A 56,561-nucleotide genomic window follows, 5' to 3' on the forward strand; every position below is an offset into this window, starting at 1 on the left:
GCTGCTCCTGCGCAACCCTGCCGAGCTGGTGGTAAATGCCGGCGGCGCGTGTCGTTGTAGGGGTATGCCCGCTTCGTCAGAGCGGTCCGCGGCCCGCCCGCAGCAGGAGCAACGCCACCTGGGTGCCGTCCGGGCCGAGCGCCTCACGGAAGCGCTCGACGATCTCGCGCTCGCGGGAGAGGACCAGCCGCGTGCCGCCCGAGGCCATCCGGGTGCGGCCGACGTGCTGGGAAAGGCGGGAACGTTCCAGCCACAGGTCGATCAGCGCCTGGTCGATCTCGTCGATCCGCTCGCGGATCGCCTTGATCTCCTCCGCGGCGGGTTCGGCGCCGGCGCCGGTCTGCTGGTCCATCAGGTCTGCGCTCATGTCGTGCTCCTCGGGTGCTGACGTCCCGGTCGGCCCGGCCCGGGCAGCATCAAGCCCCGGGCTCGGGAGCCCGGGGCTTGATGTAGGTCTGTCGTTCAGACGCGTCCTACGGTCGCCGGAGCTCCGGGTCCGTAGTAAAAAAATCGCGCCTGCTGGATCACGAAGCGAGTATGTACCCGGCCCGGGCCGCTCCGCAAGGAAACGGCCCGAACCGTGGGACGCGGCCCGATCAGCCGATTTTGGTGATCCGGTTGGCCGGGCCCGGCGCGATCGGGGTGCCCGCGCCGAGGTAGCCGATCAGAGCATCGACGTCGAAGCCCGGTGCCGTGGTGCGGCCCGTGCCCAGCGTCAGGTTGGTGAAGCCGTCGCCGCCGTTGGCCAGGAAGTCGTTCGTGGTGACCTGGTAGGTGGCGGCCGGGTCGATCGGGGTGCCGTTGAGGGCCAGCGCGCTCACCTTCGAGCCGGGCGCGGCGGTGCTGTTCCAGGAGTAGGTGAAGCCCGCCGACACCTGCAGGATGCGCTGGGTGCTCTGCCCGCCGAAGCCGACGAACTGCTGCTCCAGCACGTCCTTGAGCTGGGCGCCGGTGAGGGTCTGGGTGACCACCAGGTTGTTGAACGGCTGGACGGTGAACGCCTCGCCGTAGGTCACCTGGCCGGTGGCCTCGCCGCCGGCCGACGCCTCGGCGTCGAAGTCGGCCCGGATGCCACCCGGGTTCATCAGCGCGATCTGCGCGTTGGCGCTGGTCTTCGTCCAGGCCAGCTGGGCGTCCGCGATCACGTCACCGAGCGCCGACTCGCCGTTGGCGCCGGCCGTACGGGTGATGTCGCCGGTGATGGTGCCGACGACGCGGTTGGCGATCGGGGCGACCGCGGTGCGGTACTTGTCCGCGACCTTCTTGGCGTTCGGGTCGACCGTGGCCGGGTTCTTCAGGAAGACGCCGGCGGCGTCCTTGAGCCAGCCGCCCTTGCCGTCGGAGACGCCGTTCTCCACCACCACGTTCTTGGCGGTGATGTCGGCGAACCGGCCGGTGCGCCGGTCGATCGCGTAGTCGATGTCGGTGATCAGCTGGCCGTTGGTGCCGGCACTGGTCACCACCGAGGTGCCGGCGGAGTTCGGCAGCGTGCAGGTGTAGAAGCGGTGGGTGTGGCCGGAGACCACCAGGCGGAACTCGGGATTCAGGCCCGCGACGATCGGCACGATGGGCCCGGAGAAGGCGTTGCAGTCCGAGACGCCCGGGACCGGGACCTGCTCGGAGACGTTCTGCTGGCCGCCCTGGTGCACGAGCAGCACCTGAGCCTTGACGCCGAACAGCTTGAGCAGGTCGCCCCACTTGTTGGCCGTCTCGACCTCGTTGGCGAAGCGCACGTTCTGGATGCCGGCCGGGTTCACGATGCCGGCGGTGCCCTCCAGGGTGAGCCCGACGAAGCCGACCGGCACGCTGTTGACGAACTTGATGTCGATCGGCGGCAGGATCGGCAGGCCGGTCTTCTTGTTGATGGTGTTCGCCGCGAGGTAGGTGAAGTCGGCGCCGCCGAAGCCGTCGCCGTCCTGGCAGCCGTCCTTGGGGTGACAGCCACCGCGCTGCATCCGGATCAGTTCGTCGACGCCCTCGTCGAACTCGTGGTTGCCCACGGAGCTGACCTGCAGGCCCACCTCGTTCATGAGCTCGATCGTCGGCTCGTCGTGGAAGGCGGCGCTGACCAGCGGGGTCGCGCCGATCAGGTCGCCGGCGCCGACGGTGAGGGTCTTGCGGCCCTCGGCGGCGGCGTCGGCCCGCAGCTTGCGCAGGTAGGTCGCGAGGTATTCGACGCCGCCGGCCGGAGTGCCGTTGACGGCCGCGCCGCTGCCGCCGGGCGGGTCGATGGCGCCGTGGAAGTCGTTGTAGCTGAGGAACTGGCCCTTGACCGTCTTGCCGGACAGTCCGTAGGACACGCTGGCCGGGGCCATGCCCGGCAGATACTGGGCGACGGGCGTGGTGGCCGGTGCTGCGTCGGGCTTCGTCGTCGGCAGGGTGGCGACGACGGCCAGAGCGAGGGCCGGTACGGCGAGATGACGCAGCACGGCCCAGCCGCGGCGGCGGGGGTGGTCCATAGTATTCGGTCTCCCGGTCGGGTTACGGATCAACCAACGTGCTCAGCCTGCTGGATCGATGCTGGTCAGCGCTACCGCTTGGGGATGACAGCTTGGTTGCGGCGAACCGCTGCGCACCGTCGAGGAAGATTGTCGGGGGTGCGGCATAGACTTGTCCGGCGATGCGAGCCCTTCCGGAAAACTCCCAGCCCCTGTTTGCCATGCCGCCTGTCCAGGTGGCTGAATCTCCTGGTCAGGAGGGTGCGCCCCGGCGGCCGCAGGCCCACCGGCCGGATCCGGAGTCGCTGCTGGTCGGGCTCAACACCCCGCAGCGCGACGCGGTGACCCACGCCGGATCACCGTTGCTGATCGTCGCCGGTGCCGGTTCGGGCAAGACCCGGGTGCTGACCCACCGGATCGCCTACCTGCTGGCCGCGCGGGACGTGCATCCCGGGCAGATCATCGCCATCACCTTCACCAACAAGGCCGCCGGTGAGATGAAGGAGCGGGTCGCCGCTCTCGTCGGTCCCCGGGCCCGGCTGATGTGGGTGTCGACCTTCCACTCCGCCTGCGTGCGCATCCTGCGGGCCGAGCACGAGCACGCCGGGCTGAAGAGCACCTTCTCCATCTACGACGCGGACGACTCGCGGCGGCTGATGCAGCTCGTCGCCCGCGAGCTCGACCTGGACCCGAAGCGTTACACGGCCCGCGGCCTGGCCGCCCAGGTCTCGAACCTGAAGAACGAGCTGGTCGAGCCCGAGGAGTTCAAGGACCGGGCGAAGGGCCCCAACGAGCGGGCCGTCGCCGAGGCGTACGTGCTGTATCAGCGCCGCCTCAAGGAGGCGCACGCCCTCGACTTCGACGACATCATCATGGCGACCGTGCACCTGCTGCAGTCGCACCCGCACGTCGCGGAGGTCTACCGCCGCCGCTTCCGGCACGTGATGGTCGACGAGTACCAGGACACCAACCACGCCCAGTACATGCTGGTCAAGGAGCTGGTCGGGCCGGCCGAGGGTGAGGTCGAGCCGGCTGAGCTGTGCGTGGTGGGCGACGCCGACCAGTCGATCTACGCGTTCCGCGGCGCCACCATCCGCAACATCCTGGAGTTCGAGCGCGACTACCCGAACGCCCGCACGATCCTGCTGGAGCAGAACTACCGCTCCACCCAGACGATCCTGTCCGCGGCCAACGCGGTCATCGACCGCAACACCTCCCGCAAGCCCAAGCGGCTGTGGAGCGATCAGGGCGCCGGCGAGCAGATCGTCGGGTACGTCGCCGACACCGAGCACGCCGAGGCCGACTGGGTGGCCCGCGAGATCGACCGGCTCACCGACAACCACAAGGTCCGCCCGGGTGACGTGGCGGTCTTCTACCGCACCAACGCGCAGTCCCGCGTCTTCGAGGAGGTGTTCATCCGCGTCGGCCTGCCGTACAAGGTCGTCGGCGGGGTGCGCTTCTACGAGCGCAAGGAGGTCCGCGACGCGCTGGCCTACCTGCGCGCGGTGGTCAACGACGACGACACGGTCAGCATCCGCCGCGTGCTCAACACTCCCCGCCGTGGCATCGGCGACCGGGCCGAGGCGTGCGTGGAGGCACTGTCCACCCGCGACCGGATCTCGTTCGGCCAGGCGTTGCGCGGCGCCAGGAACGCCCCGGGCATCTCGACCCGCGCGGCCAACAGCATCGCCGACTTCGTCCAGCTCCTCGACGACCTGCGGGAGATGTCCCTGACCGCGCCGCCGGAGGAGGTCCTGGAGGCCGCGTTGCAGCGATCCGGCCTGCTGACCGAGCTGGAGGAGAGCCTCGACCCGCAGGACCAGGGCCGGGTGGAGAATCTCCAGGAGCTCGTCAGCGTCGCCCGGGAGTACACCGAGCGGGTGGAGGCCCAGGCCGCAGAGGACGAGGACGCGCCGGCCGCGACGCTGGCCGGTTTCCTCGAGCAGGTGGCGCTGGTCGCCGACGCCGATCAGATCCCCAGCGACGATCCCGATCACCAGGGTGTGGTCACCCTGATGACGCTGCACACCGCCAAGGGCCTCGAGTTCCCCGTGGTGTTCCTCACCGGTCTCGAGGACGGTGTCTTCCCGCACATGCGGGCCCTGGGGGACAACACCGAGCTGGAGGAGGAGCGGCGGCTGGCGTACGTCGGCATCACCCGCGCCCGCCAGCGGCTCTACCTGTCCCGCGCGGTGACCCGGTCGGCGTGGGGCCAGCCGCAGTACAACCCGCCCTCACGCTTCACCGACGAGCTGCCGAGCGAGCTGGTGCGCTGGGAGCGTACGGCGGGGTCGTACACGTCCTGGTCGGGCACGGGCGGCGGCGTCGGCGGCCGTGGCGGCGGTGACCGCGGGCGTGGCGGCGGCTTCTCCGGCGGCACCCCGAAGGCGCAGCAGCTCGCCCAGCGTCTCGGCGTGGACGCGAGCAGGCTGACCACCGCGAGCGAGATGAAGCAGACACCCAAGGTGGCGGCCGGCGACCGGGTCAACCACCAGCGGTACGGCCTGGGCCGGGTGGTGACCGTGGACGGCCACGGTCCCGGCGCCCGCGCGCAGATCGACTTCGGCGACCAGGTCATGTGGCTGGTCCTGCGGCACGCCCCGATCGAGAAGATCTAGCGCCCCGCTCCAGGGCCGGCTGCGCTTCGTGCAGCTGGTCCTCCGGCGCGCCGGGGGCGGGAAGTCAGGGCTGGGTCGCCGGGGTGGCGCAGCCGGGGATGTCGACGCCGTGCTCACGCATCCAGGCGGTCGGTTCGATCGGGTTCTTGTAGCTGCCCTGGTGCACCTCGAAGTGCAGGTGCGGGCCGGTCGAGTGACCGGTGGAGCCCTCGTTGCCGATCTGCTCCCCGGCCGCGACATGCTGCCCGACGGTCGTGGTGATCACCGACATGTGCCCGTAGTGGGTGAGGTAGCCGTTGCCGTGGTCGATCAGCACGGCGTTGCCGTAGCCCTCGGCGGGTCCGGCGGCCACGACGACGCCCGCGCCCGCGGCCCCGATCGGGGTGCCGTCCGGCGCGGCCAGGTCGACACCGGCGTGCAGGCGGCCCCAGCGCGGGCCGAAGCAGGAGGTGGTCGCGCCTTCCGGCATCGGGTTCACCCACAGCGGCAGCGGCTTCTCCTTGCGGGCCTGCGGGACGAACGGAACGCCCTCGTCGACGAGCTGGACGCCGGCTGCGGTGGCGGACGGGGACGATGCGACCGGGGTGGGCGAAGCCGTGGGGGACGGCGGGAGCGTGGGCGTCGGGGCCGGGGTGGGCATGCTGGGGACCACGGCTGCCTGTGCGGCGGCCTGACGGGTCTTTGCGGCCGCTGGGGAGGACGAGGCGCCGTCGGTGGCCGTCGTCAGGCCGGCCACGCCCACACCGGCGACCAGGGCGGCAGCCACGGCGTAGCGGCCCTTCTCGGCGACCGCGGTGCTGGGGGCGCGGTGGCTGTGCAGCGGCGTCGTTCGGCGGTGGCGGCCGCGGACGTTCCGGTTGGCTCGATGCTGCACGGCGGGGTGATCCTCCAGGTCTCGGTGTCCGACACCTGCCTGTCGGCACCGTCCTGCGGATCTTGAGGGGAGCGCGCCCGGTGCAACCGGCCCGGTTGCGAAACAGTTGCACACATGAAGAACCGCCGGACCAGCAGCGGTCCGGCGGTGGGTGGAGCGGGATCAGGAGGCGGCGAGGTCGCCGTACACCGACTCGATGCGGAGCTTGATGTCGACGCCGTGCTCGCGCAGGAAGACGATCGGGTCGGTCGGTGCGCCCTTGACGTGCACCTCGAGGTGCAGGTGGGTGCCGTACGAGTAGCCCGTGTTGCCGACCTCACCGATGACCTGGCCGGCCTTGACCTTGTCGCCGCTCTTCACCAGCAGCCGCCGGGAGTGGGCGTAGATCATTTCTGTGCCGTCGGAGTGCTTGATGGTGATCGCGTACCCGTAGCCGCCCTGGTAGCCGGCGGAGGTCACCTCACCGGCGTGCACGGCCATGTACGGAGTGCCCTCCGGCGCGGCCAGGTCGATGCCGGCGTGCAGCTTGCCGAAACGGACGCCGTACGCGGAGGTGAACTGGTAGTCGTTCAGGGGGAGCAGCCAGGCCTCGGCCTCGGCCTGCTCCTCGGAGATCTTGGTGCTGCTCTGCCGGTCCTCGCCACGGGAGGCGCGCTCGCCCTCGGCGGTGCGCTCGGCCAGGGTGTTGTCGACGGACGAGGCCGCTTCGAGATTCTGCAGGACCGTGGGGTTGACGGCCTTCGCGTCCGGGAGCTGCGAGGCGGCTCCCAGGGCGACCACTCCGGCGCCGACGAATGCCGACGTGACGACGACGGCATAGCGGCTGCGCGGAGGGGTGGGAACGCGGCGACGGCCGCGATAGCGGTCGGGCTCAGACGACAAGCGCTGACGCACGAACAACCCTCCGTCGGTGGCAAAGAGCGGCAGCCACCGGGCGGGGAACAGATGCTGAACGGTGGTTTGCCGAGCGGTCGGTCCGGCGTTAACCGGTTGACAGCCGTGGGCCACGGTAACGAAACGCAACGCCGGTCACAAGTCGCAGCGCCAATTCGCTGACAGTTCGCTGTCGGCATTAGGACGCGAATGTCCGAGTTGGTGGCAATTCTGAGGTGAAAGAGTGCTGGCTCTCCGTAACTGCGGTTCTAACGCAAAGTCATGTGACGTGGAATACGTTAAATGGTGCTTGCCTGCGGGGTCCTGATGGTCTTGGCGCCGGCGGGTAGTACGGAGCGGCGGCTTCCTCGGTTCAACCGCGCCGGGTTACCGTTCGTTCAGGTGGCAGTTTCCGGGTCGGCCGGCAGTGCAGCCGGTGAGTGCCGAAGGGGTCGCAGATGCAAGCACGGATCAGGGTCGTCGTCGCCAAACCAGGGCTGGACGGCCACGACAGGGGCGCCAAGGTGGTGGCGCGGGCGCTGCGGGACGCCGGTATGGAGGTCGTCTACACCGGCCTGCACCAGACGCCCGAGCAGATCGTCGAGACCGCCATCCAGGAGGACGCGGACGCCATCGGGCTGTCCGTGCTCTCCGGGGCGCACATGACGCTGTTCCGGCGAGTGCTGGAACTGCTCGCGGAACGTGACGCGGCCGACATCGTGGTATTCGGCGGCGGCATCATTCCGGCCGACGACATAACCGAGCTGGAGAAGATGGGCGTGGCCCATATCTTCACGCCGGGCGCCACAACCGCATCCATCATCGAATGGGTACGCGCCAATGTGGCCACGCCAGTGGCGTGACCGGACAACCGCAAAGAGTCAATAAGAACTAAGGGAGAGGCCGGACGCACCCCTCACACGTCCGGCCTCTCTATGCACGATGCCCCGCCGCCACCCCTCGACCGACAGGGCATCGGCCGCTCTCGTCATCGCTCAGCGCTCCGACATCACACTCAACGACGCCCCCGAACCCGGGTTACGCGACTCGGGACGACTTTTTCGCGCGGGTCCGCGTAGCCTCTCGCACCGTGCAGCCCTACCCCGTGGTCCCGCGCATTCCCGAGGACCAGCCCTTCATCGTCCGGCCCAGCGTCCGCAAGCGCGTCCTGGTCTTCGGCAGCTTCCTCCTGGGCCTGATGGCCATCCTCGGCTGCGTGCTGGGCCTCGGGGCGATCGGCTCCGACAACGGCCTCGCCCTGCTGGTGCTCTTCCTGGTGATCGGCGTCGTCTTCGCCGGCCTGTTCGGCCTGCAGATCTGGCTGCTCGCCGGCGGCGGCCCGGTGCTCGCGGTCGGGCCCGCCGGCCTGTGGATCAAGACCCGGCCGAGCCGGGGCCAGGCGATCTGGCTGCCCTGGGAGGCCATCGGCATGATCTCCCGGCGGCGCTGGAGCCTGGAGAAGATGCTCTGCGTGGCTCCCCGCGACCCGCGGGCCGAGCAGAAGCTGGGCGCGTTCACCGCCTTCGACTCCATGGTCACCCAGGCCGCGTTCGGCACCGGCTTCACCGCGACGCTCAACTACGCCGACAAGAGCGAGCAGGAGATCCTGCAGGCCGTCGCCTATTTCGCCGCGGGACGCGTGCCGCTGACGTAGCCCGGCGGCTGTGTGGTCTTGCACACCGTGCACCCGCGGCGGCGCACCCGGTGGTGAGGTGGCTAGGCTGCGAAATGAGGCCTCAGGGCCGACATTTCTCTCACGCTGGCGGCGACGCAACGACGCGCCGCGGACATCAGGTCGGGACGCGGGTACGCGGCTTGCCGGGGCAAGCGTCGCGAGCGAAAGGAGACACGTGGACCTGTTCGAGTATCAGGGGCGCGACCTGTTCGAACGGCACGGGCTGCCCGTGCTGGGCGGCGGCGTCGCCGAGACCCCGCAGGAGGCCCGCGCGATCGCCGAGCGACTCGGCGGCAAGGTCGTGGTCAAGGCGCAGGTGAAGGTCGGCGGCCGCGGCAAGGCCGGCGGCGTCAAGCTGGCCGACGGCGCGGACGAGGCCGAGGCCCGCGCGACGGACATCCTCGGGATGGACATCAAGGGCCACACCGTGCACAAGGTGATGCTCGCCGAGACCGCGGACATCAAGGAGGAGTACTACTTCTCCTACCTGCTGGACCGGGCCAACCGCACCTTCCTCTGCATCGCCTCCGTGGCCGGCGGCATGGAGATCGAGACCGTCGCCGAGGAGGACCCGGAGCGGGTCGCCAAGATCGCGATCGACGCCAACGAGGGTGTCACCGAGGCCAAGGCGCGCGAGATCGTCGCCGCCGCCAAGTTCCCGGCCGAGGTCGCCGAGCCGATCGTCGACATCGCGGTGAAGCTCTGGCAGGCCTTCGTGGCCGAGGACGCGACGCTGGTCGAGGTCAACCCGCTGGCCAAGGTCGGCGACGGCCGGGTGCTGCTGCTGGACGCGAAGATCACCCTGGACGAGAACGCCGGCTTCCGGCACGCCGACCACGAGGCGCTGATCGACCAGTCCGCGGTCGACCCGCTGGAGCAGGCGGCCAAGGCCAAGAACCTCAACTACGTCAAGCTCGACGGCGAGGTCGGGATCATCGGCAACGGCGCCGGCCTGGTCATGTCGACGCTCGACGTGGTCGCGTACGCGGGCGAGGGACACGGCGGCGTCAAGCCGGCCAACTTCCTCGACATCGGCGGCGGCGCCAGCGCCCAGGTCATGGCCAACGGCCTGGAGATCGTGCTGGGCGACCCGGCGGTCAAGTCGGTCTTCGTGAACGTCTTCGGTGGCATCACCGCCTGCGACGAGGTCGCCAACGGCATCATCCAGGCCCTGGCCCTGCTCGGTGAGCGCGGCGAGGCCGTCACCAAGCCGCTCGTGGTGCGCCTCGACGGCAACAACGCCGAGGCCGGCCGGGCGATCCTGGACCAGGCCAACAACCCGCTGGTGCAGCGGGTGGACACGATGGACGGTGCGGCCGAGCGTGCCGCCGAGCTCGCAGCTGCGGGGAAGTGACGACATGGCTATCTGGCTCACCAAGGACTCCAAGGTCATCGTCCAGGGCATGACCGGCGCGGAGGGCTCCAAGCACACCCGCCGGATGCTCGCCGCGGGCACCAACGTGGTCGGCGGCGTCAACCCGCGCAAGGCCGGCACGACCGTGGACTTCGACGGCACGTCGCTGCCGGTCTTCGCGTCCGTCGGTGAGGCGATGAAGGAGACCGGCGCCGACGTGTCGGTCATCTTCGTGCCGCCGGCGTTCACCAAGGGCGCGGTGCTCGAGGCGATCGACGCCGAGATGCCGCTGGCCGTCGTGATCACCGAGGGCGTGCCGGTGCAGGACTCGGCCGCCTTCTGGGCGCACAACATCGCCCAGGGTCAGAAGACGCGGATCATCGGCCCGAACTGCCCCGGCATCGCCTCGCCGGGCGCCTCCAACGCCGGCATCATCCCGGCCGACATCACCCCGGGCGGTCGCATCGGCCTGGTCAGCAAGAGCGGCACGCTGACCTACCAGCTCATGTACGAGCTGCGCGACATCGGCTTCTCCACCGCGGTCGGCATCGGCGGCGACCCGATCATCGGCACCACCCACATCGACGCGCTCAAGGCCTTCCAGGAGGACCCGGAGACCGACGCGATCGTGATGATCGGTGAGATCGGCGGCGACGCCGAGGAGCGCGCGGCCGAGTTCATCGCCAACAACGTGACCAAGCCGGTCGTCGGCTACATCGCCGGCTTCACCGCCCCGGTCGGCAAGACCATGGGCCACGCCGGTGCGATCATCTCCGGCTCGGCGGGCACCGCCGACGCCAAGAAGGCGGCCCTCGAGGCCGCCGGCGTCAAGGTCGGGAAGACCCCGAGCGAGACCGCGCGGCTCATGCGCGAGGTCATGAGCTGACATTGGTACGGCCACAGGCGCGCCGCGGCCCGGACGGTTCACGTCCGGACCGCGGCGCGTCGCTGTGTCCGGTGGCTTTTCGCCGCGCCCGGCCCCGGAGACCGTCCTCGGCAGTGGGCCACCTCCCGCGTACGGGTAGCGATGCGTCCCTTATGGCGTTGATTGCGGCTCCGAGAGCGATCGTTTCGGGTGGTTTGCCGGTGCCCGGGTGCGCACAGGCGTTCGGATGCGGGGCTTTCCGGCGGTCGATGTGCGGCGCGTCGCCGTTTCTGCGTCGCCGCAGGCCGTCCGGCGTGGAAAAGTAGGCCGCGATGCCGACCACCCCCGACCGTCGCGACGGTCGACCCGCCGGCTCGGAGGATCAGTTCGAGGCCGCCGAGGCCGTTCACCTTGCCGCCCGCGAGACGGTCACGGTGCGCCCGTCGGCACCCGAGCGCCCCACCGTCCGCGTCGACCCGGGCGACCGCGCCACCGTGCGGATCGATCCGGGCAACCACCAGACGGTCAAGCTCCCGGGCCAGCGCCGCCCGCCGCCCGGGCCGGGCCGCGCCCCGCTGCCGGTGGCGGCCGCCTTCGCGACCTGCTGGGCCGCCCTGGTGTCGTACGTGCCGGTGGCCGCGGTCATCGGTATGGCCCGCACGCTCGAGGGCCAGGGTGGCCTGGGCGGCGCCACGCACGCCGGGCTGGCCGGCTGGTTGCTCGGCCACGGCGTCCCGATCGGCACCTCGATCGGCCCGCTCGGCCTGGCGCCGCTGCTGCTCACCCTGCTGGCCGGCTGGCGCCTCAACCGCGCCGGCCTGCACGTCATCCGCGCGATCGGCGCCCGCCGCAGCGGCTCACCCCGGGTCGCCCTGCTCGTCGCCGGCATGATCGGCATCTGGTACGCGCTGCTCGGCGCCCTGGCGGCGGTGCTCGTCAACGGCAAGGGCACCGAGGTGTCCGCGGGCCGGGCGGCGTTCCACTTCTTCCTCGCCGGGCTGGTGTTCTCCCTGATCGGCACGCTGCGCAGCACCGACGCACTGGTCGTGACGGCCCGCCGGATCCCACCGGCGCTGCGCCACGGCCTCCGCACGGGCGTCGTGGCGGCGCTGCTGGTGCTGGCGGCCGGGGCGGCCTTCGCGGGCCTGTCCGTGGCGGTCGGCGGAGGACAGGCGGCGGACATGATCTCGGCGTACCGGACCGGGGTGGCCGGGCAGGCCGGCATCACCCTGGTCAGCCTGGCGTACGGCGCCAACGGCGTGATCTGGTCGGCGGCGTACCTGCTGGGCCCCGGTTTCCTGCTGGGGGCCGACTCCGCCGTACGGGTGACCGAAGTGACCGTCGGCCCGCTGCCGACCGTGCCGCTGCTGGCCGGCCTGCCGGACGGCCCGATGGGCGCGAGTGGCGCGGCGCTGCTGGCGGTGCCCGTGCTGGCGGCGATGGCGGCCGGCTGGTTGCTGACCCGGCGGCTGGTGAACCTGCATCACGTGGTCGACGGGCACCTGGTGCACGGGCGCACCCCGGGCGAACCGGCGCCGGTCGAGCCGAGCTGGTCGCTGGTGCTCGGCGCGGCGGCCCTGGCGGGTCCGGTGGCCGGGCTGGTGCTGGGCGTGCTGTCGTGGATGTCGGGCGGGCCGCTGGGCGACGGACGGCTCTCCGAGATCGGCCCGGTCCCGTGGCACGTCGCCCTGATCGCGACGATGGTGGTCACGGTCTCGGCCTGCATCGGCGCAGCGGCGGGCCGCGCCTTCCGCGCCCCGGCCCGCGGCTGACCCGGCCTGCGCCCGCCGCCGGATCCCCGGCCTGCTGACCACCGTCCTGGGGGAGCACGGACCTGGCATTCGGCGGGAGCGACGGTCGGCACCATGCACGGACGCACGACATCAAGCTCTTGATCCGCGGGGATCCGCCGCTGATCGGACTGCCGCCGGATGCGCGAAGGGCGCCCCGGCCGTGGCCGGGACGCCCTTGCGGTGGTGCCGCTCAGATCGTCAGGAGTTCGACGACATGAGGTCGCCCAGCGCGCCGGTGGCGGCCAGGATGATGTTGATGACCAGGGCCAGCACGATGACGCCGAAGGTCACGTAGGCGAGCGTGGGCTTCTTGCCGACCTTGCGGGCCTCGAGCAGGCTCAGCACGCCGAAGACGATGCCGAGGGGCCAGCAGCAGAAGGCGAACACAATGCCGAGGACGCCCCAGAGCGTCACCTTGTCGTTGCCCGGCGCTGCGGGCGGCTGCTGACCGTAGTAGGGCGGTGGCGTCACGGGCGAATCCTCCAGATAAATCCGCGCAATGCGGTGGTGTGCAGATCGGGCGCACGTGGACCATCACGTGAGCGGCCCGCAGCCTAACTGATGATCAGCCGTTTCCGCTGTCCTCGAAACGACCCGTTTGCCGTCGTCAGCGGCCACGACGATAGGGTGCTCGGGTGACAGACCCCGCGCCCGCCCGCCTGGTCGTCCTCGTCTCCGGCTCCGGCAGCAACCTGCAGGCCCTCCTCGACGCCGCCGCGGATCCCGCGTACGGCGCGAAGGTCGTGGCCGTCGGCGCCGACCGGGACGGGATCGCCGGGCTCGACCGTGCGGCCGCCGCCGGTGTGCCGACGTTCGTCGACTCCGTCAAGGCCTACCCGACCCGCGACGACTGGGACGCCGCCCTGACCGCCCACGTGGCCGAGCACAAGCCCGACCTGGTCATCTCGGCCGGCTTCCTCAAGCTGGTCGGCCGGGACTTCCTGGCCGCCTTCGGGGACCGCTACGTCAACACCCACAACGCGCTGCTGCCGTCGTTCCCGGGCATCCACGGCCCGCGCGACGCCCTCGCCTACGGCGTCAAGATCGCCGGGGCGACGCTGTTCTTCGTCGACGCCGGCGTCGACACCGGCCCGATCATCGCCCAGGTCAGCGTGCCCGTGCTCGACGACGACACGGAAGAGACGCTGACCGAGCGCATCAAGGAAGCCGAGCGCCGGCAGCTGGTCGAGTACGTCGGCCGGCTCGTCCGCGAAGGCTGGACCATCACCGACAGGAAGGTCTCCATCCCATGACCGCGGCTCCGCCGACTGATAGTCCAGGCTTGGGTAGTGGCGCTGAGGGTCGCCGTCCCGTCAAGCGGGCGCTGCTGAGCGTGTACGACAAGACCGGCCTGGTCGAGCTCGCGCAGGCGCTGCACGCGGCCGGCGTCCAGGTGGTCTCCACCGGTTCCACCGCGTCGACCGTCGAGGCCGCCGGGGTCCCGGTGACCCGGGTCGAGGAGCTGACCGGCTTCCCGGAGACGCTGGACGGCCGGGTCAAGACGCTGCACCCCAAGGTGCACGCCGGCCTGCTCGCCGATCTGCGGCTGGAGACCCACGCCGCGCAGCTGTCCGAGCTGGCCATCGAGCCGTTCGACCTGCTGGTCAGCAATCTGTACCCGTTCACCGAGACCGTGGCGTCCGGCGCGAGCGTGGACGAGTGCGTCGAGCAGATCGACATCGGCGGGCCGGCGATGGTCCGTGCGGCGGCCAAGAATCACCCGTCCGTGGCGGTGGTCACGGCCGTGGCGGCGTACCCGTTGATCCTGGACGCCCTGCGCGACGGCGGTTTCACGCTGACGCAGCGCAAGCTGCTCGCCGCCCGCGCCTTCGCCGACATCGCCGAGTACGACGTGGCGGTGGCCAACTGGTGTGCCACCACGCTGGCGCCGAGCGAGTGGCCGGAGTTCGCCGGGCTCGCGCTCGAGCGCGAGAGCGCGCTGCGGTACGGCGAGAACCCGCACCAGCAGGCCGCGCTCTACCTCGACCCGAACGCGCCGGCCGGGCTGGCCCAGGCCGTGCAGCTGCACGGCAAGGAGATGTCCTACAACAACTACGTCGACGCGGACGCCGCCTGGCGCTCGGCCAATGACTTCACCGAGCCGTGCGTGGCGATCATCAAGCACGCCAACCCGTGCGGCATCGCGGTCGGCGCCGACGTGGCCGAGGCGCACCGTAAGGCGCACGCCTGCGACCCGGTGTCCGCGTTCGGCGGGGTCATCGCGGTCAACCGGCAGGTGACCGTGGAGCTGGCCCAGCAGCTCGACGGCATCTTCACCGAGGTGATCGTCGCGCCGTCGTTCACCGAGGAGGCGCTCGCGGTCTTCCGCGAGAAGAAGAACCTGCGCGTGCTCGTGGCGCCGGCCTGGAACCCGCCGCCCGCGGAGGTCAAGCAGATCGGTGGCGGCGTACTGGTGCAGATGTCCGACCGCATCGACGCCGAGGGCGACGACCCGGCGAACTGGACGCTGGCCACCGGCGAGGCGGCCACCGCCGAGGAGCTCGCGGATCTGGCCTTCGCCTGGCGGGCGATCCGCTCGGTCAAGAGCAACGCCATCCTGCTGGCTCACGACGGCGCGACCGTCGGAGTGGGCATGGGCCAGGTCAACCGGGTCGACTCGGCGCACCTCGCGGTGAACCGGGCCGGCGCCGACCGGGCCAAGGGCAGCGTGGCCGCGTCCGACGCGTTCTTCCCGTTCCCGGACGGCCTCGAGGTGCTGATCGCCGCCGGCGTCAAGGCGGTCGTGCAGCCGGGCGGCTCCATCCGCGACAACCTGGTCATCGAGGCGGCCGAGAAGGCCGGGATGACCGTCTACCTGACCGGTACGCGGCACTTCTACCACTGATGGACGTCGTCCGGAACGAGACGTTCGCGGGCCAGGACTGGGCCCTCGCCGAGGTGGAACGCGCACACTACGAGGACTGCGCGTTCCACGACGTCGACTGGTCCGAGGCGAAACTGACCGGGTGCACGTTCACGCACTGCGAGTTCGGCAACGTGCGCTTCAACGCCGCCGAGCTGACCACCTGCGCGATCACCCAGTCCGTGCTGCGGCGCTGCTCGTTCTTCGACGCCACCGTGACCGGTTGCAAGCTCACCGGCTCGCAGTTCCTCGACTGTGGACTGCGGCCGCTGACCATCGACGGCGGCGACTGGGGTTTCGTCTCGCTGCGCGGGCAGAACCTCACCGCTGCCAGGCTCGGCGGGCTGCGGCTGCGGGAGGCCGACCTGACCGGCGCCGACCTGACCCGGGCCGACCTGCGCGGCGCCGACCTGTCGCACGCCCGGCTCAAGGACGCCGTCCTGAAGGGCACCGACCTGCGCGGGGCCGACCTGGACGGGGTGGCGCTGCACGGCCTCCGACTGGACGGCACGAAGATCGACATGGCTCAGGCGGTGCAGTTCGCGACCGCGTACGGCGCCAAGGTCAGTGCCTGAACAGTGGTTTACCTCGCCCCGGGCGGCCCTGCCCGGTAATGCGCCGTTAACCGACTGATACGGTCCGGAAAAAGCGTCCCGCCGACTGGGAGTGAGAGACATGGGCAAGAAGGTCACCGTCGTAGGCGCCGGTTTCTACGGGTCCACGACCGCACAGCGTCTGGCCGAGTACGACATCTTCGACACCGTGGTGCTCACCGACATCCTCGAGGGCAAGCCCGCGGGCCTCGCGCTCGACCTCAACCAGTCCCGGCCGATCGAGGGCTTCGAGACCAAGGTCGTCGGCGTCACCACCGGTCCGAACGGTGAGGGCTACGAGGCCATCGAGGGCTCCGACGTCGTCGTGGTCACCGCCGGCCTGCCCCGCAAGCCGGGCATGAGCCGGATGGACCTGCTCGAGGTCAACGCCAAGATCGTGCGTACCGTCGCGGAGAACATCGCCAAGTACGCCCCCAACGCCGTGGTCATCGTGGTCTCCAACCCGGTCGACGAGATGACCGCGCTGGCCCAGATCGCCACCCAGTTCCCCAAGAACCGCGTCTTCGGCCAGGCCGGCGTGCTGGACACGGCCCGCTTCACCAACTCGATCGCCGAGACCCTCGCGGTGCCGGTCAAGAGCGTCAAGGCGCTCACCCTCGGCTCGCACGGCGACACCATGGTGCCGGTGCCCTCGCGCTGCACGGTCGACGGCAAGCCGCTGTCCGACCTGCTGCCGGCCGACAAGATCGAGGAACTGGTCGTCCGCACCCGCAACGGCGGCGCCGAGGTCGTGGCGCTGCTGAAGACCGGCTCGGCCTACTACGCGCCGTCGGCCGCCGCGGCCCGCATGGCCAAGGCCGTGGCCGAGGACTCCGGCGTCGTGCTGCCGGTCTGCGCCTGGGTCGACGGCGAGTACGGCATCTCGGGCGTCTACCTGGGTGTCGAGGCCGAGGTCGGCGCTGACGGCATCAAGAAGGTCGTCGAGGAGAAGCTCACCGACACCGAGCTGGCCGGCCTCAAGGAGGCCGCCGAGGCGGTCCGGGCCAAGCAGGCGGACGTCGCTTCGCTCTGATCTTGCTGCAGGGAAGGCCGGGGCTTCGGTCCCGGTCTTCTTCATTCTCCGGTACGGCAGTACGGCTGACCCAGGTGTGACACCGCCAGCCACGAGCCACGGGCCAGCGCCGCTTCCCGGCTCTTCCGAGCGAGCTGCGCGTCCATGTCGTGCCCGTAGGCGAGGCTCGGATCCACCAGTTGCACCGCGTGCACGAGCAGGTCACCGGTGATCAGCATGCTCTCGCCGCCCTCCTCGACGAGCACCGACTGGTGTCCCGGGGTGTGCCCGGGCGTGGAGACGATCCGTACGCCTGCGCTCAGCTCGGTGTCACCCTCGACCACCTGCAACCGCCCCTGGTCCCGTAGCGGCCGCAGCAGCGTGTCCTGCTGGCGGGCGGCGGCGAAGGCGTCGACCTCCGCGCGCTGCACGATCACCCGGGCGTTCGGGAACGGCGAGTCAGCCGGGACGGCCCAGCCGATGTGGTCCGTGTGCAGGTGGGTCAGCACGATCGCCTCGACGTCCGCGGCCTCGATCCCGGCCGCTGCCAGCTCGGCCGGCAGGTGCCCGGGCACGGGAGCCCAGTCGGCGGCGAGCGAGTGGGCCGGCCCGATCCCCGCGTCGACCAGGGTGACAGGGCCGCTGTCGCCGTACCGGATCGCGAAGCTCCGGAAGCGCAACCACCAGCGGCCGTCGGCGGTCCGCGCACCCGGATCGCGCTCGTCGGCCGCGGCCCACTGCTCGGCCGTGGCGTCCGGCAGCGCGTCCTCGCGCCGGTCGAAATGCGGTCCCTCGGCGTCCGATAACGCGGTGACGGTGAGCGGGCCGATCTTCCGGGTGGCAGACATCCCGCCATTCTGGCGGCGGGGGCCGGCTCGTGCGAGAGGGTTAGGGCGAGGCCGGGAGGCGATCTTCCACCGACCTGCAGTACGCTCGTACTGCTAGAAGCACGTGTCCCGGAGAGGAGCGCCGGTCGATGGCGAAGATCAAGGTCAACAACCCGGTCGTGGAGCTCGACGGCGACGAGATGACCCGGATCATCTGGAAGCAGATCCGCGAGCAGCTGGTGCTGCCGTACCTCGACGTCAACCTCGAGTACTACGACCTGTCGATCCAGTACCGCGACGAGACCGACGACCAGGTGACCATCGACGCGGCCAACGCGATCAAGCGGCACGGCGTCGGCGTCAAGTGCGCCACGATCACCCCGGACGAGGCGCGCGTCGAGGAGTTCGGTCTCAAGAAGATGTGGCGGTCGCCCAACGGCACGATCCGCAACATCCTCGGCGGCGTCGTCTTCCGCGAGCCGATCATCATGTCGAACGTCCCGCGCCTGGTGCCGGGCTGGACCAAGCCGATCATCATCGGCCGGCACGCCCACGGCGACCAGTACAAGGCCACCGACTTCGTGACCCCCGGCCCGGGCAAGCTGACCGTCACGTTCACGCCCGAGGACGGCTCCGCGCCGATGGAGTTCCACGTCGCGGACTACCCCGGCGGCGGCGTCGCGATGGCGATGTACAACTACGACGACTCGATCCGTGACTTCGCGCGCGCCTCGTTCCGGTACGGCCTGGCCCGCAACTACCCGGTCTACCTGTCGACGAAGAACACGATCCTCAAGGCGTACGACGGCCGGTTCAAGGACCTGTTCGCCGAGATCTTCGAGACCGAGTTCGCCGACCAGTTCAAGGCGGCCGGCCTCACCTACGAGCACCGCCTCATCGACGACATGGTGGCCGCCGCCATGAAGTGGGAGGGCGGCTACGTCTGGGCCTGCAAGAACTACGACGGTGACGTGCAGTCCGACACCGTGGCGCAGGGCTTCGGCTCGCTCGGCCTGATGACCTCCGTGCTGATGACCCCGGACGGCAAGACCGTCGAGGCCGAGGCCGCGCACGGCACGGTCACCCGGCACTACCGGCAGTGGCAGAAGGGCGAGAAGACCTCGACCAACCCGATCGCCTCGATCTTCGCCTGGACCGGCGGCCTCAAGCACCGCGGCCTGCTCGACAGCACCCCGGCGGTCACCGAGTTCGCCGAGACGCTGGAGAAGGTCTGCGTCGAGACGGTCGAGGGCGGTCAGATGACCAAGGACCTCGCCCTGCTCATCTCGCGGGACGCCCCCTGGCTGACCACGGACGAGTTCATGAACGCCCTGGACGAGAACCTGGCGCGCAAGCTCGCCTGACCTCGTACCGCACGCACGAAGGCCGCCGCGCACTTGCCGGCGGCCTTTTTGCGCAGCTGGACCCTCGCAAAAGGGATGTTTAGGACAGGTTTTGCGGGGTAGAGCGCGTAACTCCCGGATGAGCCGGTCGTTTCTCTGGATAGAACGGATGACGGTCGCGTCGCGCTCCCAGTCGCCCGCCGGTCCGGCCGCCTTGTCCCGGGCGCCGACCGGTTCTGGAAGCAGCGCGCGATCAGTGGGCGATCGACGCCTGCCGTCCCTTCCCTGCGGGGGGCCTCGTCCCGGGCCCCCCGCCCCCTCTCTCTCTGTTAAATGGCCTCGCTCCGCTCGGCTGGCACTTCGCCCCAGAGCGGTCGGCGCCGAGGACGCCAAAACAGGCCACGGCAAAGGGCGCCTAGCCTGTTTTGGCGCCCTCGACACCGACGGGCGAAGTGCGACTTTGGGTGCGGTTACTTCACGCCGAAGGCGCGGCCGGCTTCGACGGCTGCACTGAGGGCCTGCTGGTGGAGTTGGGTGGCCAGGTCTCGGAGGGAGTCCAGGGCCGGGTTGACGCCGGCGAGGGTCAGTTCGCGCTCGATGACGGTGAGGGTGGCGCCCAGCTGCTCGGTGAGCATGCGGCGGAGGTACGGGGTTGAGTAGTCCCAGCCGTGCTTCGGGGTGCCCGGGCCGTAGGCGCCGCCGCGGACGGTGGCGAGCACGACCGGCTTGCCCGGGATCAGGCCCTCGGGGGCGCGTACGCGGGGGTCCGTCATGATCAGGTCGAACCAGGTCTTGAAGTGCTGGGACACGCCCCAGTTGTAGAGCGGCACGGCCAGCAGCACCGCGTCCGCGTTGACCAGTTCGTCGGTGAGGGTGGTGGCCAGCTTCACCGCGTTCGCCTGCTCGGCGGTGCGCTGCTCGGGCGGGACGAAGCCGGCGCCCACCGCGTGCCCCCAGGCGTCGGCCGGCAGCACGTCGACGCCGATGTGCCGGCGCTCGACCTGGTCGCCCGGGTGTGCGGCCAGCCACTCCTGCTCGACGAGGTCGGCGATCTCGCGGCTTGCCGAGCCGTCGACGCGGATGCTGGCGTCCAGCCGGAACAACGTCATGGTTCGTCCCCTTTGTTGAATGTGACTTCATGCTTGAAGTCAACGATGACGCGCTTCAAGCGTGAAGTCAACCGTGAAGTGACGTACGTCAAGTCCGCCGGTCAGGGCCGGTAGGCTGCATCCCGTGGAAGGCCGGAAAGAACCCCGATGGTTGTCGAGCGACGAGAGCGATGCCTGGCTCGCCCTGTCCTGGCTCATGTTCCGGCTGCCGAGCGCGTTCGACGCCCAGCTCCAGCGCGACAACGGCATCTCGTTCTTCGAGTACCTGGTGCTCGCGGGCCTGTCCATGTCGCCCGGCCGGCGCCTGCGGATGAGCGAGCTGGCCCAGTTCGTGAACGGCTCGCTCTCCCGGCTGTCCAACGTGGTCAAACGTCTGGAGCAGCGGGGCTGGGTCTTCCGCGAGCCCAGCGCCGAGAACGGCCGGTTCGTCGAGGCGGTGCTCACCGACTCCGGCTGGGACATGGTCGTGGAGGCCGCGCCCGGCCACGTCGAGGCGGTCCGGCGCTACGTCTTCGACGCGCTGCGACCCGAGCAGGTGGCCGAGCTGCGCGACATCGGCCGCCAGGTGGCCCGGCAGGTCGCCCCCGACCACCGCTGGCCGCCGAGCGCCCCGAGAAAACATCGTGGCTGACTGAGGGTCAGACCGCCTCGCGGAGCCGCTGGGCGGCAGCCTCCGGGACGATGTCGTTGACGAAGGCGCCCATCGCCGACTCCGAGCCGGCCAGATACTTCAGCTTGTCCGCCGCCCGGCGGATGCTGAACAGCTGCAGGTGCAGGTAACCCAGCTCGCGGCCCTCGCCGACCACCGCCTGGTGCCAGGCCGAGATGTAGGGCATCGGCTTGCCGAAGAGCGCGTCGAAGCGGCGCAGCACGTCGAGGTACAGCGGACCGAAGGCGTCCCGTTCCGCGTCGCTCAGGGCCGGGATGTCGGCGACCTGGCGGTGCGGGGCCAGCTGCACCTCGTACGGCCAGCGGGCCGCCGCCGGGACGTACGCCGTCCAGTGCTCGTTGGCCGCCACCACGCGGACCTGGGCCTTCTGCTCCGCGGCCAGCACGTCGGCGTACAGGTTGCGGCCGCCGGTGCGCTCGGCGTGCTTGCGCGCCGCTCGCAGCATGGCCTCGGTGCGCGGCGGCACCGTCGGGTACGCGTAGATCTGCCCGTGCGGGTGGCTCAGCGTCACGCCGATCTCGATGCCGCGGTTCTCGAACGGGAACACCTGGGCGATGCCCGGCAGCGCCGACATCGCGGTGGTCCGGTCGGCCAGCGCGTCGAGCACCGTGCGGACCCGGGCCGGTGGCAGTGTGCCGAAAGAGCTGTTGTGGTCGCTGGTGAAGCAGACGACCTCGGTGCGCCCGACCCCCGGCCGGACCGGGACCATGTCGGTCAGCGCGGTGATCTCATCCGGCTTGACCCGGTCGCTGAACGACGGGAACTGGTTCTCGAACACCACCACGTCGTAGTCCGGCGCGGGGATCTCGCTGGCGAACTCCGGCGTCGACGGGCACAGCGGGCACTTGTCGCTCGGCGGCAGGAAGGTGCGGGTCTGCCGGTGCGCCGCGACCGCCACCCACTCGTCGACCAGCGGGTCGTAGCGCAGCTGGGAGGTCGGGGGCGGGAGCGGCAGGTGCCGGGTGTCCGGCCACTTGCCACGGTCCGCGTCCGCGGTCTCGTCGAAGTAGATGAGCTCGCGGCCGTCGGAGAGCCGGATCGCAGTCCTCTGGGAGATCATTGGGCGCTTACCACCATCAGCTCGTCAACCTGTTCCACCAGGACCGCACGTGCGGCCTCGTCCAGTTGGTCATCCGTGATCACCACGTCGGCCCGGTCCAGCGGCACGATCGAGGAGATGCCCACGGTGCCCCACTTGGTGTGGTCGGCCAGCACCACGAGCCGTTCGGCCGCCTCCACCAGCGCCCGGTTGACGTCGGCCTCCATGAGGTTCGGCGTCGTGTAGCCGGCCCGCTCGCTCATCCCGTGCACGCCCAGGAACAGCATGTCCAGGTGCAGGGTGCCGATCGCGGCGACCGCCACCGGGCCGACCAGCGCGTCCGAGGGGGTACGGGTGCCGCCGGTCAGCACCACGGTCTGGTCCGGGCGCCCCGCGCGGTAGAAGACGTCGGCGACCGGGATGGAGTTGGTCACCACGGTGAGGGCCGGCACGTCGACGAGCCGCTGGGCCAGGCCCGCGGTCGTGGTGCCGGCGGACAGCGCGATGGCGTCACCGGGGGAGACCAGCGCGGCGGCGCGCATGGCCATCGCCGCCTTCTCGGCGCGCTGGCGCACCGACTTGGCCGCGAAGCCGGGCTCGTGGGCCGAACCGGGGCTCACCGTGGTCGCGCCGCCGTGTACCTTCGCCAGCAGGCCGCGGTCGGCCAGGGTCTCCAGGTCGCGGCGGATCGTCATGTCGGAGACGCCGTACTCGCTGGCCAGCTCGCTGACGCGGACGCCGCCGGCGGCCCGGACCCGGTCCAGGATCGCCGCCTGACGCTGCTGCGCCAGCATCAGCACTCACCGTCGCTACGACGGGATAACCGCACGAATTCGAACACGTGCGAACACTACCCGCTGAGCGGGTGTGCGCAAAAGGTGGTGTGTCAGATACCTCGGCCCCGCTTGTGCAGCGCCGACAGCACGTTCTCCACCTTCACCGCGCCGGTCATGGCCGCGAGGGCGATCGCCGTCCGCGGCTCCTTCCAGTTGGCCCGGACCGCCTCCTTGCTGAACTGCCACGCCTGGCTCCGGTTGCCCGTCGCGGCCGACCAGCACGCGAGCTGACCGTAGACGCGGGCCGCCCCGGGGCCGCAGCCGCTGATCTCCGGGTGCCGTTGCATCATCCAGCGCAGCGACGAGATCTTGGTCGCGTACTCGTAGGCGTAGTGCGAGGTGCGGCCCCACAGGACCCGGACCAGCGGCTCGTCCAGGTGCACGATCGGCGCGCGGCGGGCCGCCCGCAGCAGCATGTCCCAGTCCTCGTTCTGACTGCCCGGTGCGTCCTCGGCGACCAGCCCGATGGCCGACTCGGCCAGCGCCTCCCGGCGGATCAGGAACGACGACGAGTGCAGCATCGCCATCCGGGACCGGGCCAGCTCGTCGACCGTCACCCGGCTGCGCCCGGCCAGCCGCGGGGTGGTCCGGCCCTCGTACTCGACCTCGATCGCGCAGGTCGCCATCTCCGAGTCCGGCTCGGCCACCAGGGCGGCCACCTGGCGGCGCAGCTTGTCCGGCGCCCACTGGTCGTCGTCGTCGCAGAAGGCCACGTACTCGCTGTCCAGGGCCAGGATGCCGGTGTTGCGCGCGCCGGCCAGCCCGGAGGTGCGCCAGTTCGTCAGCACCAGCACCTGAACGCCGTCGGTGGAGGCGAGCAGGTAGTCGGGCTCGGTCTGGTCGTAGACCACCACGATCTTCAGCTCGCCCGGGTAACGCTGCTCGCGTACCCCGGCGATGGCCTTGCGGAGCAGCTCGGGACGGTTGCGGGTGGGGATCACGACACCGACGGACGGCCAGTTCATCACGCCTCCTGGGGCACTTCTGCGGGGTTGAGCGGGTAGCCGTACGCGCGCAGCATCGGGGCGCACACCGCGCCGACCAGCCGGCGCTGGCCGCTGGGCAGTGCGCGTACCCAGGCGTCGTCGCGGCGCAGCGGCAGCCGGCCGACGCTGAAGCGCATCGGGTTGCCGGCCGCGCTGTGGCCGACCCGCAGGTCGGCGTAGCCGTCGCCGAGGAAGCCGAGGTCGGCGTCGGTGACCGGGACGCCGGCGTACCCGGCGAGTTCGCGCAGCGCGGCCCGCGGGTCGGTGAGGAACTGCTCGTAGCGGATCCGGCGGACCGGCACGCCGCGGCGCGAGAGCAGCCCGAAGGCCGCGTTGTGCGCGTTCCACAGCAGGGCCGAACGGCCGGGGGAGTAGCGCGTCATCTCCTGGCTGCCGTCCGTCTCCGGCCGGGCGACGGTCTTGGTCCACGAGTACGCGACCCCGCGCGCGTCCCGCACCACGTGCACGACCCGCAGATCGACGTCGTCGGCCCAGCGCAGCACGTGCGCCAGGGCGCTGTGCTTGGAGGAGTCGACGACCACCTGGGCCCCGGAGACGGCCGCGGCCGCCGAGTAGACCCGGGCGTAGAAGCTCGCGTACTCGCGGACGTCGGCGCGCTGGGCCGGCGGCAACTGGGCGCCGGCCAGGCGGGGGATGTGCCGGGTGCGCTCGACGACGTCCCGCAGCGCGTGCACCCGCTCGACGTCCACATTGCCCCAGTGGCCGAAGGCGCGTTCGCCGACGCGCTTCCAGAACGTGCAGGCCGAGAAGCGGGCGCCGCAGCCGCACCGCTCGTCGTCGCGGATGTCGCGCTGCCAGAGGTGGACGATCTCGCCCAGCGAGCACACGGAGGGCAGCTCGCCGAGGAGGCGCTCGACGAGCGTCGTTCCGCTTCGTCCTAATCCACCCAAATAAAGAACCCGTGCCACTTTGGCCCACCTTCGCTCGTTTCGCTCCTATAACGAGCGAACAAGGGTGAAGGAGGCGTCACATGACAATCGAGGCATTCGACCGGGTGCATCTGGACGGCACGGGATTCGACCGGATCACCGAGGAGGAGGTGGTGGCCGTCGTCCGCGAGGCCATCGACGCGGGCCGGGGCGGCCGGATCCTGACCCCGAACGTCGATATCCTGCGCCAGGCCCAGGCGGACAGCGAGGTCCGTGGTTACCTCGACGACGCCGACCTGGTGGTCGCCGACGGCATGCCCCTGGTCTGGGCCAGCAAGCTCAGCGGCACCCCGCTGCCGGAGCGGGTCGCGGGCAGCAGCCTGATCTGGTCGCTGTCGCGCGGCCTGGCCCACGACCACCGATCGATCTTCGTCATCGGCGGCACACCGGCGGCCGACGGGACCAAGGACGGTGCCACCCGGGCCGCCGACCGCCTGGCGCGTGAGTGCCCGGGGCTGCGGATCGCCGGGACGATGTGCCCGCCGTACGGCTTCGAGCGCGACGAGGAGTCCTTCGCCGACCTGTGCCGCAAGGTGGCCGGGGCGGAACCCGACCTGGTCTTCGTCGGGCTGGGCTTCCCGAAGCAGGAGGGCGTGATCAACCGGTTGCGGGCCGAGCTGCCGAGGGCCTGGTTCATCGGCTGCGGTGCGGCAGTCAACTTCGTGGCCGGCGACGTCGAGCGGGCGCCGCGCTGGATGCAGAAGACCGGCCTGGAGTGGGCCCACCGCCTGGGGACGGACCCGGGGCGGCTGGCCGGGCGCTACCTCAAGCACGATGCCCCGTACGCGATGCGGCTGCTGGCCGGCGCGGCCGCACGCCGATGACCCGGACACACCCGCGGCCGCCGGGCGGGTGGGCGCCCGGCGGCCGCGGGCGGCCTATTCGGGATTGAAGTAAGGGTCCCGGGTCAGCCGGGCGAACTGCCGGAACGCGGGTTTGTCCCCGCCCAGCTGGAACTGCTGCTTCGGCCCGTTGCCCTTCGGGTCGGACTCGAAGTAGACGACGGCCTTGATCTGCTTGTTGGCCTTGAAGGTGCGCTCGGCGTCGGCCAGCCAGGCCGCCCGGCCGGCCGAGCCCCATGCCTTGGCCACCCCGAACTCACCGATGATGATCGGTTTGGGCCGTTGCGCCGCCCACTGCAGAAACGGGCCCATGAGCTGCCCGATCGGCTGGAACAGGTTCCCCGCGTAGACGTCCACGCAGGTCCAGTCCACCTGGTCGTCGCCCGGGTAGAAGGCCGGCGCGTCGCCGCGGATGAAGCCCTCCGCGGTGGGGCACCACACCCACGACACGTTCTTGACCCGCTGCTCGGCGAAGATCTGCCGGATGTGCTTGTACGCGGCGATGTAGTCCTCCCCGGACCACATCGTGGCCCGCAGGTTGGGCCGGTCCATCTCCCACCGGATCCGCAGCAGCACCGGCTTCTTGACCTTGCGGATCGCCTTGGCCTGCCGGCGGATCAGCCGGTCGTGCTCGCCGGCCAGGATCGAGCGGTTGTCCCCGGTGGCCCAGCTGACCATCAGCGTGGCGCCGGTGTCCAGGAACTCGCGGTCGGACGCGGTGCCGACCATCTGGTCGAAGCGCCGGTACGTGTTGACGATGTCGAGCGGGCGCCCGAGGTCCTCCTCGAGCCCGTCGACGGCCTCGACCCGGCCGGCATGGGTCAGGGCGTCCGGCTTGATCCAGGCGCCCAGGTACGCACCGGTCTCCGGCGCCTCGAACGGCCCGGACTCGAACGGGCCCGGGTTCACGGCCACGGCCACCGGCGCACTGGTCAGGTCGGGGGACGGCGTGGGCTCGGGCTCGGCCCGCCGGTGCGAGGTGCAGCCGGCGAGCACGAGGACGAGCAGGCCCAGCAGGGCGAGAACACGGCGCATGACAGTGGCTACTTCTTCCGCCGGGCGGTGTAGAGCACGTTGACCGCGAAGCTGTCGGTGCCCGGCAGCTTGCGGGCCGCCGCGTCGGCGGCACGGGCCAGCAGCTTGTGGTCCAGCGACTCGGTCAGCATCGAGAAGCCGCGCCGTTCGATCACCTCGAAGCCGTGCCGGTCGAGCAGTTCACCGACCTCCTCGTGGGACAGCTCGGCGAACCAGCGCTCACCCGAGTGCCGCCGGGCCCGCAGGTGCCGCAGCGATCCGGCGTTGCCGTGGTTCTCCACCACCAGCAGCCCGGAGGCCGCGTCCGGCAGCGCCTTGGCGGCGAACGCGATGGCCCGGTCGCGGACGTCGGCGTGCACGTTGAGCAGCAGCCGGAACATCGTCACGATCGCCGGGTGCCCGGCCCGCACCGGCTCCGGCACCGGGCCGTCCATCGGCACCTGGTGCCAGTGGGCCTGCGAACCCACCTCGGCGGCCTTGGCCATCATCTCGGCGGACGTGTCGTAGCCGTGCGCCTCGCGGACCAGGCCGTGCAGCGTACGGATGGCGCGCCCGGTGCCACAGGCGAAGTCGTGCTGCACCGGCGCGGTGTCGAACTCCCGGGCGACGAGCTTGCGCAGGTACGCCTGCTGCCGCTCGTTGATCCGCGACGCGTAGCTGTCCGGTGCGTACGTGATGTGCTCGTACTTGTCGACGGCTTCGGCGTCCTGGAACACCTTGGTGTATTCGGTGGTCAACCGGTCCTCCTCTGGGTGAGCTTGCGGGGCTTGAAGGCGTTGAGGCCGAGACGTCCGCGCAGCAGCCATGCGCCCGCGGCGAAGGCGGGCACAGCCAGCGCGACAGCCAGCGACATGCCCGCCGGGCCGGCGCCCGCCACGACGGTCACGAGCCGGGGCAGGACGCCGAAACAGGCGACGGAGAGCCCGGCGGCGGCCAGCGTCCCGGGGCCGAACGGGTGCAGCCGGGCGGCCCGGCCCACCTGGATCAGCGGCAGCACGTTGTTGGCGACCATCGCGCAGGCCAGTCCGATCGCGGCGCCGAGAGCGCCGTACCGGGGGATCAGCAGCACGTCCAGGCCGACGGTCACGCCCAGCGCGACCAGGACGTTGATCAGGTTCCAGGAGGTGCGCCCGGCCATCGCCAGCACCATGTCGACCATGCCGCAACCGGTGGCGACCAGCATCGCGCAGCCCAGCACGACCACCACGTCGGCGCCGCTGCGGTAGCCGCCGCCGAACAGTCCGAGGTAGACCGGCGCGAACAGGATCACCAGAAAGGTGATCGGCCAGGTGACGAGCACCAGCCAGCCGGTGGCCGTCTGGTAGAGGTGGTTGGCGGTGTCCCGGTCGCCGACCGCGAGGGCTTCGGCCAGCCGCGGCTGCACCGACTGGGAGATGCCCTGGTTGGCGAACTGGATGAGCACCACGAACCGGCCGGCGACCGCGTAGATCGCGGCCGGGGCCAGCCCGCCGAGGGCGGCCACCAGCAGCACGTCGACGCGCTGCAGGGCCAGCTGGGCGACGCTGGCCAGGGCCCGCGGCCCGGTGAACCGCCAGAAGTCGCGACGCAGCTGCCGGCGGTCGCGGCGGCGGGTGCGCGGGCCGTCGGGCCGGGCGGCCAGGTACGTGCGCCGCAACGCGACCGCCGCCAGGACCACCACCGGCAGGTACGGCACTGCCCACGCGAACGCGAACGCGGGCAACGTCGCCGTGCCCCACAGCGTCGCCACCCCGACCGCGCCGACGCACAGCAACTGCAGCGTGCTGCGCAGGACGCGGTCCAGGGTGACGGTCGGCCGCATGGCCTTGTAGCCGCGGGTGGCGGTGAGCAGCGCGTCGGTGAGCGCCTGCAGCGGCAGGAAGACGGCCAGCACCCGCAGGGCCGTGGTGTGCCCGGCCATGACGTGCGGCGAGTCCTCAGCGGTGAGGTGCGCGATCGCCGGGGCGCCGAACCACATCGCGACCGCCAGCGCCAGTGCGAGCACGACCACCGGGGTCAGTGCGGTCCGCAGGCAGGCGCCGAGCAGGTGGTCGCGGCCGGTGGCGCGCAGCCGGGCCGGCCAGTAGACCAGGCCGGTCTGCGTGCCCAGCTTGGCCAGCCCGCCGGTCAGCACGAAGGCCGCCGTGGCGGCGAAGAACGCGCCGGCCTGCTCGGCGCCGAGGCTGCGGGCGACGATCCAGGTGACGACGACGCCGGTGCCGCCGGCCAGCGCCGAGCCGACCATGTTGGCCAGCCCGCCGCGGGCCACGCCTCTGGTGCCGCTGCGGTCCGGCGCCGCTACCTGCGTGACAGTCACGCTGAGCTGGCCGGGCATGCCCTTCTGGCCCTCGCTGCGCTCGGTGCAGTCGGTCATACCGAACGCCAGATGGGCACCCGGCCCAGCCACGTGATCAGGGCGTCGTCGTGCGGCGCGAAGTGCTCGGTCAGGTCCTGGCGCAGCGCGGGGTCCATGTCGGACTGCCGCGGCCGGGCGTTGTGCCGTTCGAACGGCGGGTGGCCGAGGTCGGTCGGCAGCCCCAGGAACCGGCAGACCTCGTCGTAGGTCTGCTCGGGCTCGGCGAAGAACCGCTCGCTCTCCACCACGTGGATGCGTTCCCGGCCGACGTGCTGGGCCATCACGCTCAGGTAGCGGGCGTACTCGCCGCGGGCCCGGTAGGCGTGGTGCTGGTGGCCGAAGGAGTAGTAGGTCGGGTCGGTCGCCAGTTTGTGCTCCTGGCGGTGCAGCCGGGCGGCTTCCAGGGCGAGCGCGTTGCCGAAGTCGCGTTCCGGCTCGAAGCCCCGGGCGACCTCGTGGTGGTGCTGCGAATAGGCCCGCTCGACCGGGTCCCGGACCAGCACCACGAGCTTGGCCCCGGGCAGGTCCGCGGCGATCCGGGCGGCCGCCTGCGGGTGGTACATGTAGTACGGGCTCGACTCGAACGTCTGGGCGTCCACGCCGTAGCGGGTGCGGATCTTCTCGGCGCTGCGCTGCATCGGGAAGTGCCCCTTGTACCAGCCCATGCCCCGGTCGTAGGACACGTCGAAGTAGTGCACGCCCTTGTGCAGCACCGCCTTGAGCACCGCCGGGTGCGCGGCGAGCGCGCGGTAGAGCGAGGTCGTGCCGCAGCGCTGGCCGCCGCAGATCAGGAACGACGGGGTCATCCGGGCGGGGGCGGTGAGCCGGCCGTACGAGCGTGAGCCCAGGTGCACGACCCGCTTGACAGGTGTCGGAACTTTGGAGACGTCCATGGCTACTGCGGCCTTCCGATGGTGTGGTGGCGGGTCACAGCTCTTCGACCCGGCGGATCAGAACCGGCAGCAGCCAGGTGCCGAGCACACCCAGCCGGGCGCCGGCCTCGGCCTGCCGGTCGGCGAGGTACCGCGCGGCCAGGTCGATCAGGTAGAGCAGGGCGGTCAGCTCCCGGACGTCGTCGGCCACCCCGAACGGCGCGAGCAGCTCCCCGGCCCGGCGCACGGTCGCCTCGACCGCGGCGGCGGCGTCGCCGGTGGACTGGATCCGCCGCTGCAACTCGTGGTGCACGGCGTCGAAGCCGACCGGCACCCCGGTGGCGAACCGTTCCCAGTCCCAGACCAGCAGCGCGTCGGCGAGGTTGGCCATGTTCCACGGGGCCCAGTCGCCGTGCCAGGCGCCGTACCGCAGGGTGTGCTGCCCGGCGTGGGTGGCCAGCAGCTCGGCGGCCGAGGTCAGCGCGACCCCCTCGGGCCGGTCGCCGAGCGCCGCCAGCCGCCCGCGCAGCTCGGCCCAGTACGCGCTGCCGACCAGCGTGCCGCTGTGATAGCCGCAGCAGCCGGCGATGTCGAGCATGGCGGCGACCAGCCGGCGCTGAGTCAGCGGCGCCCGGGGCAGCCAGACCGGCAGCGCCGACTGGATCAGCACCTGCAGGCCGCGCCACTGCCCGGCGTGCAGCACGGTCGGCACGGACAGCTTGGTCAGCCCGACGGTGCCGAGCGCGGTCAGCGCCGAGGTCTCGGCCTTGACCAGCCGCTGGGTGAGCGGGCCGGTGCCGAGCTTGCCGAAGCCGAAGGTCTCGCCGTCGGGGCTGATGAGCTGCAGCACCGGCTTGCGGTTGGCCCGGGCCGGTCCGATGTGGATGCTGACCGACAGCTCACGCCCCAGGGCCTGGCGCAGGTGCCCGTCGATGCTCTCCGCGGCCGGGCCGGTGACCTTGATCCGGTCGCGCAGCAGGACCCCGGAGGCGCCGGTGCGCAGGGCCGCCACCACGGCGTCCCGCTTGAGGCGGGCACTGCGGGACTGCGGTTCGGCGTAACGGCGTACCGCGGCGGCGGCGACCCGGCGCGAGGTGTTCGGCACCAGCAGCCGGGGCCGGCGCGCGTCCGGCACGACCAGATATTCGGTGATCGGCTCGCCGGGGCCGCCGGTGGTGTCGCACGGTGCCGGGTAGAGCAGCTCCAGCACCTCCGCGAGGTACTGCGTGCGCAGTGCCGAGTCGCCCGCTGTCAGCGCGGCGGGTGCGGTCTTAACGGGACTCATGGGCTGGCCCTCCGGATCTGTTCGCCTCTTGTTCGTTGCGCCAGAGCAGCGCGTACGCCAGGAACATGAAGACCAGGGGGGTGGCGAGCGAGTTGTACCAGAGCATCGCCGAGAAGGAGCTGACGATGGCGGCGCTGCCGGCGATCCCGATCGGGGTCCGGTCACGCCGGAAGCGCCACAGCCCGTAGCCGAAGAAGGCCAGGTAGGCGATGGTGCCGGCGGCGCCGTGGGCGTACATCAGCTGCCAGAACTGGCCGTTGCCGCCGACGGTGAAGTTGCCGCAGCGCTCACACTCGGAACTCTCGCCGACGGTGATCGAGTTGCGGCCGCCGATCGTGTTGCGGGTCGAGCCGTAGCCGATCACCGGGGACTCGGCGAAACCGTCGACCGCGCGCTCGATCAGGAACGAACGCACCCCGTTGGACTTGCCGTTGTCGAGGCGCGCGTTGACCGTGTCGCCGAGCGGGGTGGCGACCAGGGCGAGGACCAGGCCGGCCGCGGCGAGCAGGACCGCCGCGATGACCCACAGCCGGCCCATGAGCACGTACCGGAGAGCGACGTAGAGCACGACCACGCCGATGCCGATCCACAGGCCGCGGTTGAGCGAGACGACCGCCGGGACGATCGAGACGCCCAGGCAGAGCACCGCCAGCAGCTTGACGCCGCCGCGCCGCGCAGCCCCGGCCGCGACCACCAGCCAGACCATCAGCAGGCAGAAGTTGTTGCCCCAGGTGTTGGTGTAACCCCACGGCGCGGCCGGGCGGGGCTTCTCCCCGCCGACCAGGTCCATGATCTGCGCGGCGTACGGGTGCACCATCGACTGCACGAAACCCTTGTTGCGCAGGCCCGGGGGCAGCAGCAGCTCGACCGGCGAGGTGAACTCGAAACGCCCGGCCACCATGCCGAGCAGTCCGCCGAGCACGGTGACGACGAAGAGCCAGCCGAGCAGCTTGACCAGGCGCCGGCGGGAGAGCTCGTGCTCGGTGAGGTTGCCCGCGTACACCAGCAGGACGGTCAGGGACGCGTACAGGGACAGCCGGTAGACGACCGCGATCAGGCGGCCGCTCGCCGGCTCGGCCACCGTCCCGCTCGGATCGGCGCCCAGCGCCGCGATGCTCACCACGACCGCCGCCAGGAACAGCAGCCACCAGGCGAAGCCGGGCGGCAGCAGCACCGGCCGGCCGGCGGCCCGCCGGCGCAGCAGCAGCACCAGCATCGGCACCGCCATCAGCGGGAAGATCAGCACGCCCAGGCCGAGCGCCCACCACAGCGGATAGAACGCCAGCATGCTCGCCAGCGGCCAGGCCGGCAGGGCGGTCGTCCGCTTCCCCGGGGCGCTGTGCGCGGGCCCGGCGGCCCGGGTGCTGGTGGTGCCAGGGCCGCCCGGGACGACCAGCGTCACTTCTCGTCCGGCTGCTCGCCGGTCTTCTCGGCCGTCTTGGTCTGGGCTGTCTTGGTCTGGGTGCCCGCCGAGCCCAGGTCGATGATCGCGGTGACCTCGTCGAGCTCGCTCGGGCGCGGGCGGACCGGGCCGCCCGGCGGGGGACCGGCCGGCACCCGCCGCATCGGCTGGGTGCGCTCGGCGTCCAGCACCGCGGTCTCGTCCGGGCGCGGCTCCGGTCGTTCCTCGCTCTGCTGCTGCTCAGGCCGCTGCGCGGGCCGCGGTTCGGGCCGGCGCTCAGCCGGCAGGGTGACCACCGGCAGGTTCTGCTCGTCGGCCCGCATCGCGTTCAGCCGGGGCAGCACCACGGCGCCCAGCAGCGGCGTGCCGACCCGGCTGAGCTGCTCGGCCGCGTCCAGCAGGGCCGGGCGCTTGGCCCGGCGCAGCTCGACGGCGAGGATGGCCGCGTCGGCCAGGCTGGCCAGGCTCTGCGCGTCGGCGCTGCTGCTGGTCGACGGCGCCTCGATGACCACGTACCCGGTCTGCCGGCGCAGGGCCTCCAGCGTGTCGCGCAGCCGCTGGGACTGCATCAGCCCGGCCGCGGTCGCCGCGCCGCCGGTCGTGATGACCCGCAGCGACGGGATGCGCGGGGTCCGCTGCATCGCCTTGTGCAGGCCGATCCGGCCGGCCAGCAGGTCGGACAGGCCCGGCATCGGCGCGACGCCGAGCATCCGGGCCAGCGGGGCCGCGTCCACGACGCTGTCCGGCAGGTGCGCGCCGATCAGCACGACATCACTTCCGGTACGCGCCAGCGCGGCCGCCAGGTTCGCCGCCACCAGCGTGGTCGCGGAGCCCCGGCTGGCCCCGGTCACCACGATGATCTGGTCCCCGCTGTTCAGGCTGGCCAGGATCTCGTTGCGCAGCCGGTTGAAGACCCGGCCGCCCGGCCCGTACGGCTGCAGCACGTCGTCGAAGTGCGGGGTGGTCCGCTCGTCCAATGCCGCCAGCACCGGGATCCGCCCCCGGTCGCGCACGTCGGCCGCACTGCGCAGGCGCCGGTCGAAGCGTTCCCGGATGAAGGCCAGCGCCAGCCCGGCCAGCAGGCCGACCATCCCGCCGGTGGCGATGTTGAGCATCGCGTTCGGGCTGATCGGCGACTCCGGTACGCGGGCGTCGCTGATGATGCTGCCGGCGCTGACGGTGGCGGTGGTCAGCTCGTTGAGCCGGCCGGTGATGCTGTTGAGCTGGTTCTGCGAGTTGTTCCGCAGACTCTCCAGGTTGCCGCGCTCGAAGCTGCCGTTCGGCGCCTTGGCCAGCCGGTTGTTGATGCTGGTCAGGTTGGTGGTGAGCTGCTTGGCCTTGAGGTTGAGGGTCTTGATCTTCTGGTCCAGCTCGGCCCGGGCGGTCTCCTCCCGGTTACGCAGGTACGCCTCGGCGAACGCGTGCGACCCGGCCTGCGCGGCCTCCGGCTTGTCCGCCTGGAAGCGGATCACCAGCACGGTGGTGTTGGCCGGCACCTCGACGGAGACGTCGTGGGCCAGCTCGATCGGCGGGACCGGGGTGCGCAGCAGGGCCACGGCCTTGACCGCGACCGCGCCCGAGACCACCAGCTGGGCCTCGGTGTCCAGGTTGATCGAGCCCTTGGTCCGGCCGCCGGCGGCGTTGGTGTCGCCGGACACGGGCAGCACCAGCACCGAGGCCGATGACTGATAGACCTTGGGCACGACCTGGGTGACCAGGGCGCCGAGCCCGAGCCCGGCCCCCGCGGCGACGAGCACGACCCACCAGTGCCGGCGGAAGACGCCCAGGTAATGCGAGAGGTCGGCGGACACCGGGCGCGGATCTTCCATCGGTTCGGCGGCCCTTTCGGGGTGTGGAGTGAGTTGACGGCAATGGGCGTTTCGCCCCCGTAGGGGGTAAACGGCCCGTGCGCCGATGCGTAACTACTCCGCCGCCACCGGTTACTTCATGTTCGGTTCCACCCAGCCGCTCTCCACCAGGTACGCCAGCACCACGTCGATGGCCTCGACCACGGTCATGTCCGTGGTGTCCAGCGTCAGCTCGGCGTCCGCCGGCACCTCGTACGGGTCGTCGACGCCGGTCAGCCCGCGCAGCTGGCCGGCCCGGGCGCGGGCGTACAGGCCCTTGCGGTCGCGGCGCTCGCAGACCTCCAGCGGGGTCGCCACGTGCACCAGCACGAACCCGGCCCCGGCCTCGGTGGCCATCGCGCGCACGGCGGCCCGGGCGTCGGCGTACGGGGCGATCGGGCAGGCGATCGACATGCCGCGGTGCCGGGCCACCTCGGCCGCCACCCAGCCGATCCGCCGGACGTTGCGGTCGCGGTCGGCCCGGCTGAACCCGAGTCCGGCCGAGAGCTCGCGGCGCACCACGTCGCCGTCGAGGAAGGTGATCGTGCGCTCGCCGCTCTCCCGCAGCGAGTCGGCCAGACCGCGGGCGATCGTCGACTTGCCGGAGCCGGAGAAACCGGTGAAGAAGACGACCAGGCCGCGGTGCCGGCGCGGCGGGCGGACCCGGGCCAGCTCCTTGGCCACGGCCGGCGGGGTGTGCCACTCGGGCAGCGGGAAGCCGCGGTCGAGCAGGTCCTCCACCTCGGCCGGGGTCATCGCCAGGCGGCGGTTGCGGGGCGGGATGTCGTCGCGCCAGCGCCACTGACCGTCGCGGTTGTCGTAGGCGAGCTCGCGGGGGACCAGCACCCGCAGGCCGCCGCCGGAGAGCATGTCGCCGGTGGACAGGACGTGGGTGACGCCGTACGCCGTCGCCACCCGGGCCCGCAGCAGCGCGTCGCGCATCTCGTCGTTGCGCGGCATCAGCGGCACCGCGACGATCGTGGCCGGCGGCATCCGGTCGCGGGCCGCGAAGATCGCCCGGACCAGCGCCTCCGGCGGCAGCCCGTCCGGGCCGGGGCCGGTGACCGGGATGATGATCAGCAGGTGGGCCGCGAGGGTGCGGGCGGCGTGCGCGATCTGGGCCAGCTGCGGGCGGTGCAGCGGCCGGTCCGCGATGACCCCGAGGACCCGGCCCGGTGGGAGCAGGGCCTTCACTTCCTCCGGGGTACGCCGCAGCCGCTGGAACGGCCCGTGCCCGCCGTCGCCCATCCGGCGCACCGTGCCGCCGATCGCGTACATCTGCTCGGTGGTCGGCCAGGCGTCGCTGACCTCGATCGCGGCCACCGGCGCGCCCTCGGGGTCGGTGAGCACCACCGTGCGGCGCAGCGGATCGTCGAGGTCCAGGGCCGCGCCCATCTCGGCGGGGATCTCACAGGTGACCCCGACCGGCCACGGGGTCCCGTCGGCGAGCCGGCCGCGGCGGCGCAGGGCCGTGAGGTCGGCCCGCCCGAGGAAACCGGTCAGCGGCGCGTACGCCCCGGAGAGCAGCAACTCCAGGTCGGCGAGTTCGTGTGCGCGCGGCGTGTACGAAGGCGCGTCACGCAGCACGTCCTCGGGCAGCACAGAACCGTCGTTCACCTAAGACTCCCCTTGCAGCGGCTTGAGGGACAGTTTCGCAGCCGCACTCCTTGCGGTCGAGCGGGGTCGGCACTCTGTCTGATCCGGACCGGCGCCGCGCGGCGATCCGGCCGAGGTAGTCGACAAAACGGACTTTAGGTCGCATAGTGGGCGATCGTGAGACGTCGACCGCGCCGGACCAGGCTCCTGCACCTCATCGCCATGACGGCGATCTTTGCCCTCTCCGTGGTGGCCACCCTGTCGTGGGCCTGGACCGGCGGCGTCGATCAGCTCGGCCTGCCCGGCACCGATCCCGTGGTCACCCGGCCCGGCGGGCCCCTGCCCCCGCTGCCCGGCGCCCGGCCGCCGGCGGAACCCGGCGTGCCGGCCATCCCCGGCGCGCCGACAGCCGGACCCAGCGCCTCAGGCGTGCCCGCACCGTCCGGCTCGGCTGCGCCGAGTGCCTCGGCCGCCCGGCCCGGGCCGGGACAGACCGCGCTGGCCGCGCCCCAGCCGGCGATGCGCGACCGCAACGGGCAGCGCTGCCGCACCGGACGCAAGCTCGTCCCGTCTTGCGGCGTGCTCTGGGGTGTGGCCCCCGGTGCGTTCACCGACGACCGGGGCCGGCGCGCGCTGGCCGACTTCGAACGCAAGACCGGCCGGCACCAGGCCGTCTACCACGCCTACCACAAGGGCAACCGGCAGCTCTTCCCGACGGAGGCGGAGCGGAGGATCGCGCGCGAGCCCGGCCGCGAACGCATCCTCTTCCTGAACTGGAAGCCGGCCGGTGCCTCGTGGGCCGCCATCGCCAAGGGCGACAAGGCCACCGACGCGTTCCTCGACCGGCTGGCCCGGCACATCAACCGGGACTACCCGGAGCAGTTCTTCTTCACGGTGCACCACGAGGCCGAGGACAACGTCAAGGAGAAGAAGGGCTCCGGCTACACCGCCGAGGACTACTCGGACATGTACCGCCACGTGGTCCAGCGGCTGCGCGGGCACGGGGTCGACAACCTGGTCACCGTGCTGGTGCACATGGCGTACGTGCCGCACACCAGCCAGAAGTGGTTCGACGACATGTACCCGGGCAACGACGTGGTCGACTGGATCGGCTTCGACACGTACGCCTACAGCGACCCCGGCTACGGCCACGGCGACTTCGCCGAACTGCTCAACCGGCAGAGCTCGGCCCGCCCGAACTGGCCCGGCTTCTACAACTGGGCCGCGAGCAAGCACCCGGACAAGCCGCTGATGGTGGCCGAGTGGGGGGTCTGGTCCTCGAAGAAGAACCCCGGGCACAAGGCCGAGTTCTACCGCGAGGTGGGCCGGCAGATCCGTAACTTCCCGAAGATCCGGGCCCTGGTGCACTTCGACACCCCGCACAACCAGGACGGCCGCGACTCGTCGGTGGACGCGACCCCGGAGGCCCTGATGGCCTACCGCAAGCTGGGCAAGATGCCGATCTTCCAGGTCGACGTCGCGCCCAGCCTGCCCTGAGTCAGCGCTTGACGGTGACCGCCTTGCTGGTGGCCTTGCCGTCGGTGTAGCCGGTCTTGCGGGCGATCACCGTGACGGTGACCTTCTTGTCGCGCATCGAGGACGTCAGCTTCAGCGACGACTTGGTGGCGCCGCGGATGAGCTTGCCGCCCAGCCGCCACTCGTAGCGGTACGAGTCGGCCTTCGGCGACCAGGTGCCGGCGGACACCTTGACCGTGCGGCCGACCTTGGCCGTACCGGTGATCGCCGGCTTCCTGGTGGCCGCCGGGGCCTTGCCCTTGGCGACCGCGACCGACGCCGCGGAGGTCGCCGATCCGGACTGGTGACCGGACCGGATCGCGGTGACGGTCACGGTGAGCCGCTTGCCGAGCACCGCGGCGCCGACCGGGTACGACGACCCGCTCGCACCCCGGATCGCGGACCCGTTCGCCCGCCACTGGTAGGTGTACGACGTCGCCGCGGGCGTCCAGCTGCCGGCCGAGACCTTGACCGTCGAGCCGACCGCCACGGTGCCGGTGATCGCCGGCGCCTTGGTGGCCTGCAACGCCGTCAGCGTGACGGTGAAGGCGTTGGCCAGCACGACCGGCTCGGCGTCGGCACCGAACGAGTCGACACTCAGCGCGGCCGGGCCGGCGGGGGCCGTGGTCAGGTCGACCTCGGCGGTCAGCGTGCGCCGGTCCGCCGACACTGTCTTCACCGTCGCGGTCAGCGCCGGGCTCCCGGCCGGAGTGACGACCACCGTGTCCTTGAGGTGCAGGCCCGTGCCGGTGACCGTGATGGTGCGCTTGGCCCCGTTGGCCAGCGACGCCGGTGCGGCCGCCGTCGCGGTGAAGCGTTCACCCCCGCACAGCGGACTGTGGCAGGTCGCCTCGAGCCGGTACGGGTGATCGCTCGCGCGGTTGCCGTTGGTCAGCAGATAGACGGTCTGCTCGAGGCGTTCCCGGCCGTGCCAGCAGTGGAAGCCGCCCTCGCCGATCGCGCAGCTCTGCATGCCGCTGCTGCCGGTGACGGCGTACATGCCCGCGTCCCAGTAGTAGGAGTCGTCGGGGTCGTCCGGGTTGTCGACGTCGATGGTCAGGTCGTCGTAGTAGGTGGCCGGGGCGACCACGCACAACGCGGGCTTCGTGCTGCTCAGCGTGCCGGTGTACGGGCCGAAGCCGTACGCGGCCGACGGCACCTCGGCGCACTCCGCGGGCGGCTGACCGTTGGCCCACACCTTCCAGACGTCGAGCTGGTACGCCGTGCTGCCGGTGCCCAGGCTCCACACCAGCACCTGGTACTTGCTCTCACCGGTGACCGCGCAGGCGCTGACGTAACCGGCGCAACTGGTGGTCTCGCCGTCCGGGTCCAGCACGATCGTGCGTGAGACGTTGTCGGCGTCGCGGCTGTCGATGAGCACCCGGTCGGCCGCGTTGGCCGACACCTGGTAGCAGCGCAGGTCCGCGCGGGAGGACACGGTGCCGGTCAGCGACGGCGATCCGATCACTGTGGACGTGACCTGGGTGCAGCCCGTGGCGGCTGCGGTGACGTCCTTGCGCGAGAACGCGAACGTGCCTGTCGCCGTGCTGCCCTCGACCAGGACCGTGGCGGCGCCCGCCTCCAGCCGGCAGACGGTGAAGCCGGCGTCGGAGGCCTGGGTGTTGCAGCGCCGCGAGCCGGTCGGACCGAAGACGGACAGCCGGGCCCGGCCGGTCCCCGCGGTACGCCGGAACGACAGCACCTCGCTCGCCGAATGCTGACCGGCCGGCAGGGTGAAACAGCCGACATACTTGTCGCCGCCCAGCGTCAGCGACGGCGTGGCGCCGCTCGCCAGTGCCGGACAGGCCGGCCCGCCACTGGTACGGGCGAAGTTCAGCGCGTACGGCCCGGCGACCGAGTCGGTGTCCTCGTCGAGGTGCAGCACCACGTGGAACGGCGCGGTGCCCTCCAGCGCGCAGGAGTAGTCCCGGAGCTGGTAGATGTCGCACTCGTAGGTGCCGGTGGCGTCGTACACCGTCATCTCCGGGCGGCCCGTGCCGGTGGCGTCCTGCGGCTTGAGCAGGGCCAGGCCGGCGCCGGTCGGAGTGGGCAGCAGCAGGCAATCGTACTGACCGGCGGCCTTGAACTCGCCCTTGGCCGGGGCAGCGGTGGGCTGGTCGGACGCGCTCACGCAGCCGCTTGCGGCATCGGCGGCGGGCAGCAGCACCGTGGCGTAGGTGTTGCCCTCGGTCACCAGCGTGTACGACCCCGGCGCCGGGAACGTGCAGGTGCCGACCCCGCACACGCGCTTGCCGGCCTGGTCGAAGATCGTGCCGTAGCCGTGGTAGTTCTCGTCGTCGACGACCTCGACGCGGTATCGGCCCGCGGTCGGCACGGTCAGCGTGCGGCACTCGGCCGCGGTGGGCGCACCGGTCGGGGCGGCGCCGTACCGGCCGACCGGGACGGTCGCGCATCCCTGCGGGTCGTTGAGCCGGCGTGCCTCGATCTCGGCCCAGCGGTCGTCCGGGTCCTCGCGCCAGGACGGCTCCGAGATGATCCGGTACGGCCCGTTCCCGGGCAGGACACACCCCTTCTCGTCGTCCTCACGGACCGCGTCGCAGATCCGCCCGCCGGTGGCGTCGGTGATCCAGCCGCCGGAGCGCAGGTCGATCCGGTCGCCCGGCCGCGCGTCGAGCGGGTTGCACTCGACCTGCAGCGGCGAGGTCACCCGCACCCGTACGGCCGGGGTGTCCCAGGCGGTGCCGACGGACGGGCCGCAACCCGTCGTCGAGGTGAGCGGGAAGACGGCGACGGTGACGGTGTGCGGGTCGACCCACCATTCGCTGCTCTCGCCGAACAGCGTGTACGTGCCCGCGGCGGGCAGCGGGCACAGCTCGCGCTGCTCACCCCACTTGCTGCAGAGCTCGGCGCCGGTGTGGTCGGCCACCCGCCAGTTCAGGTACTGGGCGTTGTCGAAGGTGAGCAGGTGCAGCCCGGCGGCCGCGGTGAAGGTCTGGCAGGTGACGTTGTCGCCGCCGATGGTGGCCGAACCGGAGCGGTCGCCCGGGTCACCGAACGTCGCCACCGGCACGTCGTCGCAACCGGCCGGGTCGGACAGCCGGGTCACGGCGACCCGGTAAGCCGTCGCCGCGCCGTACTGCTCGGTCACGAAGAAGCTGTACGGCCCGGCGCCGGTCAGCGTGCACTCGCGGGCGTCCTGCAGGTAGCAGATGCTCTCGCCGGCCGCGTTCTCCAGCTGGCCGCGCACGTCGGAACTGCCGACGCCGCCGACCGAGATCCGGACGAGCGTGCCCTCGGCCTGCTCGACCCGGTAGCACCGTCCGGCCGAGCCGGCAGCCAGCGTCCCCTGCGTGGTCGTGACCGGGAAGGCCAGGGATTCGTTCTTCACCGTGGTGCACGCCGACGGGTGCGACCGGGAGTCGGCGCCGAGCGCGTAGGCGTTGCTGCCCGTTCCGAAGTAGAGGCTCACCGTGATGGTGTAGGTGCCCGCCGCCCCGAGGACGCAGTCACTCGGGTACGTCCCCAGGTAGCAGCTGGTCTCGCCGTCGGCACTGGTGAGCGTGCCGCTCAGGCTGTCGCTGCCCTCGACCTGCGCGCGCAGCACGAGGATCAGCCGCTCGCCGTCCGCCGTGGTGGTCAGCGTGTAGACGTGCTTCTGCCGGTCCTTGATCTCCCCGCAGTCCACTGCCGTGCCGAGAGTGAGCACACCTCCGCAGGGCTCGGCGGCGGCCGCGTCAGCCTTGCTCGGCCTGGGCTGCGCCGTCGGCTGCGGCGCTTTGCTCGGGCTGGCCGGCACGGACGGATCAGGGGTGGCGGTGGGGGTGGTCTCGGCGGCCGACGGGCTCGGCGTGACCGGCGGTGACGGCTCGGCGGGAGCCGACGCCGAGGCGGACGGCACGGGCTCCTCGGTCGCGGCGGCGGCGGGCTGCGGGGCGGTGAGCAGTGCGGCGGCGACAGCGATGCCGGCGAGCGCCTGAGCCAACCGATGTCTGCCGTGCCGTGCGCGCTTCGTCGAGCGTGGTGCCATGCGCCGTACCCCCGTGTTGCTTCGATGTCCGGTGAAATCCAGCGGCATCTTTGCATGTGATCCACTCGCGGTGTGTCCCGTACTCAGGGGGGACTCGGGGGTTTACCTGATCCGCTGCGGTGACACGGGTTCCTAGGCTGTCCGCTGTGAGCCTCATCGTTACCCAAGGGTTGACCAAGACGTACGGCACGCAGGTGACCGCCCTGCATGACCTCACCGTCGCTGTCGAGCCCGGGATCATCGGACTGGTCGGCGCCAACGGCGCCGGCAAGTCGACCTTCATCAAGATCATGCTGGGCTTGATCGCGCCGACCGGCGGGCAGGTGCGGGTCTTCGACATCGATCCCACCGTCGACCCCGACCGGGTCCGCGCCAAGGTCGGCTACATGCCGGAGCACGACGCGCTGCCACCGGACGTCTCCGCCGCCGAGTTCGTCACCCACCTGGGCCGGATCAGCGGGCTGCCCCGCACCGCCGCCCGCGAACGGGCCTCCGAGGCGCTGCGCCACGTCGGGCTCTACGAGGAGCGCTACCGGCAGATCGGCGGCTACTCGACCGGCATGAAGCAGCGGGTCAAGCTGGCCCAGGCCCTGGTGCACGACCCCGACCTGCTGCTGCTCGACGAGCCGACCAACGGTCTGGACCCGGCCGGGCGCGACGCCATGCTGGCGCTGATCCAGCGCATCGGCAACGAGTTCGGCATCTCGGTGGTGGTCTGCTCGCACCTGCTCGGCGAGGTCGAGCGGATCTGCGACTCGCTGGTCGCGATCGAGGGCGGCCGGCTGCTGCGCGCCGACCGCATCTCGGCCATGACCGAGGCCAGCGAGGTGCTCGCGATCGAGGTCAGCGAGGGTACGGACGAACTGGCGGCCGCGCTGGAGGCGCTGGAGCTGCCGGTCACCCGGGACGGCCGGCTGCTGCTGGTGCCGCTGACCCAGGAGGCCACCTACGACCACGTCCTGCGGGTGGTGGCCGATCTCGATCTGCCGCTGCACCGCCTGGACCAGCGACGTCACCGGGTGGCCGAGCTCTTCGCCACGAGGGAGACCGCGGATGCCTGAGTCGAGCGTCATCCACGACATCGGATACCAGCGCTACACCGGGCCGCGGCTGGGCCGCGGCGCCGTGTTCGGCGCGATCTACGTGCACGGCCTGCGCGCGGCCTACGGCTTCGGCCGGTCGGCCAAGGCCAAGATCTTCCCGTGGCTGGTCTTCGGGATCGTCGCCCTGGTCGCGGTCATCCTCGCGGCCGTACGCGCCCAGCTCGGCACCCTGCCCCTGACCTACATCCAGTTCGCCAACACGATGAGCTGGCTGATCATCTTCTTCGTCGCAATCGTGGCGCCGGAGCTGGTCTCCCGGGACCTGCGCGCCGGGGTACTGCCGCTGTACTTCAGCCGGCCCCTGCGCGCCGCCGACTACGTCGGTGCCAAGGCTGCCGCGATGGTGACGGCGGTGTGGATCCTGCTGGCCGGCCCGCAGTTCATCATCTTCCTGGGCGGCGCGTTCACCACCAAGACCGGCATGTCCGGAGTCTGGCACGAGCTCGGTGACCTGCTCCCGGCCTGGGGCTACAGCCTGCTCTGGGCGCTCGTCTTCACCGGGATCGGGCTGCTGATCGCGTCGCTGACCGGCAAACGGGCGTTCGCCGCCGGCGGCATCGTCGCCGTCTTCCTGATGACCACCCCGGTGGTCGGCGTGCTGTCCATCCTGCCGTCGTCCACCGCGCAGGACCTGGCCGGCCTGGCCAGCCCGATGACCCTGGTCACCGGCGTCGGGCAGTGGCTGATCCCCGACGCCAACACGGGCCTGAACATCGGCGAGTTCGGCGCGGTGTATGCCATCGAGGCAGTGTGTCTGGTCGCCGTCTGCCTGCTGCTGCTACTGGCCCGCTACCGGAAGGTGGCCTCGCTGTGACCACGGTCCAACTCGAGAACGTGTCCCGCTGGTACGGCAACGTGGTGGCGGTCAACGACATCAGCCTGACGCTGGAGCCGGGCGTCACCGGCCTGCTCGGCCCGAACGGGGCCGGCAAGACCACCGTGCTGCACATGATGGCGGGCTTCCTGTCACCCTCGCGCGGCACGGTGACCGTCGACGGCGCGCCGACCTGGCGCAACCCGGAGATCTACCGCCGGCTCGGCCTGGTCGCCGAGCGCGAGGCGGTGCACGGCTTCCTCACCGCCCGCGAGTTCGTCCAGGCCAGCGCCCGGATGCAGAAGCTGCCCGACCCGAAGGCCGCGGCCGAGCGGGCGCTGCACCTGGTCGAGATGACCGACGCCGCCGACCGCCGCATCGAGACGTACTCCAAGGGCATGCGCCAGCGCACCCGGGTCGCCGCGGCCCTGGTGCACGACCCGCAGGTGCTGCTGCTGGACGAGCCGTTCAACGGCATGGACCCGCGGCAGCGGATGCACATGATGGGCCTGCTGCACGAGCTGGGCGACCGGGGCCACACCATCCTGTTCAGCTCGCACATCCTGGAGGAGGTGGAGCAGGTCTCGGGCACGGTCCAGGTGATCGTGGCGGGCCGGCTCGCCGCCTCGGGCGACTACCGCAGGATCCGCCGGCTGATGACCAACCGCCCGCACGTCTTCGCCGTGCAGTCGTCCGACGACCGCCGGCTGGCCGTGGCGCTGATCGGCGAGAAGTCGGTCAGCGGCGTGGAGATCGACAACGCCGGGCTGACCGTACGCGCTTCCGACTACGGCAGCTTCACCCGCGCGCTGCCGCGCATCGCCATCGGTGAGGGAATCCGGCTGCGCAAGCTGCTGCCCTCCGACGAATCCCTGGAGAGTGTCTTCTCCTACCTGCTGGAGGCCTGACGTGTCGACCGTTGCGTGGATCACTGCCCGCGGCCTGTTCGGCCGGCGCCGGGTGTTCCTGCTGCTGCCCCTGCCGCTGCTGCTGGTGGGCCTGGCCGTGCTGTGCCGCGCCTACGACGTCAACCCGGCCGACTGGGGCGCCCCGGTGCTGGTCGGCCTGGGCCTGGCCGTGGTGCTGCCGGTGATCAGCCTGATCGTGGGCACCGGGGTGCTCGGCTCCGAAGTGGACGACGGCACGATCGTGCACATCCTGACCAAGCCGCTGCCGCGCCGCGACATCATCCTGGCCAAGCTGGGCGTCGCGATCGGCGTCAGCGCGGTGACGTCGGCGGTGCCGCTGTTCGTGGCGGGCACGCTGGCCGACTCGGCGCGCCTCGGCCTGGGCCTGGCGGTGGCCGCGGTGGTCGGTGCGTGCGCGTACTCGGCGTTCTTCCTGCTGCTGAGCCTGCTGACCCGCCGGCCGGTGCTGCTCGGCCTGGTCTACATCCTGGTCTGGGAGGGCCTGCTGGGCCGCTTCGTCAGCGGCACCCGGGTGCTGTCCATCGAGCAGTACGTGATCACGATCGCCGACAAGATCGCCCCGACCGCCATCCTGGAGTCCAAGGTCTCCCTCACGGTGTCCGTGGTGCTGGCGGTGATCTTCGTCCTGGGCTGCACCCTGGCGGCGGTGGACCGCCTGCGCAGCTTCAGCATGGCCGGCGAGACGAGCTGATCCGTGCGGCGAGGGCCGGGTGGACGCCGGCCCTCGCCGGACCTAGCTGATCCAGCAGTACAGCCGCTGCTCCTCGGTGCGGGCCAGCCGGCCGACCGCGCCGAGGATCTCGGCGGCCAGCTCCGGGTCGATGGGCTCGCCCTCGGCGGCCCGGTCGGCGGCCCACTGCCGCGCGGCCCGGTCCAGCTCCGCCGCGCTCGCGCGGCTCAGCGCCTGCTGGAGCTCCACGGACGCGGCGACGACCTGGGCGCCGTCGTCCTCGTCGGCGATGACCGCCGAGGCGGACGCCGCGAGCGCGTCGTCGAAGCTGCGCCCGGTCAGCAGGCTGTCCCACTCCAGCAGGGCCAGGTCGGCGTCGAAGTTGCCGTAGGTGACCGACTGGTGGTCGGCGTCCGGACCGCCGTCGACCTGGGCCTCGGCGGCCTCGTCATCGGCGGCCACGAAGAATCTGATGATGCTGCTCATCCGGGTATCCCATCAGAGCCGGACCCGGGCCGCGACGGGCAGGTGGTCACTGCCGGTCGCCGGAAGGGACCAGAGCTCGGTGACGGTCACCGTCCGTCCCATGATCTGGTCGACCCGCGCCACCGGCGCCCGGGCCGGCCAGCTGAAGGCGAACGTCGACCGGGCCGTACGCAGCTCCGCGCTGAGCGGCGCCAGCGCCCGGTCGTCGACCGTGTAGTTGAGGTCGCCGAGAAGCAGCACCTTGCTGATCGGCTCGGCGGCGATCATCCGGCCGAGCCGGGCGGCGCTCTCGTCCCGCCGCGACGAGCTGAGCCCGCCCGCCCCGATCCGCACCGACGGCAGATGGGCGACGTAGACGGCGACGTCCCCGCCCGGCAGCCGGGCGACCGCTCGCAGCCCCCGGTTCCAGTCGGTGCCGACCCCGCGCGGCCGGATGTCGACCAGCTCCGCCTCGGTGAGCGGATACCGCGACCACAGCCCGACCGTCCCCTGCACGGTGTGGTGCGCGTACTCCGCCGGCATCGCCGCGAGGTAGGCGGGCAGGGCGGCCGGCGTCACCTCCTCCAGGGCGATCAGGTCGGGGCGGACCTTGACCAGCTCGCGGACCGTGCCGGCCGGGTCGGCGTTCTCGTCGCTGACGTTGTGCTGCACGGCGGTGAGGTCGTAGGGGGAGTCACCGTCCGGCAGCAGGTGGCCGCCGAAGAGGCCGAGCCAGGCGGCGAGCGGCAGCAGCGCGGCCAGGGCGGCGATCCGGGAACGGCGCCACCAGGCCAGGGCGAGCAGCACCGGGACGGTCAGGCCGAGCCAGGGCAGGAACGTCTCCACGAGACTGCCGAGATGCCCGGCGGTGTTGGGCACGGCCCGATGGAAGAGCAGTACGCAGGCGATGATCACGGCTGACACGGCGAGGCTGCGCACCCCGCGATGCTGGCAGGGTCCCGCAAGGTCGTCAGGCGCTGCCGTAGACGTCGGCCAGGGCGGTGAACGCGGCCTTCGGCTCCCACGGCAGATCGGGGTAGGTGTCGCCGGTGCGGTCCTCGTACACCTTGACGATCCCGTAGCTCGCCCGGTCGAGGTCGTCACGAGGGTCGCCGCCGGGGCGGTGCGGGTGGTCGTAGAGGGCGAAGATGAAGACGAAGGTGGCGTCGACACCGGCCGCGTCGAAGACCGCCAGCAGCTCGCGGAGATAGGTGGCCTGGCCGTCCTCGTCGCGGAGGTGGTCGCCGGTCAGCCGCACGGGGCCGCTGTCGCCGTACTCGACGATCTCCAGGCCCTGGGCACCACGGTCGCCGGCGCCGCGGTACGTGGCCGAGCCGAACTCGGTGATCGCGACGGGCTTGCCCTGCAGCTCCGGGCTGCGCATACCCTGCGCGACCAGCTCGGCGAAGTGCCCGGCGATCGCGGCCGACCGGTAGACGTCCATGGCGACGATGTCGAACGGCGTCCAGTCCACCCGGTCGATGGGCACGGAGGCGTAGGTGAGCCGGCCGCCGAAGCGCTCCCGGACGACGGCCACCGCCCGGCCGAGGAAGTCGTTGACCCGGTCGCCGACCCCGCCGAGCACCGCACGGACGCGGTCCGGCTCGCTCAGCAGCGCGAGCCGCTCCTCGAGGCTGTCGCCGGGCAGGAACCCCGGAGCCATGATGCTCAACTCCGCGCCGGTGACGAACACGACCTCGCAGCCGCGCACCCGCAGCCGCTCGGCCCGCTCGGCGCAGTCGGCGAACAGCGCCAGCATCTCGTCGGCGCCCAGTTCCAGCGGGTACGGCGAGAACCAGACCTCCAGCCCGAGCCTGGCCGCGACCGCAGCGGCGAACTCGATCCGCTCGGGATCGCCGCCGGTGACGCGCACGGCGGTGCAGTGCAGGTCGTCCCGGATGATCGTCAGCTCCCGCTCGACCAGCTCCGGCTCGAAGCGCCGCCGCGAGTTGACGCCATGGCGGACGAACCCGGTGTCGTAGGTGATGCCTCTGGCCCGCACGTCGTTCCCCCTAATTAGGTACGCATCGTACCCTATTTTTGACTCTGAGGAGTGGTCAAGCCGATGCTGAGAGGGCACGACGAGTACCGAGGCGGAGGAGGCCGATGACTCAGACCCGTCGTCGGGGTGCGGCGCTGGAGGAGGCGATCCTCCGTGCCGCGGCCGACGAGCTCACCGAGAACGGATTCGCCGGCCTGACCATGGACCGGGTGGCCGGCCGCGCGGGCACCAACAAGAACGCGATCTACCGCCGCTGGCCGGACCGCCTGGCGCTGGGCATCGCCGCCTACCGCCACCTGGCCACGGCGATCCAGCCACCGGACACGGGCACGCTCCGCGGTGACGCCCTGGAACTGCTGCGCCGGGCGAACCGGCACTGGAGCTCGCCCCTGGGCGCCGTCCTGCGCGACCTGCTGGCAGCGGCGGGCAGCGCCGAGAAGCTGGTGGCGCAACTGCCGGAGCAGTCCACCGACGCGATGACCGCGATGTGGCTGACGGTCCTGGGCCGGGCGGTGGCCCGCGGTGAGGCGGCCCCGGAGTCGCTGCACCCCCGGGTGGCGACGGTGGCAATCGTGCTGCTGCGCAACGAGTTCGTGACCCGAGGCGTGCCGTCAGTCCCGGACGAGGTCCTCACCGAGATCGTCGACGAGGTCTACCTCCCCCTGATCCGCCACCACAGCCCGGCCTGGCGGGATTGAGCGTTCAGGCCCCCGTGGTCTCGTAGCGGTCTTCCGGGGCTTCTTTGATCGGGGTGGGCCGCTCGGGCGCCGGCGTGCTGCCGTAGCCCGTGATGTCGAGGGTCCAGGTGCCGGCCGGCTCGGGCGGCGCCGTCGCGGCGGGCACGTCGACCACCAGCCGGCTGAGGCGGCCCTGAGCGTCCACAGTGGCAGTGAACGTCGGCCTGGCGCCCTCGAGCCGGGACTCCAGCGGTTGCGTGGCAATGCCTCCGCCGATCGTCCTGGTGACGGCGAGCGTGCCCCGGATCGTCAATCCGTCCATTGTGGCCGTATCGGCCAGGCCCAGCAGTTGCGTCGCCCCGGTCCGGTCGGGTTTCGTGATGGTCAGCCCTTGCCGGGCCACGGCTTCGGGCATCCGGGACAGGTCCAGGTGTTCCCACGGGGCGTTCCGGTTCTTGCGCGAATATTTGTCCGTTCCGATCACCCGCTCGTCGATCACTTCGGGTTCGGCGCCGGTGAAGGTGGTGGTCCGGGCCGCGCTGGCGTGGGGGAAGTCGGTCGTTCCGGTGACCTGCATGTCGTTCAGGGCGACGGTGTAGGCGTAGTTGCCAGCCGTCAGGCCGACGATCGACACGATGAGGGCCGCCTTCGGATCGGCGGATGCAGGTGCGGGCGCCGCCGGCTGGGACAGGCTGCGAGCGACAGGCCGCCGGCGAGCAGCAGGGCGATGGACCGAAGGCGGATCATGGCGAGAGCTTAGGGAAGCCTGCCGAGGAGGATGTCGCGGCCCGGGCCCCGCAGGTCGTCGATGGCTGCCACCCGTCCGCAGGCCGCCATGCCCAGCGCTTCCGCCGTTCCGGTCACCAGCTCGCCGCTCCCGCGGCGCCAGTCCGTGTCGGTGGCGACGAGCTCCAGCCCGTCGAGCCGCCCCGGCGGCACGAGCGCCGGCGCGACCGCCGGCGAGGCCAGATAGTCCAGCAGGATGCGCCAGTCCTCGACCGGTACGTCCGCAGCCAGCCCCAACGGCCGGGCGATGTCCCGCAGGTGCACGCACGTGTCGGCGAACGGGCCGAGCGGCCCCACCCGTGGCGGGTTCACCCGGTCGGCGGCGTGGTCGCGCAGCAGGCCGATCAGCTCGTTGCGAGGCTTGCGGGCCAGGCGCCGGGTGAAGTGGTCCACAGTCCGGTCCGTGTCGCCGCGGTAGCGCAGAGCCACCACGAGGAACCGGCCGAAGCCGACCAGCATCGGCTGGACGAGGCGGGCAGCCAGATGGCCCACGGTCCAGCCCGCGCACAGGGTCTCGGCCTGCCACTGGGTGTCGTCGAGGGCTTCGAGGAAGTCGGCGATCAGCCGGCGGTTGCCGGTCGTCCGGTCGTAGATCTCGGCGTCGGTGATCATGCGGCTCGCCGCCGGACGTCGCGGCTCAGGGCGGCCAGGACCTTGGCCGCCGTCGCGATCTCCTGCTCGGTGCAGTCCGGGGCCAGCGTGGCCAGTGCCCGCAGCTCGTCGTCGCGGATCCGGCCGATCACCTCGGTCCCGCTGCCGGTCAGCGCGATCAGCACCGACCGCCGGTGGGCCGGGTTCGGCCGGGACTCCACGTGGCCCAGCTTCAGCAGGTCGTTGACGTGGCGCTGGACGCCTTGCCGGGCCAGGTCGAGCCGGTCGCCGATGGCCGGGACGGTCGCCGGGCCGTGCTCGGCGAGGACTTCCAGCACGGCCCGGGTGCCCACGCTCAGGCCCTCGGGTCGCAGGGCCGCCTCGACCACGCGGGCCGAGTTCAGGACCAGCGGCCGTACGTGCCGGAGCACGTCGTACAGAGCAGCTCCGCGCGCCAACATGACAACTATGATGTCATACGCGTGCAGCTCGGGTGGGCCGGATCGGCGGCGGCCGCGATCACCGCGTCGAGACGGTCGCGGGTGGCCAGCAGGCCGGTGATCTGCCGGTCGATGCGATCCCGCTCCGCCGCCAGCCGGGCCTGCGACTCCGGGGTGCTCACGCCTCGGTCCACGCAGGGCAGCAGCTCCAGGATCGTGTGGCTGGACAGGCCCGCGGCGTAGAGCTGCTGGATGAGCTGCACCCGGTCCACCGCCGCCGACGCGTACGTCCGTTGCCCGCTCGGCGTCCGTTGCGAGTGCAGCAGTCCCTGCTCCTCGTAGTAGCGCAGCGCCCGTACGCTCACGCCCGCCGTGCCGGCCAGCTCGCCGATCCGCATGGTCATTCCTCTCCCGCCGGTGATCGTGAGGCCCGTCACCACACTTGCCTCTGACGTCAACGTCAGGTTTTAGCGTAGTCGTCATGAAGATTTCTGGTTCTGTCGCGCTGGTCACCGGCGCCAACCGCGGTATCGGCCGGCAGTTCGTCCTCGAGTTGCTCGCCCGCGGCGCCGCCAAGGTCTATGCCACCGCGCGTAATCCCGAGCTCGTCGACATCCCCGGCGTCGAGGTGCTGGCCCTGGACATCACCGATCCGGCCTCCGTGGCCGCCGCGGCCGCTCAGGCCGGGGACGTCAACCTGCTGATCAACAATGCCGGCATCACGACCTACACCAACCTGGTCACCGGCGACCTGGACAAGATCCGGCTGGAGCTGGACACGCACTTCTGGGGCACGCTGAACGTCATCCGGGCCTTCGCGCCGGTGCTCGGTGGCGGCGCCGTCCTCAACGTGCTGTCCCGGCTGTCCTGGGTCTCCTACAACGGCGCGAACGCGTACAGCGCGGCCAAGGCAGCCGAGTGGAGTCTCACCAACGGCGTCCGGCTCGAACTCGCCGAGCAGGGCACGCTGGTCACCGGGCTGTTGCTGGGCGCCGCGGACACCGACATGATGGCCGGTTTCGACATCGAGAAGACCGACCCGGCCGTGATCGCCCGGATCGCGCTGGACGGCATCGAGGCCGGCGCGCTGGAGGTCGTCGCCGACGAGGCGACCGCCGAGGTCAAGGCCGCCCTGGCCGGCGACCCGCGCGCGCTCTACCCCACGGCGGTCTGAAAACGAAGCCCCGCGGCGGTCTGAGCACGAAACCCGCGGCGGTCTGAACACGAAGCGGCCGGGCCCGCACTGAGCGGGCCCGGCCGTCGAAACGTCCGCGAGCGGTCAGCCCGTGTTGCGCATGCCGGCCGCGATGCCGTTGACCGTGGTCAGCAGCGCCCGCTCCAGCGCCGTCGAGTCCGACGCCGAGCGGCGCGCGCCCGGTGCCGTCGGCGCCTGCCGCTCGTCGGCGTTCAGCTCGCGGTACTGGCGCAGCAGCGCGACCTGCAGGTGGTGCAGCGGCTCCAGGTACGTGTCCCGGACGCCCAGCGTGCGCGACAGCTCGGGCTGGCTCGACAGCAGCTCGTCGCGGCCGGTGATGGCCAGGATCTGCTCGACCGTCTTGGCGTACTCCTGCTCGATGGTGCCGAAGATCGGCTTGAGCTCGGCCGGGACCAGCGTCTCGACGTACCGCCGGGCGATGGTCAGGTCGGTCTTGGCCAGCATCATCTCCACGTTGGAGACGAACGTGCGGAAGAACTGCCAGTTGGCGTACATCTCCTGGAGCACGTCGGCCTGACCGGCCTCGCGGACCGCGAGCAGTCCGGTGCCTACGCCGAACCAGCCCGGCACGATCTGGCGGGTCTGCGTCCAGCCGAACACCCACGGGATGGCCCGCAGGCCGCCGAGCCCGGCGTCGGCGTTCGGCCGCTTGGCCGGCCGGGAACCGATGTTGAGCGCGCCGAGCAGCTCGGTCGGGGTCGCCGCCCAGAAGTACGCGGGCAGGTCCGGATTCTCGACCAGCGCCCGGTACGCCCCGAAGGCCGCGCCCGACGCCGTGTCCATCGCCGCGTCCCAGCGGGCCAGCGAGGAGAGGTCGACCGACGGCGACGTGTGCAGCAGCGTCGCCTGCAGCACGGCTGCCACGGTCAGCTCGAGGTTTTCCCGGGCCAGGGCCGGCAGCGTGTACTTGTCGGAGATGACCTCGCCCTGCTCGGTCACCTTGATCGCGCCGTCCAGCGTGCCGTACGGCTGGGCCAGGATCGCCTCGTGCGTGGGGCCACCGCCGCGGCCGACCGTGCCGCCGCGGCCGTGGAAGAGCCGCAGCCGCACGCCGTGCCGGGCGGCGACGTCGCGCAGCGCCCGCTGGGCCTTGTGGATCGACCACTGGCTCGTGGTGATCCCGGCCTCCTTGTTGCTGTCGGAGTAGCCGAGCATGACCTCCTGCAGGTCACCCCGGGCCCGCACGATCTCCCGGTAGGCCGGCAGGGACAGCATCTCGTCCAGCAGCTCGCCGCCGGCGTCCAGCTCGGCCGGGGTCTCCAGCAGCGGCACGATGCCGATCCGGGCCCGCCCGGTGTGGATGTCGATCAGGCCGGCCTCGCGGGCCAGCACCGCCGCGGCGAGCACGTCGTCCACGCCCAGGGTCATCGAGATGATGTACGACTCGATGACGTCCGCGCCGAACCGGTCCTGCGCGTCGCGGATCGTGTTGAACACGTCGAAGGTCTTGCGCGCCGAGTCGGTCAGCGGGGTGTCGTTGCTCGACAACGGCCGGCGCCCGGTGAGCTCGGTGGCCAGCAGCTTGGTGCGCTCGGGCCGGTCCAGCGCCAGGTATTCGTCGACCTCGCCGACCTGGGTGTACATCTGTGCCAGCACCTCGTGGTGCTTCTCGGCGTGCTCGCGGACGTCGAGGGTGGCCAGCTGCAGGCCGAAGGCGGACACCGTACGGATCGCCGACGCGACCGTGCCGACCGCGGTGAGCTGCCCGGAGTTGCGGGCCAGCGAGGCCCGCATCAGCTCCAGGTCGCCGACCAGCTCATCGGTGCCCAGGTAGTCGCGGCCGGGCACGTGGGCGGTGCCGCGCCGCAGCCGTTCGCGGGTGTTGGCCAGCTTGGCCTTGATGCAGCGGACCTTCAGCCGGTACGGCTCCTCGGCATTGGTGCGGCGGAACCGGGGCGCCACCTCGGGCAGCGCGTCGAGGTCCTTGGCCAGGCTGGCCGACAGGTCCAGGGACACGCCGCGCAGCCGCCGGGACACCGACAGCTCGTCGATCAGCGCGTCCATGGCCGCCTCGGTGGCCTGGATGCCGTGCTCGTGCTGGATGATCAGCACGTCGCGGGTGACGGCCGGGGTGACGAACGGGTTGCCGTCGCGGTCGCCGCCGATCCACGTGCCGAAGGTCAGCGGGCGCGAGGTCGGCGAGGTCTCCACCCCGAGCTGGCGCAGGGTCTCGGCGAGGTCGTCGAGCACCTGCGGGGCCGCGTCGGCGTAGAGGTCCTTGAGGTAGTAGACCGCGTTGCGGGCCTCGTCGGTCGGGTCGGGCCGGTCCAGGCGCAGCTCGTCGGTCTGCCAGAGCAGGTCGATCAGCTCGGCGAAGCGGCGGGTGGAGGCCGTGGTGTCGGTCGCGCCGTACAGGATCGCGGCACTGGCCTCGCCGTCCAGCGAGTCGGCGAGCTGGCGCAGCTTCGACAGGATCGAGCGGCGGGCCGCCTCGGTCGGGTGCGCGGTGAAGACCGGCCGGACGGCCAGCCGGCGGGCGGCCGCGGCGATCTCGTCGGCCGGCACGCCCTGCTCGGCGATGCGCTTGGCCGCCTGGTCCAGCCAGCCGCCGTCGCGGGCGCGGCGGCGCTGCAGGTCGCGGGCGCGGTGCACCTGCTCGGTGATGTTGGCCAGGTGGAAGTAGGTGGAGAACGCCCGGGCCAGCTTGGTGCCGGTCGTCACGTCCATCGCGGCCAGGCGCTCGGCGGCGGCCGGGGCGTCCGCCCGGACCAGCGCGCGGACCTCCTCGACCAGGTCGAGCAGCGGCTTGCCCTCCTGCCGGGCGAGCGTCTGGCCGAGCAGCGTGCCGATGCGCCTGATGTCGGCGCGCAGCGCGGCGTCGGGGCCCTCGGGGTCTAGCTGGCCGAGCTGGTCTGTCATCGGAGCGCTCCTCAACGAAGAACTTGCAGGGGTTTTCCGCCGCGCGGAAGGACAGCGCTGTCCCGACTTCGCTGATCGTATCGGTGCCCCGCCCGGCCGGCGTGATTTGAGGTAAGTCTCATAGGCGCTTACGGCGGCTTCACGCCTTTCCGGATTACCTGTGCAGCACAGACCTCCGGGAGGACGAGAAATGCCAAGAAGGACCCGAATCGTGGTGGCCGGTGCCGTCGCGACCGCTGTCGGCCTGGCCGTGGCCGGTATGGGCGTGGCGGACGCCGCCGCGGCGCCGCCGCCGCTGGCCTTCACGATGGCCACGGCCAACGTGCTGGCCGAGCGGTACGTGTACGACGGCGAAGAGGCCTACCTCGACTTCGATCTGGGCGTGAACGTCATCGCCGGCAAGGATCCGCTGGAGATCCGGGCGAAGCGCTCGTCCTACGCCAAGCCGATCACCGCCGAGCAGATCGTCGTCAGGAACGGCAAGAAGAAGGCGGTGGCGCTGCCGGCCGGGATGGTCACCGGGTGGGGCGGTCTCAAGGACTTCACCACGATCAGCATCAAGAACGCGGCGGGCAAGCAGGTCGCCGGCTACCAGACAGATTTCTGCCCGAACGCCTACGAATCCGCCCGGACCCGGCGGGACGCACCCGCGCAGAACCCGTATCCGCGGGGCTGCTCCGAGGGCGCGTTCAACCTGGGCGCGGTGTGGGGCATCCAGGCCGGCTGGAACGCGCCCGTCGCGAGCATGCCGCGCACCGGTGAGTTCGACCTGAAGGACGGCGTCTACACCGCGACGGTCAGCATCAACAAGAAGTACCGGGACTACTTCAAGATCGCGGCGAAGAGCGCGACGCTGAAGCTCACCGTCACGGTCAAGACGATCGACCAGGGCGACGGCGCGGCAGCCGCAGCCAAGGCCAGGGTCCAGGCGGCCCGCGCGGGCGACGACCCCGCCGAGGCGGCTGCGCTCGCCGAGCACGGTGAGCACGCGGGTCAGGGTGACCCGAAGCTGCAGATCTCGGCGTACAAGCCGGAGTTCCGGCCGCCGGCCAAGCGGCCGCGGGCGGTCAAGGCCTCGGCCGTCGCCAAGGGCCCGCGTCCCGACCTGCGCTCGCTGCCCGCCTCGGGCATCTCGCTGTCGCAGGAGGAGGACAAGAAGTGGTACGTGAACTTCGGCGCCACCGTCTGGAACGCGGGCACGTCGCCGTTGCTGGTCGACGGTTTCCGGCAGACCGGCACCGAGCGGATGGACGCGTACCAGTACTTCTTCGACGCCAAGGGTAAGGAGGTGGGCTCGGTCGCGGCCGGCACGATGGAGTGGGACGCCCGCGAGGGGCACCGGCACTGGCACTTCACCGACTTCGCGCGGTACAGCCTGCTCAAGGCCGACAAGAAGGTCGCCGTGCGCAGCGGCAAGGAGGCCTTCTGCCTGGCCAACACGGACGCGGTCGACTACACGATCCCGAGCGCCAAGTGGCGGCCGGACAACACCGACCTGTCCAGCTCCTGCGGTCAGAACACGGCCGTGGCGGTGCGGGAGGTGCTCGACATCGGCAACGGTGACACGTACACCCAGGACCGGCCCGGCCAGTCCTTCGACATCACCGGCCTGCCCAACGGCTCCTACTACATCGAGGTCAAGGCCAACCCCTCGAACAAGCTCGCCGAGCTGAGCACGAAGAACAACACCGCCCTGCGCAAGATCGTGCTGGGCGGCACCGCGACCAAGCGGACCCTGCGGGTGCCCTCGGTCAACGGGCTCGACTGATCGTCGGACGCCGATACGAGGCGCCGGCCCCCTCTGGGGGTCGGCGCCTTTTTCGTGCTTCACCTGCGTGCTTCGAGGTGGGTCTCATAAGCCCTTACGTCCGCTTCACGCCATTGAAGTTTACCTGTGCGTGATACCCGCCTCCGGGGAGGAAAAGCATGACAAGAAGGACCCGCATTCTGGTGGCCGGCGCCGTCGCCACCGCTGTCGGCGTGGCCGCCGGCGGGATGGGAGTGGCGAACGCGGCCACCGATCTGCCGCCGCTGGCGCTGACCCAGGCGACGACCAACGTCGTCGCCGAGCGCTACGTCTGGGACGACCAGAGCTACCTCTACTTCGACCTGGGCGTCAACGTGATCGCGGGCAAGGACCCGTTCGAGATCCGGGCGACCCGCAAGTCGTACGCGGACCCGATCGTCGCCAAGCAGGTCGTGCTCAAGAACGGCAAGAAGACCGAGGTGACGCTGCCGGCCGGGATGATCACCGGGTGGAACGGCCTCAAGGACTTCACCACGGTCAGCATCAAGAACGCCGCCGGCGCCGAGGTCGCGAACTACCAGACCGACTTCTGCCCGAACTCGTACGAGTCGGCGCGGACCCGGCGCGACGCTCCGGCCGAGAACCCGTACCCGCAGGGCTGCTCGTACAACCCGTTCACCCTCGGCTCGGTCTGGGGCATCCAGGCCGGCTGGAACGCCACCACCGACAGCCTGCCCATGACCGGCGACTTCGACCTGGCCGACGGCGACTACACGGCGACCGTCACGCTGAACAAGAAGTACCAGGACTACTTCAAGATCGCGGCG

50 protein-coding genes (1 of these 50 running past the window's edge) are annotated in these 56,561 nt (G+C 71.4%); 22 read left to right on the top strand and 28 right to left on the bottom strand.

Translation table 11 applies throughout. The features are described from left to right. Positions 1–76: 76 nt before the first annotated feature. Positions 77–367: a chorismate mutase gene (locus ACWEOZ_RS34275; protein WP_203773738.1), complete on the bottom strand. Its 291-nt coding sequence runs from the start codon at positions 365–367 to the stop codon at positions 77–79. A 229-nt stretch (positions 368–596) separates the two neighbouring features. After that, on the bottom strand, positions 597–2,459 hold the full coding sequence (locus ACWEOZ_RS34280) for a bifunctional metallophosphatase/5'-nucleotidase (protein ID WP_451914827.1): 1,863 nt from the start codon (positions 2,457–2,459) through the stop codon (positions 597–599). A 161-nt stretch (positions 2,460–2,620) separates the two neighbouring features. Between ACWEOZ_RS34280 and pcrA the strand changes: the two genes are divergently transcribed. After that, on the top strand, positions 2,621–5,056 hold the full coding sequence (pcrA, locus tag ACWEOZ_RS34285; protein ID WP_451914828.1) for a DNA helicase PcrA: 2,436 nt from the start codon (positions 2,621–2,623) through the stop codon (positions 5,054–5,056). Between the two features lie 64 nt (positions 5,057–5,120). Here the strand turns inward: pcrA and ACWEOZ_RS34290 are convergent, their stop codons facing one another. Together ACWEOZ_RS34290 and ACWEOZ_RS34295 are read right to left on the bottom strand one after the other, a co-directional pair. Continuing rightward, a complete protein-coding gene (locus tag ACWEOZ_RS34290; RefSeq protein WP_451914829.1) occupies positions 5,121–5,930 on the bottom strand; it encodes a M23 family metallopeptidase in 810 nt (269 codons plus the stop codon). 162 nt (positions 5,931–6,092) lie between these two features. Then, positions 6,093–6,824, bottom strand: a complete 732-nt coding sequence (locus ACWEOZ_RS34295) for a M23 family metallopeptidase (RefSeq protein ID WP_451914830.1) — start codon at positions 6,822–6,824, stop codon at positions 6,093–6,095. A 437-nt stretch (positions 6,825–7,261) separates the two neighbouring features. On the opposite strand from ACWEOZ_RS34295, the gene ACWEOZ_RS34300 reads away from it, so the two are divergent. From ACWEOZ_RS34300 to ACWEOZ_RS34320, 5 genes are all read left to right on the top strand, one after another. Next, positions 7,262–7,666, top strand: coding sequence for a cobalamin B12-binding domain-containing protein (locus ACWEOZ_RS34300; protein ID WP_451914831.1), 405 nt, complete (start codon positions 7,262–7,264; stop codon positions 7,664–7,666). 227 nt (positions 7,667–7,893) lie between these two features. Further along, complete coding sequence (locus tag ACWEOZ_RS34305) at positions 7,894–8,457, top strand: hypothetical protein (protein ID WP_451914832.1); 564 nt, start codon at positions 7,894–7,896, stop codon at positions 8,455–8,457. 196 nt (positions 8,458–8,653) lie between these two features. Continuing rightward, complete coding sequence (sucC, locus tag ACWEOZ_RS34310) at positions 8,654–9,832, top strand: ADP-forming succinate--CoA ligase subunit beta (RefSeq protein WP_451914833.1); 1,179 nt, start codon at positions 8,654–8,656, stop codon at positions 9,830–9,832. A 4-nt stretch (positions 9,833–9,836) separates the two neighbouring features. Further along, entirely contained in the window at positions 9,837–10,718 is an 882-nt protein-coding gene (gene sucD / locus ACWEOZ_RS34315; RefSeq protein ID WP_451914834.1) for a succinate--CoA ligase subunit alpha, read from the top strand. Positions 10,719–11,029: 311 nt separating this feature from the next. Next, positions 11,030–12,469: a cell division protein PerM gene (locus ACWEOZ_RS34320; RefSeq protein ID WP_451914835.1), complete on the top strand. Its 1,440-nt coding sequence runs from the start codon at positions 11,030–11,032 to the stop codon at positions 12,467–12,469. A 219-nt stretch (positions 12,470–12,688) separates the two neighbouring features. Here the strand turns inward: ACWEOZ_RS34320 and ACWEOZ_RS34325 are convergent, their stop codons facing one another. Then, entirely contained in the window at positions 12,689–12,961 is a 273-nt protein-coding gene (locus ACWEOZ_RS34325; protein WP_360556001.1) for a DUF4190 domain-containing protein, read from the bottom strand. Positions 12,962–13,125: 164 nt separating this feature from the next. Between ACWEOZ_RS34325 and purN the strand changes: the two genes are divergently transcribed. The 4 genes from purN (at position 13,126) to mdh (ending at position 16,979) form a co-directional block, all read left to right on the top strand. Further along, on the top strand, positions 13,126–13,743 hold the full coding sequence (gene purN, locus ACWEOZ_RS34330) for a phosphoribosylglycinamide formyltransferase (RefSeq protein WP_360555999.1): 618 nt from the start codon (positions 13,126–13,128) through the stop codon (positions 13,741–13,743). Continuing rightward, entirely contained in the window at positions 13,740–15,335 is a 1,596-nt protein-coding gene (purH, locus tag ACWEOZ_RS34335) for a bifunctional phosphoribosylaminoimidazolecarboxamide formyltransferase/IMP cyclohydrolase (protein WP_451914836.1), read from the top strand. The genes purN and purH overlap by 4 nt, the downstream gene beginning before the upstream one ends. Beyond that, the gene (locus tag ACWEOZ_RS34340; protein WP_451914837.1) at positions 15,335–15,928 is read left to right on the top strand and encodes a pentapeptide repeat-containing protein; all 594 of its coding nucleotides are present in this window, start codon (positions 15,335–15,337) and stop codon (positions 15,926–15,928) included. The genes purH and ACWEOZ_RS34340 overlap by 1 nt, the downstream gene beginning before the upstream one ends. Before the next feature lie 100 nt (positions 15,929–16,028). Beyond that, positions 16,029–16,979, top strand: coding sequence for a malate dehydrogenase (gene mdh, locus ACWEOZ_RS34345; RefSeq protein ID WP_451914838.1), 951 nt, complete (start codon positions 16,029–16,031; stop codon positions 16,977–16,979). A gap of 41 nt (positions 16,980–17,020) precedes the next feature. Here the strand turns inward: mdh and ACWEOZ_RS34350 are convergent, their stop codons facing one another. Beyond that, positions 17,021–17,806: an MBL fold metallo-hydrolase gene (locus tag ACWEOZ_RS34350; RefSeq protein ID WP_451914839.1), complete on the bottom strand. Its 786-nt coding sequence runs from the start codon at positions 17,804–17,806 to the stop codon at positions 17,021–17,023. A 128-nt stretch (positions 17,807–17,934) separates the two neighbouring features. Here ACWEOZ_RS34350 and ACWEOZ_RS34355 point away from each other — a divergent pair, with 128 nt between their 5' ends. Next, the gene (locus tag ACWEOZ_RS34355; RefSeq protein ID WP_360817900.1) at positions 17,935–19,149 is read left to right on the top strand and encodes an NADP-dependent isocitrate dehydrogenase; all 1,215 of its coding nucleotides are present in this window, start codon (positions 17,935–17,937) and stop codon (positions 19,147–19,149) included. A gap of 449 nt (positions 19,150–19,598) precedes the next feature. On the opposite strand, the gene ACWEOZ_RS34360 is transcribed toward ACWEOZ_RS34355, so the two are convergent. After that, complete coding sequence (locus ACWEOZ_RS34360; RefSeq protein WP_451914840.1) at positions 19,599–20,237, bottom strand: FMN-dependent NADH-azoreductase; 639 nt, start codon at positions 20,235–20,237, stop codon at positions 19,599–19,601. Between the two features lie 124 nt (positions 20,238–20,361). Between ACWEOZ_RS34360 and ACWEOZ_RS34365 the strand changes: the two genes are divergently transcribed. Continuing rightward, complete coding sequence (locus ACWEOZ_RS34365; RefSeq protein WP_451914841.1) at positions 20,362–20,868, top strand: MarR family winged helix-turn-helix transcriptional regulator; 507 nt, start codon at positions 20,362–20,364, stop codon at positions 20,866–20,868. A 7-nt stretch (positions 20,869–20,875) separates the two neighbouring features. Here ACWEOZ_RS34365 and galT read toward each other — a convergent pair whose 3' ends face one another. The 4 genes from galT to ACWEOZ_RS34385 all read right to left on the bottom strand — a co-directional run bounded on the left by galT (position 20,876) and on the right by ACWEOZ_RS34385 (position 24,697). Continuing rightward, positions 20,876–21,967, bottom strand: a complete 1,092-nt coding sequence (gene galT, locus ACWEOZ_RS34370; RefSeq protein WP_451914842.1) for a galactose-1-phosphate uridylyltransferase — start codon at positions 21,965–21,967, stop codon at positions 20,876–20,878. Beyond that, entirely contained in the window at positions 21,964–22,740 is a 777-nt protein-coding gene (locus ACWEOZ_RS34375; RefSeq protein WP_451914843.1) for a DeoR/GlpR family DNA-binding transcription regulator, read from the bottom strand. The genes galT and ACWEOZ_RS34375 overlap by 4 nt, the downstream gene beginning before the upstream one ends. A 92-nt stretch (positions 22,741–22,832) precedes the next feature. Further along, complete coding sequence (locus tag ACWEOZ_RS34380) at positions 22,833–23,747, bottom strand: glycosyltransferase family 2 protein (protein ID WP_451914844.1); 915 nt, start codon at positions 23,745–23,747, stop codon at positions 22,833–22,835. Continuing rightward, positions 23,747–24,697 (bottom strand): sulfotransferase, encoded by a 951-nt coding sequence (locus ACWEOZ_RS34385; RefSeq protein ID WP_451914845.1) that lies wholly within the window; start codon positions 24,695–24,697, stop codon positions 23,747–23,749. The genes ACWEOZ_RS34380 and ACWEOZ_RS34385 overlap by 1 nt, the downstream gene beginning before the upstream one ends. Before the next feature lie 62 nt (positions 24,698–24,759). On the opposite strand from ACWEOZ_RS34385, the gene ACWEOZ_RS34390 reads away from it, so the two are divergent. After that, positions 24,760–25,542, top strand: a complete 783-nt coding sequence (locus tag ACWEOZ_RS34390; protein WP_451914846.1) for a WecB/TagA/CpsF family glycosyltransferase — start codon at positions 24,760–24,762, stop codon at positions 25,540–25,542. A gap of 54 nt (positions 25,543–25,596) precedes the next feature. Here ACWEOZ_RS34390 and ACWEOZ_RS34395 read toward each other — a convergent pair whose 3' ends face one another. From ACWEOZ_RS34395 to cysC, 8 genes are all read right to left on the bottom strand, one after another. After that, on the bottom strand, positions 25,597–26,595 hold the full coding sequence (locus ACWEOZ_RS34395) for a glycosyl hydrolase (protein WP_451914847.1): 999 nt from the start codon (positions 26,593–26,595) through the stop codon (positions 25,597–25,599). Between the two features lie 8 nt (positions 26,596–26,603). Continuing rightward, entirely contained in the window at positions 26,604–27,332 is a 729-nt protein-coding gene (locus ACWEOZ_RS34400; RefSeq protein WP_451914848.1) for a methyltransferase domain-containing protein, read from the bottom strand. Continuing rightward, a complete protein-coding gene (locus tag ACWEOZ_RS34405; protein ID WP_451914849.1) occupies positions 27,329–28,948 on the bottom strand; it encodes a lipopolysaccharide biosynthesis protein in 1,620 nt (539 codons plus the stop codon). Before ACWEOZ_RS34405 ends, ACWEOZ_RS34400 begins: the two co-directional genes overlap by 4 nt. After that, positions 28,945–29,823 (bottom strand): sulfotransferase family protein, encoded by an 879-nt coding sequence (locus ACWEOZ_RS34410; RefSeq protein WP_451914850.1) that lies wholly within the window; start codon positions 29,821–29,823, stop codon positions 28,945–28,947. Before ACWEOZ_RS34410 ends, ACWEOZ_RS34405 begins: the two co-directional genes overlap by 4 nt. Before the next feature lie 34 nt (positions 29,824–29,857). Further along, on the bottom strand, positions 29,858–31,087 hold the full coding sequence (locus ACWEOZ_RS34415) for a hypothetical protein (protein ID WP_451914851.1): 1,230 nt from the start codon (positions 31,085–31,087) through the stop codon (positions 29,858–29,860). After that, positions 31,074–32,489 (bottom strand): O-antigen ligase family protein, encoded by a 1,416-nt coding sequence (locus ACWEOZ_RS34420; protein ID WP_451914852.1) that lies wholly within the window; start codon positions 32,487–32,489, stop codon positions 31,074–31,076. Before ACWEOZ_RS34420 ends, ACWEOZ_RS34415 begins: the two co-directional genes overlap by 14 nt. Beyond that, entirely contained in the window at positions 32,486–34,300 is a 1,815-nt protein-coding gene (locus ACWEOZ_RS34425; RefSeq protein ID WP_451914853.1) for a Wzz/FepE/Etk N-terminal domain-containing protein, read from the bottom strand. Before ACWEOZ_RS34425 ends, ACWEOZ_RS34420 begins: the two co-directional genes overlap by 4 nt. 129 nt (positions 34,301–34,429) lie before the next feature. Then, positions 34,430–35,953, bottom strand: coding sequence for an adenylyl-sulfate kinase (gene cysC, locus ACWEOZ_RS34430; protein WP_451914854.1), 1,524 nt, complete (start codon positions 35,951–35,953; stop codon positions 34,430–34,432). A 156-nt stretch (positions 35,954–36,109) separates the two neighbouring features. On the opposite strand from cysC, the gene ACWEOZ_RS34435 reads away from it, so the two are divergent. Further along, complete coding sequence (locus tag ACWEOZ_RS34435; protein ID WP_451914855.1) at positions 36,110–37,429, top strand: glycosyl hydrolase; 1,320 nt, start codon at positions 36,110–36,112, stop codon at positions 37,427–37,429. Between the two features lies 1 nt (position 37,430). On the opposite strand, the gene ACWEOZ_RS34440 is transcribed toward ACWEOZ_RS34435, so the two are convergent. Then, positions 37,431–41,390 carry a hypothetical protein gene (locus ACWEOZ_RS34440; protein ID WP_451914856.1) on the bottom strand — a complete coding sequence of 1,320 codons (3,960 nt, stop codon included), beginning with the start codon at positions 41,388–41,390 and terminating at the stop codon, positions 37,431–37,433. Between the two features lie 191 nt (positions 41,391–41,581). Here ACWEOZ_RS34440 and ACWEOZ_RS34445 point away from each other — a divergent pair, with 191 nt between their 5' ends. From ACWEOZ_RS34445 to ACWEOZ_RS34460, 4 genes are read left to right on the top strand one after another with little or no spacing between them, the layout of a single operon-like run. Next, positions 41,582–42,496 carry an ABC transporter ATP-binding protein gene (locus ACWEOZ_RS34445; RefSeq protein WP_451914857.1) on the top strand — a complete coding sequence of 305 codons (915 nt, stop codon included), beginning with the start codon at positions 41,582–41,584 and terminating at the stop codon, positions 42,494–42,496. Then, entirely contained in the window at positions 42,489–43,352 is an 864-nt protein-coding gene (locus ACWEOZ_RS34450; protein ID WP_451914858.1) for an ABC transporter permease, read from the top strand. Before ACWEOZ_RS34445 ends, ACWEOZ_RS34450 begins: the two co-directional genes overlap by 8 nt. Further along, on the top strand, positions 43,304–44,260 hold the full coding sequence (locus ACWEOZ_RS34455; protein ID WP_451914883.1) for an ABC transporter ATP-binding protein: 957 nt from the start codon (positions 43,304–43,306) through the stop codon (positions 44,258–44,260). The genes ACWEOZ_RS34450 and ACWEOZ_RS34455 overlap by 49 nt, the downstream gene beginning before the upstream one ends. A gap of 1 nt (position 44,261) precedes the next feature. Further along, on the top strand, positions 44,262–44,972 hold the full coding sequence (locus tag ACWEOZ_RS34460) for an ABC transporter permease (RefSeq protein ID WP_451914859.1): 711 nt from the start codon (positions 44,262–44,264) through the stop codon (positions 44,970–44,972). Between the two features lie 42 nt (positions 44,973–45,014). Here the strand turns inward: ACWEOZ_RS34460 and ACWEOZ_RS34465 are convergent, their stop codons facing one another. From ACWEOZ_RS34465 to ACWEOZ_RS34475, 3 genes are read right to left on the bottom strand one after another with little or no spacing between them, the layout of a single operon-like run. After that, a complete protein-coding gene (locus ACWEOZ_RS34465) occupies positions 45,015–45,437 on the bottom strand; it encodes a hypothetical protein (protein ID WP_451914860.1) in 423 nt (140 codons plus the stop codon). Between the two features lie 12 nt (positions 45,438–45,449). After that, positions 45,450–46,355, bottom strand: a complete 906-nt coding sequence (locus ACWEOZ_RS34470) for an endonuclease/exonuclease/phosphatase family protein (RefSeq protein ID WP_451914861.1) — start codon at positions 46,353–46,355, stop codon at positions 45,450–45,452. Positions 46,356–46,386: 31 nt separating this feature from the next. Then, complete coding sequence (locus ACWEOZ_RS34475; RefSeq protein ID WP_451914862.1) at positions 46,387–47,418, bottom strand: hypothetical protein; 1,032 nt, start codon at positions 47,416–47,418, stop codon at positions 46,387–46,389. Between the two features lie 104 nt (positions 47,419–47,522). On the opposite strand from ACWEOZ_RS34475, the gene ACWEOZ_RS34480 reads away from it, so the two are divergent. Next, the gene (locus ACWEOZ_RS34480) at positions 47,523–48,116 is read left to right on the top strand and encodes a TetR/AcrR family transcriptional regulator (RefSeq protein WP_451914863.1); all 594 of its coding nucleotides are present in this window, start codon (positions 47,523–47,525) and stop codon (positions 48,114–48,116) included. A 4-nt stretch (positions 48,117–48,120) separates the two neighbouring features. Here ACWEOZ_RS34480 and ACWEOZ_RS34485 read toward each other — a convergent pair whose 3' ends face one another. The 4 genes from ACWEOZ_RS34485 to ACWEOZ_RS34500 all read right to left on the bottom strand — a co-directional run bounded on the left by ACWEOZ_RS34485 (position 48,121) and on the right by ACWEOZ_RS34500 (position 50,310). Continuing rightward, positions 48,121–48,729, bottom strand: a complete 609-nt coding sequence (locus ACWEOZ_RS34485; RefSeq protein WP_451914864.1) for a hypothetical protein — start codon at positions 48,727–48,729, stop codon at positions 48,121–48,123. A gap of 122 nt (positions 48,730–48,851) precedes the next feature. Then, positions 48,852–49,493: a maleylpyruvate isomerase family mycothiol-dependent enzyme gene (locus tag ACWEOZ_RS34490; RefSeq protein WP_451914865.1), complete on the bottom strand. Its 642-nt coding sequence runs from the start codon at positions 49,491–49,493 to the stop codon at positions 48,852–48,854. Then, positions 49,490–49,933: a MarR family winged helix-turn-helix transcriptional regulator gene (locus tag ACWEOZ_RS34495; protein ID WP_451914866.1), complete on the bottom strand. Its 444-nt coding sequence runs from the start codon at positions 49,931–49,933 to the stop codon at positions 49,490–49,492. Before ACWEOZ_RS34495 ends, ACWEOZ_RS34490 begins: the two co-directional genes overlap by 4 nt. Positions 49,934–49,938: 5 nt before the next feature. Then, positions 49,939–50,310 (bottom strand): MerR family transcriptional regulator, encoded by a 372-nt coding sequence (locus ACWEOZ_RS34500; protein ID WP_451914867.1) that lies wholly within the window; start codon positions 50,308–50,310, stop codon positions 49,939–49,941. Positions 50,311–50,393: 83 nt separating this feature from the next. Between ACWEOZ_RS34500 and ACWEOZ_RS34505 the strand changes: the two genes are divergently transcribed. After that, a complete protein-coding gene (locus ACWEOZ_RS34505; protein ID WP_451914868.1) occupies positions 50,394–51,086 on the top strand; it encodes an SDR family oxidoreductase in 693 nt (230 codons plus the stop codon). A gap of 105 nt (positions 51,087–51,191) precedes the next feature. Here the strand turns inward: ACWEOZ_RS34505 and ppc are convergent, their stop codons facing one another. After that, the gene (gene ppc, locus ACWEOZ_RS34510; protein WP_451914869.1) at positions 51,192–53,987 is read right to left on the bottom strand and encodes a phosphoenolpyruvate carboxylase; all 2,796 of its coding nucleotides are present in this window, start codon (positions 53,985–53,987) and stop codon (positions 51,192–51,194) included. 190 nt (positions 53,988–54,177) lie between these two features. On the opposite strand from ppc, the gene ACWEOZ_RS34515 reads away from it, so the two are divergent. Then, entirely contained in the window at positions 54,178–55,755 is a 1,578-nt protein-coding gene (locus ACWEOZ_RS34515; RefSeq protein ID WP_451914870.1) for a lysyl oxidase family protein, read from the top strand. Positions 55,756–55,913: 158 nt separating this feature from the next. Then, positions 55,914–56,561, top strand: the 5' end (the start) of a protein-coding gene (locus ACWEOZ_RS34520; RefSeq protein ID WP_451914871.1) for a lysyl oxidase family protein. Its footprint extends 927 nt past the window's final position; the window shows 648 of its 1,575 coding nt (coding positions 1–648); the start codon lies at positions 55,914–55,916; its stop codon lies off the right edge, out of view.

This window comes from Actinoplanes sp. NPDC004185 (assembly GCF_053603475.1).

Bases quoted from the DNA above. Each gene is read 5' to 3' on its own strand.
- ACWEOZ_RS34275 (WP_203773738.1), bottom strand. From the start codon at position 367: ATGAGCGCAGACCTGATGGACCAGCAGACCGGCGCCGGCGCCGAACCC.
- ACWEOZ_RS34280 (WP_451914827.1), bottom strand. From the start codon at position 2,459: ATGGACCACCCCCGCCGCCGCGGCTGGGCCGTGCTGCGTCATCTCGCC.
- pcrA (WP_451914828.1), top strand. From the start codon at position 2,621: ATGCGAGCCCTTCCGGAAAACTCCCAGCCCCTGTTTGCCATGCCGCCT.
- ACWEOZ_RS34300 (WP_451914831.1), top strand. From the start codon at position 7,262: ATGCAAGCACGGATCAGGGTCGTCGTCGCCAAACCAGGGCTGGACGGC.
- sucD (WP_451914834.1), top strand. From the start codon at position 9,837: ATGGCTATCTGGCTCACCAAGGACTCCAAGGTCATCGTCCAGGGCATG.
- ACWEOZ_RS34320 (WP_451914835.1), top strand. From the start codon at position 11,030: ATGCCGACCACCCCCGACCGTCGCGACGGTCGACCCGCCGGCTCGGAG.
- purH (WP_451914836.1), top strand. From the start codon at position 13,740: ATGACCGCGGCTCCGCCGACTGATAGTCCAGGCTTGGGTAGTGGCGCT.
- ACWEOZ_RS34340 (WP_451914837.1), top strand. From the start codon at position 15,335: ATGGACGTCGTCCGGAACGAGACGTTCGCGGGCCAGGACTGGGCCCTC.
- mdh (WP_451914838.1), top strand. From the start codon at position 16,029: ATGGGCAAGAAGGTCACCGTCGTAGGCGCCGGTTTCTACGGGTCCACG.
- ACWEOZ_RS34350 (WP_451914839.1), bottom strand. From the start codon at position 17,806: ATGTCTGCCACCCGGAAGATCGGCCCGCTCACCGTCACCGCGTTATCG.
- ACWEOZ_RS34355 (WP_360817900.1), top strand. From the start codon at position 17,935: ATGGCGAAGATCAAGGTCAACAACCCGGTCGTGGAGCTCGACGGCGAC.
- ACWEOZ_RS34360 (WP_451914840.1), bottom strand. From the start codon at position 20,237: ATGACGTTGTTCCGGCTGGACGCCAGCATCCGCGTCGACGGCTCGGCA.
- galT (WP_451914842.1), bottom strand. From the start codon at position 21,967: ATGATCTCCCAGAGGACTGCGATCCGGCTCTCCGACGGCCGCGAGCTC.
- ACWEOZ_RS34375 (WP_451914843.1), bottom strand. From the start codon at position 22,740: ATGCTGGCGCAGCAGCGTCAGGCGGCGATCCTGGACCGGGTCCGGGCC.
- ACWEOZ_RS34380 (WP_451914844.1), bottom strand. From the start codon at position 23,747: ATGAACTGGCCGTCCGTCGGTGTCGTGATCCCCACCCGCAACCGTCCC.
- ACWEOZ_RS34390 (WP_451914846.1), top strand. From the start codon at position 24,760: ATGACAATCGAGGCATTCGACCGGGTGCATCTGGACGGCACGGGATTC.
- ACWEOZ_RS34395 (WP_451914847.1), bottom strand. From the start codon at position 26,595: ATGCGCCGTGTTCTCGCCCTGCTGGGCCTGCTCGTCCTCGTGCTCGCC.
- ACWEOZ_RS34405 (WP_451914849.1), bottom strand. From the start codon at position 28,948: ATGACCGACTGCACCGAGCGCAGCGAGGGCCAGAAGGGCATGCCCGGC.
- ACWEOZ_RS34410 (WP_451914850.1), bottom strand. From the start codon at position 29,823: ATGGACGTCTCCAAAGTTCCGACACCTGTCAAGCGGGTCGTGCACCTG.
- ACWEOZ_RS34415 (WP_451914851.1), bottom strand. From the start codon at position 31,087: ATGAGTCCCGTTAAGACCGCACCCGCCGCGCTGACAGCGGGCGACTCG.
- ACWEOZ_RS34450 (WP_451914858.1), top strand. From the start codon at position 42,489: ATGCCTGAGTCGAGCGTCATCCACGACATCGGATACCAGCGCTACACC.
- ACWEOZ_RS34465 (WP_451914860.1), bottom strand. From the start codon at position 45,437: ATGAGCAGCATCATCAGATTCTTCGTGGCCGCCGATGACGAGGCCGCC.
- ACWEOZ_RS34480 (WP_451914863.1), top strand. From the start codon at position 47,523: ATGACTCAGACCCGTCGTCGGGGTGCGGCGCTGGAGGAGGCGATCCTC.
- ACWEOZ_RS34490 (WP_451914865.1), bottom strand. From the start codon at position 49,493: ATGATCACCGACGCCGAGATCTACGACCGGACGACCGGCAACCGCCGG.
- ACWEOZ_RS34495 (WP_451914866.1), bottom strand. From the start codon at position 49,933: ATGTTGGCGCGCGGAGCTGCTCTGTACGACGTGCTCCGGCACGTACGG.
- ACWEOZ_RS34500 (WP_451914867.1), bottom strand. From the start codon at position 50,310: ATGCGGATCGGCGAGCTGGCCGGCACGGCGGGCGTGAGCGTACGGGCG.
- ACWEOZ_RS34505 (WP_451914868.1), top strand. From the start codon at position 50,394: ATGAAGATTTCTGGTTCTGTCGCGCTGGTCACCGGCGCCAACCGCGGT.
- ppc (WP_451914869.1), bottom strand. From the start codon at position 53,987: ATGACAGACCAGCTCGGCCAGCTAGACCCCGAGGGCCCCGACGCCGCG.
- ACWEOZ_RS34515 (WP_451914870.1), top strand. From the start codon at position 54,178: ATGCCAAGAAGGACCCGAATCGTGGTGGCCGGTGCCGTCGCGACCGCT.